Origin of the sequence: Pseudomonas beijingensis (assembly GCF_030687295.1) — a bacterium.
GTDB lineage: Bacteria > Pseudomonadota > Gammaproteobacteria > Pseudomonadales > Pseudomonadaceae > Aquipseudomonas > Aquipseudomonas beijingensis.
In genome coordinates this window covers 4,105,641-4,163,311 of the sequence record NZ_CP117425.1, presented here as the reverse complement: position 1 = coordinate 4,163,311, position 57,671 = coordinate 4,105,641, and the positions used below count along the sequence as shown (strand labels likewise).

44 protein-coding genes and 2 pseudogenes (2 of these 46 cut by a window edge) are annotated in these 57,671 nt (G+C 62.2%); 18 read left to right on the top strand and 28 right to left on the bottom strand.

Going from position 1 to position 57,671, the window contains the following annotated elements; genetic code table 11:
- Together PSH84_RS18740 and PSH84_RS18735 are read left to right on the top strand one after the other, a co-directional pair.
- Window positions 1-311, top strand: the end of a protein-coding gene (locus PSH84_RS18740) for an enoyl-CoA hydratase/isomerase family protein (protein WP_305481535.1). The gene continues 796 nt to the left of window position 1, outside the view; 311 of the gene's 1,107 nt are visible here — the last part of the coding sequence; its start codon lies off the left edge, out of view; its stop codon occupies window positions 309-311.
- A 3-nt stretch (window positions 312-314) separates the two neighbouring features.
- Entirely contained in the window at window positions 315-1,466 is a 1,152-nt protein-coding gene (locus PSH84_RS18735) for an acyl-CoA dehydrogenase family protein (RefSeq protein ID WP_305481534.1), read from the top strand.
- Between the two features lie 254 nt (window positions 1,467-1,720).
- On the opposite strand, the gene PSH84_RS18730 is transcribed toward PSH84_RS18735, so the two are convergent.
- From PSH84_RS18730 to pssA, 11 genes are all read right to left on the bottom strand, one after another.
- Window positions 1,721-2,494, bottom strand: coding sequence for an enoyl-CoA hydratase (locus PSH84_RS18730; protein WP_305481533.1), 774 nt, complete (start codon window positions 2,492-2,494; stop codon window positions 1,721-1,723).
- Between the two features lie 13 nt (window positions 2,495-2,507).
- Window positions 2,508-3,635 carry an acyl-CoA dehydrogenase gene (locus tag PSH84_RS18725; RefSeq protein ID WP_305481532.1) on the bottom strand — a complete coding sequence of 376 codons (1,128 nt, stop codon included), beginning with the start codon at window positions 3,633-3,635 and terminating at the stop codon, window positions 2,508-2,510.
- 9 nt (window positions 3,636-3,644) lie between these two features.
- Complete coding sequence (locus tag PSH84_RS18720) at window positions 3,645-4,832, bottom strand: acetyl-CoA C-acyltransferase (RefSeq protein WP_305481531.1); 1,188 nt, start codon at window positions 4,830-4,832, stop codon at window positions 3,645-3,647.
- 16 nt (window positions 4,833-4,848) lie between these two features.
- Window positions 4,849-5,610 (bottom strand): SDR family NAD(P)-dependent oxidoreductase, encoded by a 762-nt coding sequence (locus PSH84_RS18715; protein ID WP_122568592.1) that lies wholly within the window; start codon window positions 5,608-5,610, stop codon window positions 4,849-4,851.
- A gap of 16 nt (window positions 5,611-5,626) precedes the next feature.
- Window positions 5,627-7,291, bottom strand: a complete 1,665-nt coding sequence (locus PSH84_RS18710) for an AMP-binding protein (RefSeq protein ID WP_305481530.1) — start codon at window positions 7,289-7,291, stop codon at window positions 5,627-5,629.
- Between the two features lie 397 nt (window positions 7,292-7,688).
- The gene (locus tag PSH84_RS18705; RefSeq protein WP_305483182.1) at window positions 7,689-9,146 is read right to left on the bottom strand and encodes an ArnT family glycosyltransferase; all 1,458 of its coding nucleotides are present in this window, start codon (window positions 9,144-9,146) and stop codon (window positions 7,689-7,691) included.
- Between the two features lie 67 nt (window positions 9,147-9,213).
- Entirely contained in the window at window positions 9,214-9,507 is a 294-nt protein-coding gene (locus PSH84_RS18700; RefSeq protein WP_305471050.1) for a lipid-A-disaccharide synthase N-terminal domain-containing protein, read from the bottom strand.
- A 1-nt stretch (window position 9,508) separates the two neighbouring features.
- Window positions 9,509-10,252, bottom strand: a complete 744-nt coding sequence (locus tag PSH84_RS18695) for a glycosyltransferase family 2 protein (RefSeq protein WP_305481529.1) — start codon at window positions 10,250-10,252, stop codon at window positions 9,509-9,511.
- A 25-nt stretch (window positions 10,253-10,277) separates the two neighbouring features.
- Entirely contained in the window at window positions 10,278-11,249 is a 972-nt protein-coding gene (locus tag PSH84_RS18690; RefSeq protein ID WP_305481528.1) for an NAD-dependent epimerase, read from the bottom strand.
- Between the two features lie 237 nt (window positions 11,250-11,486).
- The gene (locus tag PSH84_RS18685; RefSeq protein WP_305471046.1) at window positions 11,487-12,503 is read right to left on the bottom strand and encodes an AraC family transcriptional regulator; all 1,017 of its coding nucleotides are present in this window, start codon (window positions 12,501-12,503) and stop codon (window positions 11,487-11,489) included.
- An 11-nt stretch (window positions 12,504-12,514) separates the two neighbouring features.
- Window positions 12,515-13,858: a CDP-diacylglycerol--serine O-phosphatidyltransferase gene (pssA, locus tag PSH84_RS18680; RefSeq protein WP_305481527.1), complete on the bottom strand. Its 1,344-nt coding sequence runs from the start codon at window positions 13,856-13,858 to the stop codon at window positions 12,515-12,517.
- Between the two features lie 122 nt (window positions 13,859-13,980).
- Between pssA and PSH84_RS18675 the strand changes: the two are divergent.
- From PSH84_RS18675 to PSH84_RS18665, 3 genes and pseudogenes are all read left to right on the top strand, one after another.
- Window positions 13,981-14,545, top strand: a pseudogene (locus PSH84_RS18675) (TetR/AcrR family transcriptional regulator).
- Between the two features lie 43 nt (window positions 14,546-14,588).
- Entirely contained in the window at window positions 14,589-15,068 is a 480-nt protein-coding gene (locus PSH84_RS18670) for a nuclear transport factor 2 family protein (protein WP_305481526.1), read from the top strand.
- A 314-nt stretch (window positions 15,069-15,382) separates the two neighbouring features.
- A complete protein-coding gene (locus PSH84_RS18665) occupies window positions 15,383-15,784 on the top strand; it encodes a hypothetical protein (protein WP_122568584.1) in 402 nt (133 codons plus the stop codon).
- Between the two features lie 36 nt (window positions 15,785-15,820).
- On the opposite strand, the gene PSH84_RS18660 is transcribed toward PSH84_RS18665, so the two are convergent.
- The 4 genes from PSH84_RS18660 to PSH84_RS18645 all read right to left on the bottom strand — a co-directional run bounded on the left by PSH84_RS18660 (window position 15,821) and on the right by PSH84_RS18645 (window position 20,686).
- A complete protein-coding gene (locus PSH84_RS18660) occupies window positions 15,821-18,244 on the bottom strand; it encodes a TonB-dependent receptor (RefSeq protein WP_305481525.1) in 2,424 nt (807 codons plus the stop codon).
- A 235-nt stretch (window positions 18,245-18,479) separates the two neighbouring features.
- The gene (locus PSH84_RS18655) at window positions 18,480-19,424 is read right to left on the bottom strand and encodes a FecR domain-containing protein (RefSeq protein ID WP_305481524.1); all 945 of its coding nucleotides are present in this window, start codon (window positions 19,422-19,424) and stop codon (window positions 18,480-18,482) included.
- Window positions 19,424-19,933, bottom strand: coding sequence for a sigma-70 family RNA polymerase sigma factor (locus PSH84_RS18650; protein WP_122568581.1), 510 nt, complete (start codon window positions 19,931-19,933; stop codon window positions 19,424-19,426). Before PSH84_RS18650 ends, PSH84_RS18655 begins: the two co-directional genes overlap by 1 nt.
- Window positions 19,934-20,164: 231 nt before the next feature.
- Window positions 20,165-20,686 carry an SgcJ/EcaC family oxidoreductase gene (locus PSH84_RS18645; protein ID WP_305481523.1) on the bottom strand — a complete coding sequence of 174 codons (522 nt, stop codon included), beginning with the start codon at window positions 20,684-20,686 and terminating at the stop codon, window positions 20,165-20,167.
- A 172-nt stretch (window positions 20,687-20,858) separates the two neighbouring features.
- On the opposite strand from PSH84_RS18645, the gene PSH84_RS18640 reads away from it, so the two are divergent.
- Genes PSH84_RS18640 through PSH84_RS18625 form a run of 4 tightly spaced genes read left to right on the top strand, consistent with a single transcriptional unit; the run spans window position 20,859 to window position 25,481 of the window.
- Window positions 20,859-22,043, top strand: coding sequence for a sensor histidine kinase (locus PSH84_RS18640; protein WP_305481522.1), 1,185 nt, complete (start codon window positions 20,859-20,861; stop codon window positions 22,041-22,043).
- Window positions 22,040-22,708: a response regulator gene (locus tag PSH84_RS18635; protein ID WP_305481521.1), complete on the top strand. Its 669-nt coding sequence runs from the start codon at window positions 22,040-22,042 to the stop codon at window positions 22,706-22,708. Before PSH84_RS18640 ends, PSH84_RS18635 begins: the two co-directional genes overlap by 4 nt.
- Window positions 22,705-25,017, top strand: coding sequence for an ATP-binding protein (locus PSH84_RS18630; RefSeq protein ID WP_305481520.1), 2,313 nt, complete (start codon window positions 22,705-22,707; stop codon window positions 25,015-25,017). The genes PSH84_RS18635 and PSH84_RS18630 overlap by 4 nt, the downstream gene beginning before the upstream one ends.
- Entirely contained in the window at window positions 25,014-25,481 is a 468-nt protein-coding gene (locus PSH84_RS18625; RefSeq protein WP_092164443.1) for a response regulator, read from the top strand. Before PSH84_RS18630 ends, PSH84_RS18625 begins: the two co-directional genes overlap by 4 nt.
- Before the next feature lie 253 nt (window positions 25,482-25,734).
- Here PSH84_RS18625 and PSH84_RS18620 read toward each other — a convergent pair whose 3' ends face one another.
- The 4 genes and pseudogenes from PSH84_RS18620 to PSH84_RS18605 form a co-directional block, all read right to left on the bottom strand.
- Window positions 25,735-26,175, bottom strand: a complete 441-nt coding sequence (locus tag PSH84_RS18620; RefSeq protein WP_003202071.1) for a CBS domain-containing protein — start codon at window positions 26,173-26,175, stop codon at window positions 25,735-25,737.
- Between the two features lie 191 nt (window positions 26,176-26,366).
- Complete coding sequence (nirD, locus tag PSH84_RS18615) at window positions 26,367-26,753, bottom strand: nitrite reductase small subunit NirD (RefSeq protein WP_122568576.1); 387 nt, start codon at window positions 26,751-26,753, stop codon at window positions 26,367-26,369.
- Window positions 26,753-29,314 (bottom strand): nitrite reductase large subunit NirB, encoded by a 2,562-nt coding sequence (nirB, locus tag PSH84_RS18610; protein WP_305481519.1) that lies wholly within the window; start codon window positions 29,312-29,314, stop codon window positions 26,753-26,755. Before nirB ends, nirD begins: the two co-directional genes overlap by 1 nt.
- Window positions 29,315-30,015: 701 nt before the next feature.
- Window positions 30,016-30,643 (bottom strand): annotated as a pseudogene (locus PSH84_RS18605) (TetR/AcrR family transcriptional regulator).
- An 82-nt stretch (window positions 30,644-30,725) separates the two neighbouring features.
- On the opposite strand from PSH84_RS18605, the gene PSH84_RS18600 reads away from it, so the two are divergent.
- Entirely contained in the window at window positions 30,726-31,355 is a 630-nt protein-coding gene (locus PSH84_RS18600) for an NAD(P)H-dependent oxidoreductase (protein WP_305481518.1), read from the top strand.
- 30 nt (window positions 31,356-31,385) lie between these two features.
- Here the strand turns inward: PSH84_RS18600 and PSH84_RS18595 are convergent, their stop codons facing one another.
- Window positions 31,386-32,948, bottom strand: a complete 1,563-nt coding sequence (locus tag PSH84_RS18595) for a L,D-transpeptidase family protein (protein ID WP_305481517.1) — start codon at window positions 32,946-32,948, stop codon at window positions 31,386-31,388.
- A 162-nt stretch (window positions 32,949-33,110) separates the two neighbouring features.
- Between PSH84_RS18595 and PSH84_RS18590 the strand changes: the two genes are divergently transcribed.
- Window positions 33,111-33,794, top strand: coding sequence for a murein L,D-transpeptidase catalytic domain family protein (locus PSH84_RS18590; RefSeq protein ID WP_305471205.1), 684 nt, complete (start codon window positions 33,111-33,113; stop codon window positions 33,792-33,794).
- Between the two features lie 199 nt (window positions 33,795-33,993).
- On the top strand, window positions 33,994-34,959 hold the full coding sequence (locus PSH84_RS18585) for a class I SAM-dependent methyltransferase (RefSeq protein WP_305481516.1): 966 nt from the start codon (window positions 33,994-33,996) through the stop codon (window positions 34,957-34,959).
- Here PSH84_RS18585 and PSH84_RS18580 read toward each other — a convergent pair.
- From PSH84_RS18580 to PSH84_RS18565, 4 genes are all read right to left on the bottom strand, one after another.
- Window positions 34,934-40,033, bottom strand: coding sequence for a dermonecrotic toxin domain-containing protein (locus PSH84_RS18580; protein ID WP_305481515.1), 5,100 nt, complete (start codon window positions 40,031-40,033; stop codon window positions 34,934-34,936). The genes PSH84_RS18585 and PSH84_RS18580 overlap by 26 nt on opposite strands.
- 144 nt (window positions 40,034-40,177) lie before the next feature.
- On the bottom strand, window positions 40,178-40,780 hold the full coding sequence (locus PSH84_RS18575) for a LysE family translocator (RefSeq protein WP_305471023.1): 603 nt from the start codon (window positions 40,778-40,780) through the stop codon (window positions 40,178-40,180).
- Window positions 40,781-40,834: 54 nt separating this feature from the next.
- A complete protein-coding gene (locus tag PSH84_RS18570; RefSeq protein WP_122568568.1) occupies window positions 40,835-41,671 on the bottom strand; it encodes an AraC family transcriptional regulator in 837 nt (278 codons plus the stop codon).
- Between the two features lie 339 nt (window positions 41,672-42,010).
- Window positions 42,011-42,436 carry a GlcG/HbpS family heme-binding protein gene (locus tag PSH84_RS18565; protein ID WP_122568567.1) on the bottom strand — a complete coding sequence of 142 codons (426 nt, stop codon included), beginning with the start codon at window positions 42,434-42,436 and terminating at the stop codon, window positions 42,011-42,013.
- Window positions 42,437-42,718: 282 nt separating this feature from the next.
- Between PSH84_RS18565 and PSH84_RS18560 the strand changes: the two genes are divergently transcribed.
- Window positions 42,719-43,804 (top strand): Rieske 2Fe-2S domain-containing protein, encoded by a 1,086-nt coding sequence (locus PSH84_RS18560; protein WP_305471020.1) that lies wholly within the window; start codon window positions 42,719-42,721, stop codon window positions 43,802-43,804.
- The gene (locus tag PSH84_RS18555) at window positions 43,801-44,751 is read left to right on the top strand and encodes a PDR/VanB family oxidoreductase (protein ID WP_305481514.1); all 951 of its coding nucleotides are present in this window, start codon (window positions 43,801-43,803) and stop codon (window positions 44,749-44,751) included. The genes PSH84_RS18560 and PSH84_RS18555 overlap by 4 nt, the downstream gene beginning before the upstream one ends.
- Window positions 44,752-45,579: 828 nt before the next feature.
- Here the strand turns inward: PSH84_RS18555 and PSH84_RS18550 are convergent.
- Both PSH84_RS18550 and PSH84_RS18545 read right to left on the bottom strand, forming a co-directional pair.
- Entirely contained in the window at window positions 45,580-46,293 is a 714-nt protein-coding gene (locus tag PSH84_RS18550; protein ID WP_092164402.1) for a GntR family transcriptional regulator, read from the bottom strand.
- A 126-nt stretch (window positions 46,294-46,419) separates the two neighbouring features.
- Window positions 46,420-47,451, bottom strand: coding sequence for an Ldh family oxidoreductase (locus PSH84_RS18545; protein ID WP_122568564.1), 1,032 nt, complete (start codon window positions 47,449-47,451; stop codon window positions 46,420-46,422).
- Between the two features lie 211 nt (window positions 47,452-47,662).
- Between PSH84_RS18545 and PSH84_RS18540 the strand changes: the two genes are divergently transcribed.
- Together PSH84_RS18540 and PSH84_RS18535 are read left to right on the top strand one after the other, a co-directional pair.
- The gene (locus PSH84_RS18540) at window positions 47,663-52,477 is read left to right on the top strand and encodes a dermonecrotic toxin domain-containing protein (RefSeq protein WP_305481513.1); all 4,815 of its coding nucleotides are present in this window, start codon (window positions 47,663-47,665) and stop codon (window positions 52,475-52,477) included.
- Window positions 52,478-52,642: 165 nt separating this feature from the next.
- The gene (locus PSH84_RS18535; RefSeq protein ID WP_305481512.1) at window positions 52,643-53,641 is read left to right on the top strand and encodes a FecR family protein; all 999 of its coding nucleotides are present in this window, start codon (window positions 52,643-52,645) and stop codon (window positions 53,639-53,641) included.
- Window positions 53,642-53,879: 238 nt separating this feature from the next.
- Here the strand turns inward: PSH84_RS18535 and pvdQ are convergent, their stop codons facing one another.
- Window positions 53,880-56,228, bottom strand: coding sequence for a bifunctional acylase PvdQ (pvdQ, locus tag PSH84_RS18530; RefSeq protein ID WP_305481511.1), 2,349 nt, complete (start codon window positions 56,226-56,228; stop codon window positions 53,880-53,882).
- A gap of 296 nt (window positions 56,229-56,524) precedes the next feature.
- Between pvdQ and PSH84_RS18525 the strand changes: the two genes are divergently transcribed.
- A complete protein-coding gene (locus PSH84_RS18525) occupies window positions 56,525-56,905 on the top strand; it encodes a fe2+ zn2+ uptake regulation protein (RefSeq protein ID WP_122568560.1) in 381 nt (126 codons plus the stop codon).
- A gap of 9 nt (window positions 56,906-56,914) precedes the next feature.
- Here PSH84_RS18525 and PSH84_RS18520 read toward each other — a convergent pair whose 3' ends face one another.
- The gene (locus PSH84_RS18520) at window positions 56,915-57,103 is read right to left on the bottom strand and encodes a hypothetical protein (RefSeq protein ID WP_305481510.1); all 189 of its coding nucleotides are present in this window, start codon (window positions 57,101-57,103) and stop codon (window positions 56,915-56,917) included.
- A gap of 238 nt (window positions 57,104-57,341) precedes the next feature.
- Between PSH84_RS18520 and PSH84_RS18515 the strand changes: the two genes are divergently transcribed.
- Window positions 57,342-57,671, top strand: the start of a protein-coding gene (locus PSH84_RS18515; RefSeq protein WP_305471010.1) for a methyl-accepting chemotaxis protein. 1,665 nt of this gene lie beyond the right edge of the window; only the first 330 of its 1,995 coding nucleotides appear in the window; its start codon is at window positions 57,342-57,344; its stop codon lies off the right edge, out of view.

Genomic DNA, 57,671 nt, shown 5'->3' with positions numbered 1-57,671 from the left:
AGGTCACCGTCGCCAACAGCCATGAATGGGCGCTGAAGACCGCCGACGTGCTGGACAGCCGCTCGCCCCTGGCCATGGCCGTGACCCTGGAAATGCTGCGGCGCGGCCGGCATTTGAGCCTGGAAGACTGTTTTGCTCTGGAACTGCACTTGGACCGGCAATGGTTCGAACGCGGTGACCTGATCGAAGGCGTGCGCGCCTTGCTGATCGACAAAGACAAGAGCCCGCGCTGGAACCCGCCGACCCTGGAGGCGCTGGACGCCGACCATGTGACGAGTTTCTTCGACGGCTTCGACGACCACGGGAACTGAGCCATGCACGACCTCGAACTGACCGAAGAACAAGTGATGATCCGCGACATGGCCCGGGACTTCGCCCGTGGTGAAATCGCCCCCCATGCCCAGGCGTGGGAAAAAGCCGGCTGGATTGACGACGGCCTGGTGGCGAAGATGGGCGAACTGGGCCTGTTGGGGATGGTGGTGCCGGAAGAATGGGGCGGTACCTACGTCGATTATGTGGCCTATGCCCTGGCCGTGGAGGAGATCTCCGCCGGCGACGGTGCCACCGGGGCGCTGATGAGCATCCACAACTCGGTGGGTTGCGGGCCAGTCCTGAATTTCGGCACCGATGAACAAAAACAGACGTGGCTGGCCGAGCTCGCCAGTGGACAGGCCATTGGCTGCTTCTGCCTGACCGAGCCCCAGGCTGGCTCCGAGGCCCACAACCTGCGCACCCGGGCCGAACTGCGCGATGGCCAGTGGGTGATCAATGGCGCCAAGCAGTTCGTCAGTAACGGCAAACGGGCGAAACTGGCAATCGTGTTTGCCGTGACCGACCCGGAGCTGGGCAAGAAAGGCATTTCGGCGTTCCTGGTGCCTACCGATACGCCGGGGTTCATCGTCGATCGCACTGAACACAAAATGGGCATTCGCGCCTCGGACACCTGTGCGGTCACCTTGAGCAACTGCACAGTTCCCGAGGCCAACCTGCTAGGGGCTCGCGGCAAAGGCCTGGCGATTGCGCTCTCCAACCTGGAAGGCGGCCGCATCGGCATCGCGGCGCAAGCCTTGGGCATTGCCCGCGCAGCGTTTGAAGCGGCGCTGGCCTACGCCCGTGATCGCGTCCAGTTCGACAAGCCGATCATCGAGCACCAGAGCATCGCCAACCTGCTGGCCGACATGCACACCCGCATCAACGCCACCCGCCTGCTCTTCCTCCACGCCGCCCGCCTGCGCAGCGCCGGCAAGCCGTGCTTGTCGGAAGCCTCCCAGGCCAAGCTGTTCGCCTCGGAAATGGCCGAGAAAGTCTGCTCCTCGGCCATACAGATTCACGGTGGCTACGGATACCTCGAGGATTATCCGGTAGAGCGCTACTACCGGGATGCGCGGATCACCCAGATCTATGAAGGATCGAGCGAGATACAGCGGATGGTCATCGCCCGGGAGTTAAAAAACTACCTGGTGTGATGGCTGGGAAAGCATCGCGAGCAAGCTCGCTCCCACAGGTTTGGTGGTGTATGCAGATGCTGAATACACTCCAGATCCCATGTGGGAGCGGGCTTGCTCGCGAAAGCGGTGGGTCTGTCACTGAGATGCTGGATGTATCGGCCTCTTCGCGAGCAAGCTCGCTCCCACTGGGTCCGGTGATGTACACAAAAATTGCCTACACCGCAGATCCACTGTGGGAGCTCGCTCGCGATGGCGTCAGTGAGTACGCCGCATTACTTGTCCTGAAACTCCGCCGCCCGCTTGGCCACGAACGCCGCCATGCCTTCCTTCTGATCCTGCGTCGCGAACGCCGCGTGGAATACCCGGCGCTCGAAACGTACGCCTTCAGACAGGCTGACCTCAAAGGCGCGGTTGACGCTTTCCTTGACCATCATGCTGATGGGCACCGACTTGGAGGCGATCAGCGCGGCGGTTTTCAGCGCATCGTCCAGCAGTTCATCAGCCGGCACGATCCGCGCGACGATGCCGCAACGCTCGGCTTCCACCGCGTCGATAAAGCGCCCGGTCAGGCACATTTCCATGGCCTTGGCCTTGCCCACCGCCCGGGTCAGGCGCTGGGTGCCGCCCATGCCCGGCAACACGCCGAGGTTGATTTCCGGCTGGCCGAACTTGGCATTGTCACCGGCCAGGATGAAATCGCACATCAACGCCAGCTCACAACCACCGCCCAAGGCAAAACCATTCACCGCCGCGATGATCGGCTTGCGGCGGTTGGCCACGCGGTCGCTGTCGCTGAACAGGTCGTCCAGGTAGATCTTCGGGTAGGTCAGCTCAGCCATTTCCTTGATGTCGGCACCGGCTGCGAAGGCTTTTTTCGAGCCCGTCAGCACGATGCAGCCAATCTTCGGATCCGCCTCCAGGCTATCCAACGCCTGGTTCAGTTCGCTGACGATCTGCGCATTCAAGGCGTTCAACGCCTGGGGACGGTTGAGGGTGATCAGGCCGACGCGGTCCTTGATCTCCAATAAAATCGTTTCGTAGCTCATGCAGGACTCCTGTTCAAAGATTGCGCGAAATGACCATGCGCTGAATGTCGCTGGTGCCTTCGTAGATCTGACAGACCCGCACGTCGCGATAAATGCGCTCCAGCGGGAAGTCGTTGAGGTAACCGTAACCGCCCAGAGTCTGCAACGCCATGGAGCAGACCTTTTCGGCCATTTCCGAGGCGAACAGCTTGGCCATGGACGCCTCTACCAAAGCCGGCTGGCCACTGTCCCGCAGGGCGGCGGCGTGGTGCACCATTTGCCGGGCTACAGCGATCTGGGTCGCCATATCGGCCAGACGGAACGCCACGGCCTGGTGCTCGATGATCGGCTTGCCGAAACTGGAGCGCTCCCGGGCATAGTCACGGGCCGCCTCGAACGCAGCGCGGGCCATGCCCACCGCTTGCGCCGCGATGCCCACCCGGCCGCCTTCCAGGTTCGCCAGGGCGATCTTGTAGCCCTCACCCTCCTCCCCCAGGCGATTCGCCAGCGGCACCTTCACCTCCTCAAAGAGGATCTGGCACGTGTCGGACGCGTGCTGGCCGAGTTTGTCTTCGACCCGCGCCACGCTGTAGCCCGGCGAGTCGGTCGGCACGATGAACGCGCTGATGCCACGCTTGCCGGCGCTCGGATCGGTCACCGCGAACACAATCACCACCCCGGCGTTCTGCCCGGAGGTGATGAACTGCTTGCAACCGTTGAGCACGTAATGATCGCCCTCCAAGCGCGCCCGCGTCTTGAGGCTGCTGGCGTCCGAACCGGCCTGGGGCTCGGTCAGAGCGAAAGCGCCAAGCATCGCGCCGCTGGCCAGAGGCGTGAGGAATTTCGTTTTCTGCTCATCGTTGCCGAACTTGAGGATCGGCACGCAACCCACCGAGTTGTGCACGCTCATGATGGTCGAGCAGGCGCCGTCGCCGGCGGCGATTTCCTCCAGGGTCATGGCGTAGGCCAGGTAACCGGAGTCACAACCGCCCCACTGCTCCGGCACCAACATGCCGAAAAAGCCCAGTTCGGCCATTTCAGCGATGGCTTCTCGGGGGAAACGGTGCTCACGGTCCCATTCGGCGGCGAACGGTTTCAGGCGTTCCTGGGCGAACTGCCGGGCCATGTCGCGGATTTGGGTCTGTTCTTCAGTCGGGAGCATGGGGGTTCCTTAATACAGGCATTCGACGGCCATGGCCGTGGCTTCGCCGCCGCCGATGCAGATCGCCGCGACGCCGCGCTTCAAGCCTTTCTGGCGCAGGGCCGACAACAATGTCACCAGGATCCGCGCGCCAGACGCGCCAATCGGATGGCCCAGCGCGCAGGCGCCGCCGTGGACGTTGACCTTGTCATGGGCGATTTCCAACTTGTCCATGGTCACCAAACCCACCACGGCAAAGGCTTCGTTGACTTCGAACAAGTCGACTTGATCCAACGACCAACCGGTCTTTTGCATCAGTTTCTTCACGGCACCAATCGGCGCGGTGGGAAACAGGCTCGGGGTATCGGCGAACGCCGCGTGACCGTGAATCACCGCCAAAGGCTTGAGGCCACGCTGGACCGCCTGGCTCTGGCGCATCAGCACCAGGGCAGCGGCGCCGTCGGAAATGGAACTGGCGTTGGCCGCCGTCACCGTCCCGCCCTCGCGGAACGCCGGCTTGAGCGAGGCAATCTTGTCGATCCGCGCTTTGGGTGGCTGCTCGTCGTGGCGAATGGTCACTTGTTCCTTGCCGACCATGACCTGCAGCGGCACGATCTCGGCGTCGAAACTGCCGTCCTTGATCGCCTGCTGGGCGCGGGTGGTGGACGCAATGGCGAAGGCGTCCTGGGCCTCGCGACTGAAACCGTTGGTCTCGGCGCAATCTTCGGCGAAGGTGCCCATCAATCGACCTTTGTCGTAGGCATCTTCCAGGCCGTCGAGGAACATGTGGTCAAGCACCCGGCCATGGCCCATGCGGTAACCGCCACGGGCGCGATCCAGTAGGTACGGCGCGTTGGACATGCTTTCCATGCCGCCGGCCACCACCACCTCGGCGCTGCCGGCGATGAGCATGTCATGGGCCAGGATCGCCGCTTCCATGCCCGAACCGCACATCTTGTTCAGCGTGGTGCAGCGGGTCGACTTGTCGAGCCCGGCGCCCAGCGCGGCCTGACGTGCCGGTGCCTGGCCCTGGCCAGCGGCGAGCACGCAACCGAACAGCACTTCTTCAACCGCACCCGGCGCGATGCCGGCACGCTCCACGGCGGCCTTGATGGCGACGGCACCCAGTTGCGGGGCGGTGAGGCTTTTCAGTTCGCCCTGGAAACCGCCCATGGGGGTGCGGACGGCGCTGACGATGACAATAGGATCGTTGGACATCATGAATCCTCCAGACTTATTTGGCTGCCATGCGCAAGGCGCCGTCGAGACGGATCACCTCGCCGTTGAGCATGCTGTTCTCAATGATATGCCTGACCAGCGCCGCGTACTCGGAAGGTTTCCCAAGGCGCGGCGGAAACGGCACGCCGGCGGCCAGGGAGTCGCGCACCTCCGGGGTCATGCCGGCCATCATCGGGGTTTCGAAGATGCCCGGCGCGATGGTCATCACCCGGATACCGAAGCGCGCCAGTTCACGGGCGGCCGGCAGTGTCAGGCTGGCGATGGCGCCTTTGGAGGCCGCGTAAGCCGCCTGGCCGATCTGGCCGTCGAAGGCTGCTACCGAAGCGGTATTGATGATCACCCCACGCTCGCCGTCGGCATTGGCCTCGCTTTCGGCAATGGCCGCAGCCGCCAAGCGCAGCAAGTTGAAGCTGCCGATCAGGTTGACGTTGATCACTTGGCTGAAGCTGGCCAGTGCGTGGGGGCCGTTCTTGCCGAGGATCTTCTCGCCGCGCACGATACCGGCGCAATTCACCAGCCCATTCAGACCACCGAACGCATCGACGGTGGCCTTGACCGCCGCTTCAGCCGCGGCTTCGTTGCTGATGTCGGCCACCACGCTCTGGCAACCCAGCTTTTGCGCCTGGGCAGCCACAGCGTCGGCGTTGAGGTCCACCAGCATCACTTTGGCGCCGGCCTTGACCAGCATTTCACCGGTGGCCGCGCCAAGGCCGGAAGCACCGCCGCTGACGAGGAAAATCTTGTTGTCGATCTGCATCATGGTTTCCTTGGGTTCAAGCTGAAACGTTGTGCGCCAAAGTCTCTTGAACCTTGGCGATCTCCTGGTTGCGCAAGATGAAGCGCTGCAACTTGCCGCTTGGGGTTTTCGGCAAGTCGCTGACAAATTCGATTTCACGGGGATAGTCATGGGCCGCCAGGCGCTGGCGCACGTGCAGGCGCAGTTCCTCGGCCAGCTCCGGTGAGGCGCGGTATTGGGTGCTGAGCACCACGAAGGCCTTCACCAACTCGGTGCGTTCCGGATCAGGCTTGCCGATCACCGCCGCTTCCACCACGGCCGGGTGTTCGATCAGCGCGCTTTCCACGTCGAACGGACCGACCCGGTAGCCGGAGGTGGTGATCACATCGTCGCTGCGGCCGACGAAGCTGATGCTGCCGTCCGGGTTCAGTTCCACGGTGTCGCCGCTCAAGTAGTAATCACCAACGAAGGCCTTGGTCGGCGCGCCTTCGTAACCGGCGAACCAGCACATGGGCGACTGGCTGCGGTCCACCGCGAGAATGCCCGGTTCGCCCACGCCCAGCTCGCGCTGGTTTTCATCCAGCACCACGATCCGGTGGCCCGGCGAGGCGAAACCGGCTGCGCCCAGGTGCACCGGGTGTTCCAACCCATGGTGGTTGCACAGCACCATGCCCAGTTCGGTCTGGCCGTAATGGTCGTGGATTACCACGTTCAGGTTGTCGGCGAACCAGCGGATCACCTCCGGGTTCAACGGCTCGCCAGCACTGCTGACGATGCGCAGCTTGCCCTTGATCGAGCGGGCAAACTGCTCGCCGCCGGCAATCAACAGGCGATAGGCCGTGGGTGAACCGATCAGGTTGGTGATGGCGTATTTGTTGATGATCCGGCAGGTGCTTTCCAGGGTGAACGGGCCATCGTAGAAGGTAATCGGATGCCCCATGGCCAGCGGCCCGGTCACGCCAAAATAAATGCCGTAGGCCCAACCGGGGTCGGCGACGTTCCAGAAGGCGTCTTCAGGGCGCAGGTCCACCGCGTCGCGCATGTAGCTCTGGAACGCCGCGATGGCCTTGAGCGGCACCGACAGCGCCTTGGCGGGGCCCGTGGTGCCGGAGGTGAACATCAGCAGGAACGGGTCTTCGCCGGTGAGCATCAGCGGTTCGCACTCACTGGAATGGTTCGCCACTTCGGCCCAGAAACTGTAATCGCCGCGCACGATGCCCTGGCCCTTTTCGCCGCCCACCGTGACGATGGTGGGGCAACCGGCAACTTCGTTTAGCTTGGGACGGTTGACGGCGTCGGTGACGACGACCCGCGCGCCCGAGCTGCCGAGGCGGTGTTCGATGGCCTTGGGCCCGAACGCGGTGAACAGCGGTTGATACACCGCCCCGATGCGCCAGGTGGCCAGTACCACGATCAAGAGTTCCGCGGTACGCGGCAGCAGGCCGGCCACTTTGTCGCCCTGGCCGACGCCTTGGGCGCGTAGAAAATTGGCGAACCGCGCGGCGTTGTCCTGCAGGTCACGGTAGGTCCAGGTGGCGTCGCTGCCGTCACGGCCCTCCCAGAACAAGGCGATGCGACCCGGCAACGCATGCCGGTCGCAACACTCGACACAGGCATTGAGCGCCTCGAGCGAGCCGTGCAGTGCGGCGTTGACGGTGGGCAGGTAATCGAACTGCGACGTGGCGGACGAATAATCGCGCATGACCAGAATCCCTCTGTACTTTTTATTGGTTGGGGGAACCGTGAAGAGCAGGCAAATACTCGCGCCGAAGGGCGGTCGCGGCAATGGTCAAAGCCATCAAGTTGCTTGACTGGTTTGGCCATGGTTCGAGGGATGTGGTGCCAGCCAGGCCGTCATCGCGAGCAAGCTCGCTCCCACAGGGGATTGGTGGTGGGCCTCGATTCTGTGACCGCCCAAGCACTCATGTGGGAGCGAGCTTGCTCGCGAAGGCGGCCTGACAGTCGATCATGATGTGTCTGAACCACCGCTTTCGCGAGCAAGCCCGCTCCCACAGGGGATATGTGGTGGACACGAGTTTTGTGAACGCCCGCAACCCAATGTGGGAGCGAGCTTGCTCGCGATGGCGGCTGTCCAGCCACTACAAGGGCTGCTTCCAGGCAAATGAATAAACCTTCTCCGGCGCTGGGGACTGGCAGCGCTGGTTATCCGCATCGGGCCCCACCAGGAACCACTCAGCCCGAGAAGTATTCCCAACCCGACGCGCCTTTTGCGGGTCGTAGCAGCGAGCCAGGTCCCGCCCGGGCACCAAGGCAAAGGCCTGCGGGTGGCTGCGCAGCCAAGTGGCAGATTGTTCCAGGGAGTTGCCGTTATAAAAGCCAAAATGCACGATGGGTTGCCGGGCGAACAGCCAATGACCCTCGCGCCATCCCACGAGCACCAACTCGGCATTTGAAGTCAGCCCCGCGACATCACGCATCAAGGTCTGGTGGGGGTTGACACCTTCTCTGTAGGGCTCGATGAAACCGCGCACAAACCAGGCGCACAACCACACCACCGTCAAGGCAGCGAATACCGCCCTGCCCCTCGGCCACCGGCTGAACCAACGGTGCAGCATCCACGGCACAAGCGGCGCCACCAGCAGGATCAAGGCCGGCAACGCGGGAAAGATATACAGCTTGCGCTTGCCACTGCTCAGGCTGAAGAACAACAGCACCAGAACCACCCACCCCAGCAGCACCAGCACCCGACCGTCGTGCTTGAGCAACTGCCTGCGCCAGGCCGGCACCAGCCATGGCAGCATGAAAAAGATCGGCAGCCAGTACTTCGGAATCACCTGGACAAAGAAGTACCAGAAGGGTTCGCGGTGCTCCCAGGCATTGGCATAACGCCCCGCCGTCTGCTTCAGCAGGATCTCCTGGGCATAGGCCAGGCTGTCGGGACTGCCCTGCCACACGATCCACAACAAAGGCCCGAGCCACAGGGTGATCGCCGCCAGCGCCACAACCAGCCCCAGCCACCAGGCGCCCGCCTTGCCCGGCATGGACACCAGGCCTTTCCACCCTCGGCGCAGCCCATAGGCATAGGGAATCAGCATCAATACCGGTAGGAAACCCACGCCTTTGCTGATGATCCCCAGCCCCATCGCCCCACAGGCCAGGTAATACCAGCGCCACGCCGGGCCGAGCAGCAAATGCCGGCACAAGCCATAGATCCCCAGGATGGTCCAAAGCGCAAGGAAACCATCGATTTGCCCGGTACGCAGGATGCTGTAGGTCTGGTAGGTGGCGAGAAACAACAGCGCGGCGATCACCCCCACGCGTCGCCCCCATAAGCGCCGGCCCAGGTCATACAGACACGCGGTGGTGACGGCGCCGGCCAGCAACGCAGGCAGGTACAGGGCGACTTTCGGCAGGTGGGTCAGTTGCACGAACGACGCCACCGCCCACATGAACAGCGGCGGTTTGTCAGCGTAGATTTCCCCGGCACGATGGGGAATGAACCACGAGCCGTTCTGCAACATCTCCAGGGCAACGCCGAGGAAGCGCTCTTCATCGACGTTCATCGGTTGGCGCCAGCCCAGGCCCGCGCCGACCATGATCAAAGCCAACACCACAAGCGCCAGAAGCTCCAACCGCGAGGAAGACAATCGTATTCGCACCGTCTCAGCCTTTCTCGGCCAGTTCGCGGTTTTCCTGCCCGTGCTGCTTGGCGATCAACTGCAAATTGCGCAGGTACACGATGAAGCCGAAGGACTGGCCGACAATGAACACCGGGTCTTCGCGGTAGATGGCATAGGCCAGCAACAGTGCGCTACCGATGATGCTCAGGTACCAGAAGCCCACGGGAATCACGCTGCGCTTCTTGTATTCGCTGTACAGCCATTGCAGGGCAAAACGCCCGGTGAAAGCCAGTTGCCCGCCGAAGCCAACGGCCAGCCACAACGTTTCTCTGCCCATGTCACACCTCGGTTTCTTGCGCGTGGATATCCAGTCGGGTGCGCTTGATCAGCCACCACACCCCGAACAGATCGACAATGCCCACCAGCGCCCGGTCGAGGTTGCCGTAATTGGACACCCCGGCCCCACGCTCACGGTGATTCACCGGATGCACCAACATCCGGCCGTTGTGACGGCGGATCAGCGCCGGAATAAAGCGGTGCATGTGATCGAAATACGGCAGGCGCAGAAACGCCTCGCGCTCGATCAATTTGATGCCGCAGCCGGTATCGGGCGTCTGGTCCTTGAGCAGGCTGGCCCGCAGTTTGTTGGCGAACCGCGAGGCCCACCGCTTGCTCGCCGTGTCCCGGCGGTTGACGCGATGCCCCGCCACCAGCTTGACGCCGGCGGGTGTGCCCTCCGAACCGCGTACCAGGTCGAGCATCTTCGGCAGGTCGGCCGGGTCGTTCTGCCCGTCGCCGTCCAAGGTTGCCAACCAATGCCCGCGGGCCAACTCAGCCGCGTGGTAGATCGAGGTGCTCTGCCCGAGGGAGCGGGCGTGGCTGAGCACCCGCAACTGGCGATAGCCACTGCCTTGCAACGCCCGCAGTTCAGCGGCGGTGGCGTCAGTGCTGCCATCGTCCACCACGATGACTTCAAAGGCCTCGTCGGCCAGCGCCGCATGCACTTCTTCCAGCAGCGCAATGAGGTTGCCGGCTTCGTTCTTTGCCGGAATCAGGACCGACACATAAAGGGTTTCGTGCATGACGCTCCTGTAAAAAGCTGAGGGGTTAAACGCGGTAATACGCGCGGTACCAATCGACAAACGACTGCACGCCGACGGGCACCGCGACTTGTGGGCGAAACCCGATGTGTTCCTCCAGCTCGCGGGTGTCGGCCCACGTGTCGACCACGTCGCCCGGTTGCAACGGCAGGAAATGCTTGATCGCGGGGATGCCCAAGGCCTCTTCCAGGCACTCGACAAACTGCAAGAGCTTCACCGGCGCGCCGAAGCCGATGTTGTAGAGCTTGTGGCGCACCCCCGTTTCATTGGCCGGCGGCCGCGGCAACAACCGCACCAGGCCTTCGATGATGTCGTCGATATAGGTGAAATCCCGCGACATGGCGCCGTCGTTGTAAAGGTCAATGGCACGACCGTTGAGGATGGCCTCGGTGAATTTGAGCGGCGCCATGTCGGGCCGCCCCCAAGGTCCATACACGGTAAAAAACCGCAGGCCGGTGGTGGGAATGCCATAGAGATGCGAGTAAGCGTGGGCCATCAGTTCATTGGCGCGCTTGGTCGCCGCATAAAAAGACACCGGCTGATCCACCGGGTCGGTCGTGGCATACGGCAGGCGTTCGTTCAAGCCATACACCGAGCTGCTCGAGGCGAACACCAGGTGTGCCGGCCGATGGGCACGGCAGGCTTCCAACACGTTGAGGAATCCCACCAGGTTGCTTTGGGCGTACAGGTCGGGATTGTCGATGGAATAGCGCACGCCAGCCTGGGCCGCCAGGTGAACGACGTACTCGAATGGGGTTTGCGCAAACACCTCCAGCAGCGCCTGTTTGTCGGCCACGTCCAGCCGCAGGAAGCAGAAATTGCGGTATTCGGCCAACAACGCCAGTCGCGCCTGTTTCAACTCGACGCTGTAGTAGCTGTTGAGGTTGTCGATGCCGATGACCTGATGGCCCTCGCGGCACAACCGCCTGGCCGTATGAAAACCGATAAACCCTGCGGCGCCGGTGACCAATACGTTCATGCGTTGCCCAAAACGGTCACGTGCATACACTACCCTGATGGATGGCCCGGCTCTTCCGGCACCTGCACAGGCTTTTATCAAAGAAAAATGACGGTTTTATGAGCGAGCCAGTCAGCTAAGCGAAATCCCCTGTGGGAGCGGGCTTGCTCGCGAAAGCAGTGTGTCAGTCACAGAGATGCTGGTGTTGCCGACCTCTTCGCGAGCAAGCCCGCTCCCAAAGGGATTTTCGGTGTCGGATCAGTCGGATTCGTTGAGAATCAGGCTGCGATAATGCCCCGGGTTGGACCCGGACCATTTGCGAAACGCCTTGTAGAAGGAGCTGGCATCGGCGAAGCCCAGGCGCGAGGCGATTTCGACGAAGCTGATGGAGGGCTCGGCCAGCCAGGTGATCGCCAACTCCTTGCGCACGCTGTCCTTGAGGCCTTGGTAGGTCTGGCCCTCCTCCGCCAAGCGGCGGCGCAGGGTCGAGGCGGATACGCACAACTGCTGGGCCAGGGCCTCGGTTTCCGGCCACTGTTCGGCAGGCAATAGCCGCAGGTCGTGGCGGATACGGCTGGCCAGGCTTTGCGGATCGCGGTATTTGACCAGGATGTTGGCCGGGGCCCGGGCCAGGAAGCGCTTGAGTTCATCGGCGTTGCGCCGGATGGGCAGGTCGAGGCATTCGGCGGCGAAAATCATCCGGGTGCGCGGTCGGTCAAAGCGCAGGTTCTGGGAGAACATCACCCGGTAGTCGTCGCAGAAATCCGGCGCCGGGCAACGCAGCTCGACGGACAGAATGGGAATGCGCCGCCCGGCCAGCCAGCAGGCCACGCCATGGACGATCATCCAATAGGTAAAATAGGTAAACGCCCGGCGCGGCGCCTGGTCATCTTCCAGCAGCACGATCTCCGCCAGGCTTTGCTGGCGCATCCACTGGGCCGGCAGGTGTTCGAGCATCAGCGACAGAAACCCAAGTCCCGCCGTCAAGCCGCTCGCCAGCGTGGGCTGGGCCATGGCGCACTGGCAGAGAAACGCCAGGCTGCCGGACTTGAGCTTGCGCGGGTCCATGCCAAAAAACTCGTCATCCAGGCGCTGGGCCAGCAAACGCCAGAGCCGCGCATAGGCATGGGCCGGGACCCGCGCCTGGGCGTCGTCGAGCAGCGCCGGGTCTATGCCGACCTTGCTCAGGACCTCCTCGGTAGCCGCCCCGGGTGCGCAGCTTTGCAGCAACGCCTCACGCACCAGCTGGATGGAGATGGTGTCTTTTTCCGACATGGCGCGGGTGTTCACAGGATCCGGTAAAGCAGCCGTTCTATACGCACCCGGCTGACCCGTTTCAGGAACCGGGCCACGGCCTCGGGGTAATCCGGCAGGGTTTCCAGGTCCAGGTAACGCTCGATCCGGCGGGTGTGGCGGTAGATCTGCTCAAGCTCGGTCTGGCGCGGCGCCAGCAGCTCGCCCTTGGGATCGTCCAGCAACAGCGCGTTTTCCAGGTCCAGGCGAAAGGCCCGCGGGTTGAGGTTGTTGCCGGTCAGCAAGGTGTAGCGCTCATCGACCCACATGCCCTTGAGGTGGTAGGTGTTGTCCCCGTCACGCCACAGATGCAGGTTCAATTGGCCGCTGTCGATCGCGCGCTGATGCCGTTTGGAGAAGCGTCGCAGGCTGATTTCGTAGAGGTATGGCAGCGCCGCGATGATTTTGAATGGCTCGCTCGGCGGAATGTAGAAGTCGTTGGCCGTCTTGTCGCCGACGATGATGTCGATCTTGACCCCACGGGCCAGGGCGCGATTGAGCTCCCGGGTCACGGCCAAGGGCAGGTTGAAATACGGTGTACAGATGGTCAGTTGCTGGCGGCTGCTGGCAATCAGCTCGCCGATTACCCGGCTCAACGGATTGTTCTTGCCCACGCCCAGCAACGGGCTGACCGACAGGCCGCTCTTATCGAGGCTGCCGACGCTGGTGTCATAGGTCGCGTATTTGAGGCGGCTGCGCAGATCACCGATGTCCTTGCGCAAACTGCGGGTGCTGGGCAGGTTCGGCAGGTCCAGACGATGCACGGCCCTGGAGGTGATCAGGCCATGCTGCACCAGGTGATGCATCGAGTTGGCCAGTGCCGTGTTCTGCAGCAAGTGATAGCGGTCGTAGCGGTATTTGTCGAACTTGTGCAGGTAGACGTTATTGAGGCTGGCGCCGCTGTAGAGCACGCAGTCATCGATCACGAAACCTTTCAAATGCAATACGCCGAACAGTTCGCGGGTCTGCACCGGTACACCGTAGATCGGCACTTCGCTGGCATGGGTGCGGGTCTGTTCCTGGTACCACGCCGAGTTGCCCGGCTGCTTCTTGGCGCCGATCAATCCGCGCTGGGCCCGTAGCCAATCCACTACCACGACCACGTCCAGTTCCGGACGCGCCGCTTTGGCGGTATGCAGGGCATCGAGAATTTCCTGGCCGGCCTCGTCCTGTTGCAGGTACAGGGCGACGATGTAGATGCGCTGGGTGGCCTGGGCGATTTTCTCCAGCAGGCAACGGCGGAACTGGGCAGCGCCATCGAGGATGGTCACCGCGTCGGCGGTCAGTGCAAAGCTGCGCAACTTGGGCAGCTGGGAGCGTTTGAAGAGCGACGGCATAGGGCTCGCAAAAGGTCGATTCCGAAGAACGGATGAGCTTACACCATGGATGGGTTCGGGTCTTCCTGTCGGTCGAGAAAAAAACACTTGACCAAGGAGAACGATCATTCTACTTTAGCCACATGAACGAAATCACTGGTAATGAAACACGAGACATCATCCTCGATGTCGCCGAAAAGTTGATCTATAGAAGTGGCATTGCCGCCACCGGCATGGACCTTCTGGTGAAAACCGCCGGCGTCTCCCGGAAAAGTGTCTATCGCTACTTCGCCAACAAGGACGACCTGATCGTGGCCGCCCTCAAGCGGCGGGACGAGCGCTGGATGCAATGGTTCAGCAGCGAAGTGGACAAGGCGCCCACACCGACTGCGCGCGCTGCTCAATTTGTTTACCGTGCTCAAGGGCTGGTTCGACAGCGAAGGTTTTCGCGGCTGTGCCTTCATCAATACCAGCGGCGAAACCGGCGATCCACAAGATCCGGTCCGTCAGGTGGCGAAGATGCACAAACAGAAACTGCTCGATTACGTGACCCGGCTGTGCGTCGAACAACGTGTCGAAGACCCGGAGGCCCTGGCCCGTCAACTACTGATCCTGATCGACGGCGCCATTACCGTGGCGCTGGTCATGGGCGACCACAGCGCAGCTGACCACGCCCAGGACATGCTCAAGATTTTGCTACACGCCTGACCGTTGAACCCTGTGTCATTCATCAACTCATTGGAGATTCGCCATGTCTGCCTCTTCTGAAGTTCGTCCGCCGTTGCCGCCGTTCACCCGTGAATCGGCGATCGAGAAAGTTCGCCTGGCCGAAGACGGCTGGAACTCTCGCGACCCACAAAAAGTATCCCTGGCCTACACGTTGGATACCCAATGGCGTAACCGCGCCGAATTCGCGCACAACCGCGAAGAAGCCAAGGCGTTCCTGACCCGCAAGTGGGCCAAGGAATTGGATTATCGACTGATCAAGGAACTCTGGGCCTTCACCGATAACCGCATCGCCGTGCGTTACGCCTACGAATGGCACGACGACTCGGGCAACTGGTTCCGCTCCTATGGCAACGAAAACTGGGAGTTCGACGAGCAAGGCCTGATGTACAACCGCTACGCCTGCATCAACGACATGCCGATCAAGGATAACGAGCGCAAGTTCCACTGGCCCCTGGGCCGCCGGCCGGATGATCATCCGGGGTTGTCCGAGTTGGGGTTGTAATTTCCTCGACTGCCCACCGCTATCGCAAGCAGGCTCGCTCCCATATTTGGATCTCGGCGAACACACCTGTTGTGTCCGACTTGGATCCCTGTGGGAGCGAGCTTGCTCGCGATAGCGATGGGTCAGTCAACATCAATGCAACTGATCCGACGCTATCGCGAGCAAGCTCGCTCCCACAATAAAACGGTGGGGCACACCGCTGCGCCAGACCAGCGGCCGCTCCAACAGGCTTGACCCACATGCCGCCAGGCATCACATTGCCTGGGCCGGCGATAAGCTCGCTGTTTCGTTGTGCAGCAGACTTTGTGGAGCCCATGACCGCGTCGATCCCGATTCGTCCCCCCTGCCCGCCCGGCGTCTGCGATTGCGGGCGTGATGCCTTGCTGCAAGCGCCTGGCAGCGACCTGCGCATCCTATGCCTGAACCGCCAGGAAGAAAAACGCCTGCTTGAGCGCCTTGAAAACATCCAGAGCCTCGACGAACTCCAGCGCCTGCAACAGCGCCTGTATGAAAACCTGGGGATCCGCCTGCGCGTCGAGCCTGGCTACAACGAAGTGCGGACCATGCGCGGCATCGCCATCGAATTCCAGGACCAGCCCGGCCTGTGCCGCAAGATTCGCCAGTCGATTCCCGCCGCCATCCGCCGAGGGCTGGAAAAACGTCCCGAGATCGCCTGGCGACTGTTGGATGCCCACGATCTGTTTCGCGACATCTGAACCCAGTCAGCTCCCTCCCTGGAGCGGCACATCGGTCTAGAAATCCACCGTCGCGGAAAGCAGGTAGGTGCGCGGGGTCGACAGCGTCAAGCCTGGCTCGCTGTCATCCGACGCGCCGGCCGAACTCCAGTAGCGCTTGTCGGCCACGTTTTCGATGTTGGCCCGCAGGGTGATGTTTTTTTCGTCGACCTTGAACCCGTAGCGAGCCCCCACGTCGAAGCGCGTCCAGGCATCGATTTCCTTGGTGTTGGACTGGTCCAGGTACTGCGAGCTGGAATAAATGCCGCGACTGGTCAGGGTCAGGCCCTGTACCGTCGGCACGTCCCACTCGGCGCCGAGGTTGACGTTGTATTTCGGTGTGGCCGGTGCGCGGTTGCCATCGAAACTGCCGTCGGTGGTGTCAGTCAGTTTACTGTCGATGAACATCACGCCGCCGAGCAAGCGGGTTCCCTTCAGCGGCTCGCCAAACACACTCAGCTCCACGCCGGTGTTTTCACGCTTACCGTTCGGGCCGAAGACGCGTGTCGTGGCGTCGGTTGCGTAAGCTGGCTGCTTGATCCGGAACACCGCAGCGGTGACGGCGAACGGACCGGCGTCATACTTGGCACCCACCTCGACCTGGCGGCTGATGAACGGCGGGAAAATCTCATCCTCGTTCACCGCCGTCGATGGCGCGATCTTGCCTTGGCTCAGGCCTTCCATGTAGTTGGCATACAGCGACAGCTTGTCAGTCGCCTTGAACAGGATGCCACCCGAGGGCGAAACCTTTTCCTCATCGTAGGCGGTGTCGCCCTTGACGTTATTCGTCCAGTCATCAACCTTCACCCGTTGCCAGCGAGCGCCGAGGGTCAGCAGCAAGCGATCCTCGAACAACCCAAGGGTGTCGGACAATGCCACGCCGCTGAAGCGGTTCTCGGTGTAGACCTTGTCGTCCTGGCGGGTCGGGTTGCTTGGCGTCGGGGTCTGCACCGGGTCATACAGGTTGCTGCGACCGTTGGCGTAACGGGCGCCGCCATTTTCGAAATCCATGTAGAAATAGCTGGCCGCCAGGTTGACCTCATGGCTCACCGGACCGGTATGGAACCAGTTGCGCACCCCGGCCGTGGCCGTGCGGACATTTTCTTCCCGGGTAAAGTCACGGGGCTGGACAGTGAAATCCCCTGCGTCGTTGGTCACCGAAACGTTGTGCCGAAGGAAATCGTGGTCGCTTTTGCGCGCGCCAACGCCGCCATACAGCATCACCGAATCACTGACATCGAACTCAGCGTTCACCGTGCCAAAGGTGTCCTGGGTGCGGGCCTTGCTCCAGGACTGGGCGTAGTTGTCGCGCACATCACTGGCGTGAGGGATCTGGGCATTGACACCGACCTGCACGCGCTCCTGGGGCGCGTCGGTGTTGCGTTCGGTGTGGCCGATGTCCGTCGAGAGTCGCAGGCGTTCACCGCGAAAATCCAGGCCCAGTACCGCCATCTCGCGATCCACGCTCTGGTGATCCCATTCGGTGTCCCCCGCCTGCTTCACGCCATTGAAACGAATCCCGAACTTGTCCTCTTCACCAAAGCGCCGACCCACATCCACCGCCCCGCCCAGCTGGTTATTGGAGGCATAGCTGCCGGTGAACGAGGTGATGGGCTTGTCGGTGGCGCGTTTGGGCACCACGTTGATCCCGCCCCCCACGCTGCCTCGCGGCGAGATACCATTGATGAGCTGGCTCGGCCCCTTGAGGATATCGACGCGCTCGGCCATCTCCATGTCGATCGTGTACGTTGGCAGAATGCCGTAGAGACCGTTGTACGCGACATCGCTGTTGAACAGGCTGAAACCGCGAATGGTGAACTGCTCATAGCGCCCACCCGCCGGGTTGGTGGTGCGGACCGAGGGGTCGCTGGCGATCAGGTCGCCCAGGGTGCGCGCCTGCTGGTTCTTGACCGTCGTGCTGGTGTAGGTGGTCATGCTGAACGGCGTTTCCATGAAATCCCGCGAGCCCAGCAAGCCTTGCGAACCACGCCGTGCCACCTGACCGCCGGCGTACACCGGGCTGTCCGGCGACGCCGTGGCGCCGAGAATCGAAGTGGGTGCCAGCTGCAGGCTGCCGCCTTCTGGCGCCGGCATCAGGATGTAGGCCTGCTCCCCCACCGGCTGCAATTGCAGGCCCGAACCCCGCAACAACCGGGCAAACCCCTCTTCCACCCCATACTCCCCCGAAAGCCCGACGCTGTTGCGCCCGCTCACCAAGGCCGGATCCACCGACAGGTTGACCCCCGCCAACCCGGCAAACCGGGTCAACGCCGCGCTGAGGCTGCCGGCCGGCACCTGATAACTGCGCCGGGCGGCTTCTTCGGCTTGGCTCGATGATATGAAAAATGGGCTGGCACCCAGGCTCAGCATGAGGCTCAGGTTCAACAACGGACGCCGGCCGGCAAAGGCCGGGCGCACACGCAAAGGGACAACTGCGGACATTGGAAAGCGCTCTCGTTTTTGTTCAGTTGCCTTGAATGACAAGCGAGACAAAAAAAGGGGACACAAAATCGGAACAGGCCTCAAACCCCGTGGCGAGGGAGCTTGCTCCCGCCGGGGGCGCAGCGCCCCCAACGAGGCAGACTGCATCAACCTGACACATCGCGGCGGCGGGTTTGGGGTTGCTACGCAACCCAGCGGGAGCAAGCTCCCTCGCCACAGGGGCTTACCGCAAGTCTCAGGCCAGAGTCTGACGAAGCGTCAACGTGACCCAGTAACGGGTGCGCATGTGCACGTCCAACGGCAGGCTGGCCGCCAGCAGCGTGAGGATTCGATCGGTGTTGTCCAAGCGGAAGCTGCCAGTGATTCGCAGGGATTCCAGGGTTTCGTCCCAGCGCAGCACGCCGGGGCGATAGCGGCTCAGTTCCCGCAGGAATTGCCCCAGCGGCTGATCCTGCGCCACCAGTACCCCGTCACGCCAGCCCAGTTGTGCCACGTCGAACGCCCGCACCGGGCCCGCGCCTGAGGCTTGGACGTTGGCCTGCTGACCTTCTTCCAGGCTCAGCGATGGCCCGTGCAGGGGTTGCAGTTGCGCCGAACCGCTGACCACCGACACCCGGCAGTCGCGCTCGCCCAAGTGAAGGCAGACCTCGCCACGCTGGACCGTAATGAGCCCATAAGGTGACTGAACGGACAGCGGTGTGCTCCCGGCGAGTTTGAGGGCCATCTCACCGCGCAGCAGCACCAGGCGCCGTACCTTGAGGTCCAGATCGACGGCGCTGTCGGTGTTCAGTTGCAGCGCACTGCCATCCACCAGCGCCCAGCGCCGTCGCTCGCCTGTGGCGGTGTGCAAATCAGCGCGCCAGGCCTCCAGCGGCAGCTCCCGTCCCAGCAGCCAGGCGGTCGGGACCAATGCCGCGACGCCCAATGCCCGCTTGAGCACCGTTCGCCGGGCCAGCGTCGGGCGGTCCAGGGTTGCCATGCCCAGGGAGGCAGGCACTCCGGCAAAGCGCTGGCGCAATCGCTGGGCCTTCTGCCAGGCGGCCTCGTGGTGAGCGCTGCTGTCGCGCCAGCGTTGCAGGGCCGCCGAGTCGAACGCGTCCCCATCGAACTCCATCAGGGTCAACCAGCGGGCAGCCGCCCGTGCCGCTTCACGCGCCTCGGGGGATAGCGTCGACGACATCAGAAGTCCACCAACAGGCAATGCTCATAGGCCTGGGCCATGTAGCGCTTCACGGTGCGCTCGGAGACTTGCAGGCGCTCGGCGATCTCGCGATAACCCAGGCCTTCAAGCTGACTCCATAAAAAAGCCCGCCGCACCAAGGACGGCAGGCCATCGAGCAATTCGTCCAGGGCTTGCAGGGTTTCCAGCAGCAGCCAACGCTGTTCCGGAGACGGCGCGCAGGCGTCAGGCAGGTTCGCCAAGGCGTCGAGATACGCCTGCTCCAGATTGCGCCGGGTGTAGAAATTGCTCAGCAGGCGTTTACCGACGGTCAGCAGATAAGCCCGGGGTTCGTGCAGATCCGCCAGGGTCTGGGAGCTGGCAAGCACCCGCAGGAAGGTATCCTGGCGCAGATCCGCCGCATCCCAGGCATTGCCCATGCGCCGGCGCAACCAGCCTTCCAGCCAACTCCCATGGTCACGGTACAACGCATGAAGGGATTGCTCCGTCGGCGTAACTGCATCACACATGTCCAGAAGCCTGCGCAAAATCTCAAATGAGACTGATTCTAATTAATGTTCGCGCAGGAATCCAAGTTGTTTATGCAAAGGATGTTTAAAAACGGGGATGGAATTGGTCGAGAGTCCTGTGGGAGCGAGCTTGCTCGCGATAGCGGAGTATCAGTCAGCCTCTATGTTTCTGCCATACCGCCATCGCGAGCAAGCTCGCTCCCACAGGCAGGTCTTTTGCGAGCGCTGCTGTCAGTGTCTGGCATGCAAGGTCTTCGGCACTTCCGGCATGGCCGAAGAGTGGTGGTTGATGATCTTCCACTGGCCATCGAGTCGCTCATAGAGGAAGGTGTAGCGCGCCTGGACTTCGCGCTTGGAACCATCGGCCTGGGTCAGCGTAAAGGTGTAGACACCGCTGTCCATCGCCGCGTCGGGACCCAGGTGACGGATTTCCCGGTAGTTGATTTGTCCGACCGGTTTGCCCGCCAGGAAATGCTCGAAGTAATCCTGGATCTGCGCCGGCGTGTTGCGCACCTTGTTGGAAACCGTCGGTTGCAAAATCGCATCCGGGGCATAAAGACCGGTCACGGCGGTGGCGCTACCGGTTTGCAGCGCGGCGTTCCAGCGGTCGAACAGCGCGGCGATTTCCCGGTCGTTCACATTCTTGGGTTGCTCGGCCACTGTGCGATACACATAAGGTGTGGCCTCGACAGCTTGGACAAGCGGCGCGCTCAGCAGGAAAAAAGCAGCAATGGCACAGGTTTTCATTTTCATCGGAAGACTCCTTTGGGGTTCAATGAGCCCACTTTGCCGACCTCCCGAGCCTTCGCCATCGGCCAACCGGTGCCAATCGCCTATGCCATTCGGCAGATAGGCCCGGTGCCGGTGACACGGTCTAATGGCATCACCGCGAACCGTTCGATCTTTTTCCATGCTGGAGCCCCCCATGCAAAGCCCGCCCCATGATCCCGGCAGCGCCCTGGCCATCCGCAGCCAGTATCGCCAGTCGCAAAGCCGTGCCGCGCGCCTGGGCCTGCTGCTGGGCACCGGCCATGAATTGACGCAGTTGCCACTGCCGGCCATGCGTCAGCGTGCGCTGCAACGGGCGTGCGCGTTCATGGCGATGGACCACGGCCTGCTGCTGGAATGGGCGCCGGACAACGCGTTGCGCACCCTCGCCAGCCACGGCAGCGCGGAGCGCGTCGACCTGCTCGCCAACCTGGCCCAGCCGCAGATACTCGGCCCGAATTGGCTGGAAGCCCCCGGCAGCGCCCTGCCCAAGGTCCTGCGCATTCCCCTGCGCACCTCAGAGGGCGTGGCGTTCGGGGCATTGCTGCTGGGCAACAGCGTGGCCCTCGGCGCGCCGGACAACGAAGACATCGAGTCGCTGCAATTGTTGGCGACGCTGTTGGCGGCGCACCTGGAGAACAGCCGCCTGGTCGAGGCGCTGCAGGCCCGCGAGCGGACCATGTCCGAGCTGGTCCACCGCTTGTTCAGCGCCCAGGAAGACGAACGCAAGCGCGTGGCCTACGACCTGCACGACGGTCTGGCGCAAAACCTGGCCGGCTTGCACCAGCGCTTGCAGGGCTTCGCCGGTCGTTGCCCGTCGCTGCCGCCGGCGCTGGCGAGCGAGTTGCAAGCCATCCTCGACCTGGCCCAAGGCTGCGTCGGCGAGGGCCGACAACTGATCGGAGGCCTGCGCCCCCATGTGCTGGACGATTTCGGCTTGTACAAAGCCGTCGACAAGGAGGCCGACCGCCTGCGTGACGCGGGCCTGACCGTGAGCTGGGCCGAACACAGCAGCGTGCGCCTGCCGGGCAACACCGAAATCGCCCTGTTTCGCATTGCCCAGGAAGGCATCAACAACATTCTCAAGCACGCCCAGGCCAGCCGCGTGGGCCTGGGGTTGGCGGTGGAAGATGGCCACGCCAGCCTGCGGGTAGAAGACGATGGCCGTGGTTTTGCCCTGGAACAACCCATCGAGACCAACGGTAGCCGCCACCTGGGCCTGGCCGCCATGCAGGAACGCGCCAACCTGCTGGGCGGCCACCTGGCCTGTTGCAGCCAGCCTGGCGGTGGCACCCGCTTGCTGGCCAGCGTGCCGCTACCGTCCGCCGGAGTACAGCCATGAACCGTCCTTTGCGCCTGCTGCTGGCCGATGACCACGAAGTCACCCGCACCGGGTTTGTCAGCATGCTCGCCGACAGCCCGGGGTTCGAGGTCGTCGGCCAGGCCCGCGACGGCCAGGAGGCTCTCGACCTGTGCGAGCGGCTACAGCCGGACATCGCGATTCTTGACATTCGCATGCCGGTCCTCAACGGCCTGGGCGCGGCGCGACTCCTGCAGCAGCGTCAGCCCGGGATCAAAGTGGTGATCTTCACCATGGATGACAGCCCCGATCACCTCGAAGCTGCCATCGGCGCGGGCGCGGTCGGTTACCTGCTCAAGGATGCCAGCCGCGATGAAGTGCTCGACGCGCTCAAACGGGTCGCCCAGGGTGACGAGGCGCTGAACAGTTCCGTCAGCGCGCGTCTGCTGCGGCGCATGGCCGAGCGTGGCGCCAGTAGCACGCCCCAGGTCCAGGCCCTGACCGCCCGTGAACGCCAGGTGTTGGGGCTGGTGGCCGGCGGTTTCAGCAATCGAGAGATCGGTGAAAAGCTGGGCATCGCCCCCGGCACGGCCAAGGCCCACGTCGAGCGGGTCATCGGCAAACTGGGCGCCGCCGACCGGACCCAGGCCGCCGTGCGCGGTGTGGCCTTGGGGCTGGTGGCGCAACCCGCCGGACAATGGCCATGAGGTTTGTCGCCGCCCGCCGCTGGGCCGACCTGCCGTTGCGGGGCAAGGCCCTGGTGGTGATTTCCCTGCCCCTGGTGGTCCTGCTGCTGTCGCTGGTGCTGATCTACATCACCGAACGCCAGACCGCACGGGCCGAAGAGGATGTGCGCCGGGTACTGCTCGTCCAGGGTGATATCCAGACGGTCCACACCCTGCTGGCCGAGGCCGCGGCCAGCGTGCGCGGTTACCTGCTGACCCGGCGCGAAGATTTCCTGCCCAGCTACGAACAGGCCACGCCGCTGATCCACGCGGCGTTACAGCGCCTGGACCACAACATTCGCGATGCCAGGATGCGCGAGCACCTCAAGACCATCACCCCGCTGATCGCCGACAAACTCGACGGTTTGCTCGCCTTGCGCAACGGCAAGCGTGACGACCCCGACGCCATCACCGCGATCCTGATCGAAAACAAACAAGTGCTGGACGTGCTGCGCGAGCAGATCAGCGCCATGCGCGTACGTGAGGATGGCTTGCTCGCCGAGCGCAGCGCCGCCGCCTCGGCCACACGCATGCGCCTGCTGTTCGCCACATTGCTGGCGGCGGTGTGCGGGTTGCTCGGAGCCATTGTCGCAGTGCTGTTCCTGTCCAAGGGCATTGTCGCCCGGGTCCAGCAGGTGCAAGGCAACGCCCAGCGCCTGGCCTTGGGCCAACCCTTGTTGCCACAACCGCCGGAGCAGGATGAAATCGGCCAGCTCGGCACACGCCTGGTGGAGGCCGGGCAGTTGCTCGCCGAACGCGAGCGGGCCCTGCGCGATAACGAGGAGCGCTTGCGGCTGATCATCGACGGGGTGAAGGACTACGGGATCTTCGCCCTGGATGCCCAAGGCTACGTCACCACCTGGAACGCCGGCGCGCAGCGGATCAAGGGCTACACCGAGCAGGAAATCATTGGCCAGCACTTCTCCCTGTTCTACCTGCCCGAGGAATGCCCGGCGCACCCGGACATGGCCCTGCGCGAAGCCACCCGCGACGGGCATTACATGGAGGAAGGCTGGCGTTGCCGTAAGGACGGCAGCCGCTTCTGGGCCAGCGTGGTCATCACCGCCCAGTACGACGGCACGGGCGCCTTGCGCGGTTTTTCCAAGATTACCCGCGACATCACCGACCGACGCGCCGCCGAGATCGCCCTGCGCACTGCCCGCGAAGAAGCAGAAAGCGCCAGCCGGGCCAAGAGCGAATTCCTGTCGCGCATGAGCCACGAACTGCGCACGCCATTGAACGCCATCCTCGGTTTCGCTCAACTGCTGGACATGGACTCCACCGCCGGCCAACGTCCCCAGGTCAGCCACATCCTGCGGGCCGGCCAGCACTTACTGGCGTTGATCAACGAGGTGCTGGACATCGCCCGGATCGAGGCCGGACGCCTGCCCCTGAACATCGAACCGATCGCCCTGGCGACCGTGCTGCACGAAGCCTTGACGCTGGTTTCCCCCATGGCCGCCGACGCCGGGATCCACTTGGTCGACCTGCCTGCACTGCCCGACGACAGCGGTGTGCTTGCCGATCGCCAGCGCCTGGTGCAGGTGTTGCTCAACCTGTTGTCCAACGCCATCAAATACAACCGACCCGGCGGCGAGGTGCGCCTCGAAGTGAGCGTCCAGGCCCACCAGGTGAGCATCGCCGTCCACGATACCGGCCATGGCATCGCCCCTGACCAGTTGGATCAGTTGTTCAAGCCCTTCGAACGCCTGGGCGCCGATCCGCAGGTCGAAGGCACTGGCCTTGGCTTGTCCTTGAGCAAGAACCTGCTGGAGATGATGCAGGGCAGCCTGCAGGTCCACAGCGAGCCCGGGCACGGGTGCTGTTTTACCCTGCGACTGCCCGCCACCCAAGTGATCGGCACGCATTTACCGCCCATCGCCGCCCTGACAGTAACGCGCCCGCCCGTGGACTATCACGGCAAAATCCTCTGCATCGAAGACAACCTGTCGAGCCTCGCGCTGATCGAGACCTTGATGCAGCGCCGGCCCGGCATTCAGCTGTTATCGAGCATGCAAGGCCAGATGGGCCTCGACCTGGCTCGCCAGCACAGCCCCCAACTGATCCTGCTGGACGTCACCCTGCCGGACCTGGAAGGCCTGGAAGTCTTGCGGCGCCTGCGCCAGTCCCCGGCCACTGCGGCAACGCCGGTGCTGATGATCACCGCCGATGCCAGCGACCTGACCCATCGTGCCCTGCGCGACGCCGGGGCCACGGCGATTTTGACCAAACCCATCCATATCCAGGCCTTTCTCGGCCACCTCGAGCACTATCTACCGGAGCCCGCATGAATCGCGACTTGCGCATTCTGATCGTCGACGATCAGCGCCCCAACCTGGACCTGATGGAACAACTGCTGGCCCGCGAAGGGCTACACAATGTGCTGAGCAGCACCGAGCCTTTGCGTACGCTGGACCTGTTCAACAGCTTCGAGCCGGACCTGGTCATCCTCGACCTGCACATGCCGGCGTTCGACGGCTTTGCCGTGCTGGAGCAACTGAACCGACGCATCCCGGCCAACGACTACTTGCCGATCCTGGTCCTGACCGCCGATGCGACCCGAGATACGCGCCTGCGGGCCCTGGCCCTCGGTGCCCGGGATTTCATCAGCAAACCCCTGGATGCGCTGGAAACCATGCTGCGCATCTGGAACCTGCTGGAAACCCGCGCGCTCTATAAAGCGTTGCGCGAGTTGATCCCGTCCCAGCAGATCGAACTGCTGCGCCAGCACCGTCCCGCTGCCGATCCGGTCTAGGCTGGCGGCCGATTCATTAAGGCCATCGAAGCATGGAAGTCACCGAGCGTACAAATGAGGTTCTTGGTGGTGATGGGAACGATCAAGTGGCCACACACAAGCCACTGTTGGAGCGAGCTTGCTCGCGATAGGGCCAGGCCAGTCAACATCAATGGCAACGGGTCCACCGCTATCGAGAGCAAGCTCGCTCCCACAGGTATATCTGGCAAGCATGTAGTTCATTTGATCCGGTAGTGAAAGGAATCAGCGGGGTTTAGTGCCCGCGAATGTAGTGCTCCAACTGCCGGATCAAGTCCGCCTGCTCGACAATCGCTTCTTTCACCAGGTCACCGATGGACAACAGGCCGATCAACTGCCCGTTATCCAGCACCGGCAAGTGTCGCAAGTGGCTGTCGGTCATGACTTCCATGCAGCGGTCGATGCTCTGCTGGCTGTCGGCGGTGACCACCGGTGCGCTCATGATGGTGCGCACCGTCGTCCCCACCGACGACCGCCCCTTGAGCACCATCTTGCGCGCGTAGTCCCGCTCGCTGAACACGCCCACCACCTGGCCGTCCTCGATCACCGGCAGCGCGCCGACATTTTTCTCGGCCATGATCTGCAGCGCTTCGAGCACCGTCTGCTCGGGGGCGATGCTGTGAACCTGCTGGTTCTGCACACTCTTGAGTCTCACCAGTTGGGCGGCGGTTTTCATTGTTCATCCCCACATTTAGCTAAAGGCATGTTTGAACCCAGGCCTGTCAGTCAAGGCTTTACCCTGTGGGAGCGAGCTTGCTCGCGATAGCTTTGGGTCAGCAGCATCAGCATTGACTGATAAACCGCTATCGCGAGCAAGCTCGCTCCCACAGGTCTTCATGCAGTTTTCAGGTCACCCGATGGTTAGGATCAGTCTTCGCCAATCTCCACCACATCACCATTGAGCCGCACCGGCCACACCCGCAGGCTTTGCTCCGGGTACTCCAGGCAATGGCCGTCTTCCAAGCGGAAATGCTGCTTGTACATCGGCGAGGCAATCACCAGGTCGCCCTTGATGCTGCCCAGCAAGCCACGGCCGATGACGTTGGCACCGGACTTGGGGTCGCGGTTGTCGATGGCGTACAGCGGCTTGTCCTGATGCTCAGGCAGGTACAGCAGCGCCACTTGGCTGCCGTCGTGCCAGGCGACCACGCCGGAGTTGGGCACCAGATCGTCGCGGCTGCACAGGGCACGCCAGTGCAAGGGTTGCTGGGCGACATCGCGGGCGGGAATACGAACGACGTTTGACTGGCTCATCAGAGCACCTCCTCGGTAACGGGAATCAGGTGGAGTTCATGGGCGTGAACCGGCCGACGCTGGCCGCGCTCGCGGACGAAGTGAACGTCCGGATCGCCGCGCTGGTCATTGACGAAGGTGCGGAAGCGCTTGAGCTTCTCCGGGTCCTTCAAGGCATTGGCCCATTCGCATTCGTAGCGGTCGACCACCAGTTGCATCTGTGCTTCAAGCTCGACGCCCAGGCCCAGGCTGTCGTGGATGATCACGTCCTTGAGGTAATTCAGGCCACCTTCCAGGCTTTCGCGCCAGACCGAGGTCCGTTGCAGCTTGTCGGCGGTGCGGATGTAGAACATCAGGAAGCGGTCGATGTAGCGGATCAGGGTCTCGTCATCCAGGTCGGTGGCGAACAGCTCGGCGTGCCGCGGGCGCATGCCACCATTGCCGGCCACGTAGAGGTTCCAGCCCTTCTCGGTGGCGATCACGCCGACGTCCTTGCTCTGGGCCTCGGCGCACTCGCGGGTGCAGCCGGACACCGCGAACTTGAGCTTGTGCGGCGAGCGCAGGCCTTTGTAGCGATCCTCAATGGTCAGGGCCATCTGCACGCTGTCCTGCACGCCGTAGCGGCACCAGGTGCTACCCACGCAGGACTTCACCGTGCGCGTGGATTTGCCGTAGGCATGGCCGGTTTCGAAACCGGCTTCGATCAGCTCGGCCCAGATGTCCGGCAACTGGTGCAGCTGGGCGCCGAACAGGTCGATGCGCTGGCCGCCGGTGATCTTGGTGTAGAGATCGTATTTCTTGGCGACCACGCCGATGGCGATGAGTTTGTCGGCGGTGATTTCCCCGCCGGCGATACGCGGCACCACAGAATAGGTGCCGTTTTTCTGCATGTTCGCCATGAAGGTGTCGTTGGTGTCCTGCAACGCCACCAGGGATGGGTCCATGATCGGCTGGTTCCAGCACGACGCCAGGATCGAGCCCACCGCCGGTTTGCACAGGTCGCAGCCGGTGTGACCACGACCGTGCTTGGCCAGCAGTTCTTCGAAACTGATGATGCCTTCCACCCGCACCAGCGCATACAACTCCTGGCGGGTGTAGGCGAAGTGTTCGCACAGGCTCTTGTCGACGCTGACGCCGCGGGCAATCAATTCATGCTCGAACACTTGCTTGACCAGGGCCGCGCAACCACCGCAACCGGTACCGGCCTTGGTGTCGCACTTGAGCTGGCCCAGATCGGTGCAGCCGCCGTCGATGGCCGAGCAGATCGAGCCCTTGGTGACGTTGTGGCACGAGCAAATCGTGGCGGTTTCGGGCAACGCCGCCGGGCCCAGGGTCGGGGCGCCTTCGGACGATGGCAGGATCAGGCTGGCCGCGTCCTTGGGCAAGGCGATGCCGTTCTGCATGTATTGCAGCAAGGTGTCGTAGTAGCTGTTATCACCCACCAGCACCGCGCCGATCACGCGTTTCCCGTCGGCGTCCACCACCAGGCGCCGGTAGCTGGCGCTGGTTTCGTCAATGAACTGGAAGCTGCGCGAACCCGGGGTGTTGCCATGGGCGTCGCCGATGGAGCCGACGTCCACGCCCAGCAACTTGAGCTTGGTGGACATGTCGGCGCCGGTGAAGGCTTCAGCACTTTCGCCGCACAGCCGGGCCGCAACGTTGCGGGCCATCTGGTAGCCCGGGGCGACCAGGCCGAAAATGCTGCCGTTCCAGGCCGCGCATTCGCCGATGGCGAAAATGTCCGGATCGCTGCTCTGGCAATGGTCGTCGATCACCACGCCGCCGCGCGGGCCGATCTGCAGGTCGCTCTGGCGAGCCAGGGCATCCTGGGCGCGGATACCGGCAGAAAACACGATGAGGTCGGTTTCGAGGAAATCGTCGTCGCCGAAATTCATCCTATAACGGTACTGCTCACCAATGCTGATGGACTGGGTGCCCTTGGACAGGTGCACGCCGACGCCCAACTTCTCGATGCGTGCCTTGAGGGCCAAACCGCCCTGGGTGTCCAACTGCACCGGCATCAGCCGTGGGGCGAATTCCACCACATGGGCCTCCAGGCCGAGGGTCTTGAGGGCGTTGGCCGCTTCCAGGCCCAGCAGGCCGCCACCGACCACCACGCCGCGGCGGGCGTTGCTGGCGGCGGCGCGGATCGCGTCCAGGTCCTCCAGGGTGCGATAGACCAGGCACGAATCGCCTTCGGCGCCTTCAATCGGCGGCACGAACGGGTAGGAACCGGTGGCGAGCACAAGTTTGTCGTAGCTGATGCGATCCTGCGCGGTCACGACCTGATGCGCATCGCGGTCGATTTCCAGCACCGGCACACCCAGGTGCAACGTGACACCGGGGGTCTGGTACAACGAAGCTTCACCGAGGGCCAGGGACTCGGCGTCACGGCCCGAGAAGTACTCGGACAGGTGCACGCGGTCGTAGGCACGCATCGGCTCTTCACTGAACACATGCACGCGGTAATGATTGAGGGCACCGCGCTCGATCAGTTGCTCGACGCAGTGATGGCCGACCATGCCATTGCCGATCACGATCAGCGTTTGCAGCTTGTTCAGAGAAGCAACGTTGGAATTCATAGAAAGCACCCGACAAAAGCCCATCACGATTTTGAAAGCAAAAAAAAGACGCCTGAAACCTTGCGGTTCCAGGCGTCTTTGCCTGTTCTGTGCGGTATCGGCCCGGCGACTGCGCCCCGACCTACCGTTATCCCCCGGCCTGCTGGCACTCGATCTTCGTTGACCGACGGGGCTGCCCACTCGACTGTGTTCGCGGTGGGTCTGGATAGCCTCTTGCAGCGAGCGTGCCAAACCTCCTCCACACCCTATTCACGATCGAGCATTCACCGCTAATCCCCTGTGGTAGCGGGCTTGCCCGCGAAGGCGTCAGCTCAGTCACCGCAAGCCAACCGGCGCCCGCCACCGCTGCGCAAGCACCGCCAACTGCCTTGGGATGGTGCGATCACCGCGCCTGCGGCTTCATAAAAGTGCAGTCCGCCATCAGGAGGGGCTTGCTCTGGATATCAGTCGGTCAGTTGGCAGATGGCTGAATGTGCCGCCATCATCGCGAGCAAGCTCGCTCCCACAAGGGTAAGTGATGAGTGCATGTTCAGTTGTGGGAGCCGAGCTTGCTCGCGATAGCCATGGGTCGGCTTGCGCAGATGTTGAATGCACTGACGTCATCGCGAGCAAGCTCAGCTCCCACAGGGGATTGTGGTAATGGCAGGAGGGGCTCGCCAGCATTCCATTGTGGGAGCGAGCTTGCTCGCGATGGCGGTGGGTCAGCTTGAAGGGTTATCGGCGGTCCTGGTCACCATCGCCACAATACTGGCCAGCAGCTCTTCCTTCGCCTCGGCAGCGCTGATTTCCCCGGTGGCGGCGGCATTGGACAGTGCTTCCGCCGCCCCCAGCATCGCCCGCAAACCGGCCTGGGTGATGCCCTTCGTGCCAGCGAACGGTTCCAGTACCGCGCGACACTTGTCGAGAAAAACACCCTCGTATTCGCGCTTGATGCGCTCCAGCTCCGGCGAACTGGTCAATGCCGCGATCACCCCGGGAATCTCCCGGCCTTGCAGCAGCACGCACTCGACGTAGGAAGACGCGATCACCGCCGCCCGGCTTTGCAGGGTGGCGTCGCTGGCGTCGAGGGCCGCATCCATCAGCGCGGTCTGGCGGGCGTCGAAATCCTGGTAAAGCGCTGCCAGCAGCCCGGATCGGCTAATGAAGTGGTCGTAGACGATGGGCTTGGTCACCCCCGCCTGGTCCGCCAATCGGGCCAGCGTCAGGGCGTCGCTGCCCTCCTCGCGCACCAGTCGCCAGGCGACATCGAGCAATTGGCGCTGCCTGCAGGTCATGCCGGGATAAACGACGACGAGGTGCAGGCTGCGAATGTGCGTCAGTGCTTGACATGCTAACTTTACCAACCGTAACTTACTAAGCGTAACTTAAGCATACCTGTCATCAAGACCTCGTGACCAGAAGGAGTTTCGCCATGCATGCACTCATCGTTGTGGCTCACCACGATCCGCGCTCCCTCACTCATAGACTGGCCGGGAAAATCGCCGAGGGCATCACCCGCGCCAACCCTGCCGATACGTTCGAGATCGCCGACCTGGCTGCCGAAGGCTTCGAGCCACGCTTCAGTTTTGCCGACCACGCTGTGCACCACCGCGAGGCCTTGCCACCCGCGGATGTGCTGGCCGAGCAAGCCAGAATCGACCGTGCCGACGCGTTGGTGCTGGTCTATCCGATTTATTGGTGGTCCATGCCCGCGCTGCTCAAGGGCTGGATCGACCGGGTGTTTTCCAACAGCTGGGCGTTCGATTTCAGCCTCGACAAGCCGTTTATCCAGAAACTGGGGCACTTGCGGGTCCATTTGGTGGGCGTCGGTGGCGCCGATGCCGACAGCTTCCAGCGCCACGGCTACGGTGAGGCGATGACCACGCAAATCGACCATGGCATTTTCGGTTATTGCGGCGCCCAGGTAGTGAGTTCCCAGCGTTTGCTCGACTCGGAAACCGCCGATCCGCAACAACATTTGCAGGCCGCCGATGTTATCGGCCAGCGCTTGTTCGCAACGCTCGACGAAAACACCCACGCGCCCGCGACTGTATGCGCCTGAGCTCGGAATTAAGCGCTCGGAACTAAGCGCTCAGAGCGCCCGACCATGGGCGGCCGACAGCGTCACGTCACGCCCATAGATATCCGGGATGTACACCGCCTGGCCCTGGCTGTCCGCTTGTACTGTCCAGTACCCCAGCAGGATCGGCATAGGTCGGGCCAGCCTGAATTCATGGGTCGACTCAGTGGCCAGCAAGGTGTCGGTGCGTGCGCGTTCGGCCGGGCTGACCAGCAGGTCACGCAGGTGCATCACTTGCTCGATCCGCACGCAGCCTGAACTGAAGGCCCGCGGGCCCTTGCTGAACAACGACTGGCTCGGTGTGTCATGCAGGAACACCGAAAACGGGTTGGGAAAACGGATCGCCATTTTGCCCAACGGGTTCTTCGGACCTGGATCCTGACGCAGCATGAGGTTGCCCGGGTGCTCCCAGTCGATATCCTCCGCCAGCAACGGCAGGCCATCACTGTCGAGGATCCTCAGGTTGTGGCGAGCGAGAAACTCCGGGTCACGGCGGATTTCGGGCAGTTTGTCTTCGCGCATAATGGTCGGCGGAATGGTCCAGGTCGGGTTGAGCGTCAGCCGGGTGACGTGGGATTTGAGCAACGGTGTCTGCCGTTGCGCACGCCCCACCTGGGTGCGGGTTTGCCAGACTGGCGCGCCACCCTGGTAAACCGTCAACTGCGCCGCTGCCACGTTTACCAGGACACTGTCAGTCTCCACGTCCTGGGCCAGCCAGCGCATGCGCTCCAGGTTGATGCGCAACTGCTCGCGGCGCATGGCCGGGCTGATGTTCAGCTCGGTGACGGTCCACGGTCCCACCACGCCATCGGCCTGCAACGAATGCTGGGCCTGGAAACTCTTCATCGCCGCCACCAGCATGGGGCTGTAATGCTCGTCGCTCACCTGCGGCGGCGTACTCAGGTAACCCTCGTTGAACAGTCGTTGGGCCAGGGCGGGGACGCGGGCGTCCTGTTTGTCCGGTTGCAGCAACGGCCCACCCGGCACCGCTTGCCATTCGGCCAGAGGCTGTTGCCGCAGCCGGGCATAGAGGCCGCGCAGGTTGCGGTAAAGGTCCAGGTTCGGCCGTGCCTGTTCAAAAGCGTCGGCCAGGTTCTGCCGGCCCAGTCCGGCGATGGCCAGCACCACGGCGGGGTGATCCTGGGGCGGTGGGTTGGCCTTCCATACCGGTTCCAGCCGGTCTTGAGGCAGGTAGCCGAAACGCAGGTCATGCAAGGCTTGCAGGTAGCGCTGGCTGATGGCGATGTCGGCACAGTGAGTGGCCTGGACTGCCCCCTCGACCGGCAGGTTATAGCGGGCCGGATCCAGGCCGTCATCGGCCAGTTGTTGCAACTGGACCTGCAACGCCGCCCGTCGTTCGTCGTCCGCCCAGACTGCCTGGCCTGCGTTTTGCTGATAGAACGCCTGCAAGTCGAGCAACGTCGGAAAGTCGGCACCCACCGCGACGTCCGGGCACGCAACCACCCATTGCGCCAGGGTGGTCTGCACCAGTGCCGGATCGCTGTCTTCGGCTGTGGCGACCAATGGCGCAGTGAGCAATAAAAGGCTCAGGTAACATGCGGACTTTTTGAACAACTGCTTTACTCCAATCCATGGCCGTCTCGTTGACGGTGAATTTTGCGACAGGTACGACCCGCCATCATGCAGACAAACGAAATCGGACGGGATGCCGCGAACGAACACCACGTTGGAACCCCTTCGCCTGTATCGGGCTTTTTGCGCCGATTCTGCCTGGTCATGCTGGGCCTTGGCATCATTTGCAGCCCGGCGCTGGCCGAAAAAAAGCCAAAGCCGCAAACGCTTTACCACAGCCTCGCCCAGGCAGCGCCGGAACTCAATCCCCTGGCGCTCAAAAGTGCCTTGAGCGCCATGCAATGCGCGGTCGCCAATGGTGCCGGCCAAGCCCGCCACTTGGCGGTCATCGATTACTCGCAACCCTCCACGGCCCGGCGCCTGTGGATCTTCGACCTGCGCCAGAAGAAGCTGGTATTGCGCGACTTGGTGGCCCACGGTCAGAATTCGGGAGAAAACTTCGCCACGCAATTTTCCAATCGCCTGGGCAGCTATCAATCCAGCCTGGGACTGTTTCGCACCCAGGAAAGCTACCAGGGCACCCACGGCTATTCACTGCGCATGGATGGCCTGGAGCCGGGCTTCAATGACCTGGCCCGTGATCGGGCGATCGTGATCCATGCCGCCGACTACGTGAACCCGTTGTGGAGCGTGCGCCAGGGCCGTATCGGGCGCAGCCAGGGCTGCCCTGCCGTACGCCCGCAAGTGGCGCGCCAGGTGATCGACAAACTCAAGGGCGGGCAATTCATGTTTTCCTGGTACCCGGACCCGGGTTGGCTCAAGCGTTCGGCCTATCTCAATTGCCAGCCACAACAGGTGGCGAGCATTCTGGCCACCAGCGGCAGTTAGTAGTGCCTTTGTGGCGAGGGGATTTATCCCCGCTGGGCTGCGAAGCAGCCCCAATGCAGCAGACTCATTCTTCCTGACACGCCGAGTTGGCAGGTAGGGCTGCTGCGCAGCCCTGCGGGGATAAATCCCCTCGCCACAGATTGCACCTGCTGAAACGCTGGTTAAAATGCCGGCCTTTCGAATCCCTGGCGTTGCTTGAATGAATTGCGTAGCCCTTCAAACCCTTCACGACCATTTGCTGACCGCCCTGGCATCGGTACCGGAAGAAACCCGCCGCCTGCTCCATGGCCGCGGACGCTGCTGGCCGGGCCTGGAGCAGGTCACTGTCGACTGGTTACAAGGGGTGGTGCTGGTCTCGCTGTTCAAGGAACCGGAACCCACGCACCTGGACGGGTTGATCGCGACGCTGCTGGCGCTGACGACATCGCCAGCCTGGCAACACAGCAAGGCCCATACACTCGCCGTGCAGCATCGCTACCTGCCACAAAGTCTCACCCAATGGTTGGTGGGCGAGCCCATTGATGAATGGACCCTGACCGAAGGCGGCCTGCGCTACCGGATCGACCTGGGCAAGAAGCAGAATAATGGCCTGTTCCTCGACATGCGCTACGGTCGCGACTGGGTGCGGGCCAACGCCTGTGGCAAGCGGGTGCTGAACCTGTTCGCCTACACCTGTGGCTTCTCCGTGGCGGCCATTGCCGGCGGCGCGGAGCATGTGGTCAACCTGGACATGTCCCGAGCGGCCCTGAGCCGCGGCCGTGACAACCATCGGCTGAACGACCACGACCTGAGCCAGGTGAGCTTCCTCGGCCACGACCTGTTCAAGTCCTGGGGCAAGGTGATCAACAGCGGCCCGTACGACCTGGTGATCATTGATCCGCCCACCTTCCAGAAAGGCAGCTTCCTGTTGACCAAGGATTACCAGCGGGTGTTGCGCCGCCTGCCGGAACTGCTGACCGCCCACGGCACAGTCCTGGCCTGCAGCAACGACCCGGCCACCGGCCCGGATTTCCTCATCGACGGCGTCACCCGCGAAGCGCCCGGGCTGGTGTTCGAAGCACGCCTGGACAATCCGCCGGAATTTCCGGACATCGACCCGGCGTGTGGCCTGAAGGCCTTGGTCTTCAGGGCGACAGCGCCTACGGCACCGGCCACCATGCATTGACCAGCCCCATGGTGATCCGCCGCACCAGCGATTCGACCTCCCGGCTCTTGACCGAACGGTAGATCGCCATGGTCCGCCGCAGTTGGTCCTCGTTGAGCATCACCGGCTGGCGTGCGCTCCAATCCACATCCGTCACGGCCTCGAGCCCCACGCCGCGCCAGACGATCCGGTCGCCTTGGGTGACGGGCTCCAATGGGCTGGGCAGGCTGGCGTCCGGCTGCACCAGGTTGTCCAGCATCACTTGCGGCCAACGGGACGGATTCACCGGCTCGCTGAAGGCCTCCACCAGATCGTCATCCAGCGTATCCCAGAAGGCCAGCCCTTCGGACCAATCGCGGGACATCAGCCCCAGGTAGGGCCGCCAGGCCATTTCTCCCACGCGCGGAGCCTGGTCATTGCTGTTGAAGGTGTCCTGGGCATCGCTGAGCCAGTCGATGAATGCCTCACGGGTCATGTGTAGCTGGCGCTGCGCAAGGTCGGGGTAACGCTCCGTCAGGGCATGGTTCCAATAGACGGAATGCTCGACCAGAAACGCTGAAAAGGGCACGCCTCCCCGAACGAGGCGCGCGCGCATCACCGATTCGAAAAAATGGAAATGCATTTCCAGCTCGGCAAGGTCTGGCGTTTGTCGATCCAGGATACGGGCTTGCAGGCGCGTGCGCAGTTGTTGCAGTTGCTGATCGAAATCGCCAATCAGCAGCGGCAGCGGGTCGTGAGTGTTCTCGTAGCCGATGTAGTGCTGCAAGACAGCGGCCGCCCTCTGGCGATCGGCGAAAGACAACCCGGCAGGCGTCCGCTTATCGGTGTTGCGGATGCCAACAGAGAACCAGTCGATGAAACCTCGCATCCCGGGATCGTCGCGGGCAACCTCCAGCGCTCTCTTGAGCGCCGAGGAAAAGTAGAGCCAATCATCGGCGGTGTACTGGAAAGAGTCGGGATATATGGCGCGCAGGCCCTGGATCTGAAGACTGGGCAATGGATTGTCATCGAGCCATACGGCCACCGAGCCCCGATCCGGCAAGCGGTCGAGCGCGGGCAGCAAGTCATCCTGGATAGTGGTGATGCGGTTGCCTCGAAGATCGAGGACGTACAGAGCGGACGGATGCTTGGCCAGCACCGCCAACGCCAGCGGAGGCACCCGATCGAGCCCGCTCCTGGCCACTCCCAGCTCGTACAGGCTCGTCAGCTCTGGCAAATCGGGTAGGTCCCTGCAATTATTTCCGTTCAGGCGTAGCTCCTGCAAACCCGCCGCGGTACGCAGAAATGCACTGCCCTCATCATCCAGGCGCAGGCCACAGCGCGACAGATCCAGCACCCGCAAGTCCGGCAACCGAGTCAGCGCCTGCAGCTGCTCGGGTGTGAAATCCAAGTTTTCGGCCCACACCACCTCACGCAACGTCGGCAGTGCGGCCAGGCTGTCAATGGCTGCAATCACGTCCGCACTGGTTCCCATCTGCGGACCGCTACTGATCCCCGTCAGGTCCAGGGCGGCTATTCTAGTGGGTTCAGCACCGGTCAATGGCGCGAAGACATTTGCGTGCAGATGGAGCGGATTGCCTTCCATTGACAGTTCCACCAGCGAACGTAACTCACCTGCCGCCACCGGAATCGTGGTGAGATGATTGCCCTGCAGGTTCAACGTATCGATGTTGGGGAACAATCTCAGGAAGTCTGAAGGGTCCTCGCTAAGGCCCATATGGCTCAGCGCCACCAAACGGACATGCTCGAAACGTGCACTGATGGGAGGCAACCGACCGACGTCCAAAGCCCCTAAGCGTAATGCCACCTCACTACCCTCCAGCCCCGGTTCGGCTTCGCTCCGCCAGGCACGACGCAATTCACTGGCGATGGCATTGCGTTGCCCAAGCAGGGTCTCACGGTCGTACTGCTGTTCGTTAGGGTGGTGGAAACCCTCATGGTCCACCCACTGGCGCAGCCCATCGTCCAGCGTGGTCCATTCGTTTTCCAACTGGGTGACCAATTCGCCCAGGCTGATGCCTTGGTGCCCGGCCTGTTCCGTCAGGTTTGCCTGTAGCTGCATGAGACGCTCCCCTCCATGGCTGGGATAGAGCCGCTCAAGACGCTGCTCCAGGCTGCCGCGCCAGTCGTGCAGCGGCAGTCTGCCACGGCCGCTGAGGGGGTACACCAAGTGCCCGTTCAACCATTGCGGCCGCGATCCGACACTGCCCAGGCGCCTCATCGACAGGTAGGGACGCAGGCCTTGCCGGTCCTCCAGGGCCTGTGCAAGCAACTGGGACCGAAGCTTATCCGCCTCCCAGATATTCAAGCCCAGCGCCTGGCGGGCGTCGTCCGATAGCGCCCGCAGCAGCGCATCCTCCAGGCTCATGGGGTTTGCCAACTCTTCGCCGGTTTCGTCAAAGGGGCGGTACTTGTCGCCTTCCTGGCGAATGGTTTTCAAGGGGCCGTCCTTCCCCACGGTTATCGGATCTTGCAGCTCGCGCAGCCAAACGCGCAGGTGCACGCGACCCTGTAACCGGGGGGCATTGCCCAGCAGACCGATGACGATGCGATCGCGATCGACAGTGCCTTCGCCCCGCTCCAGGGCGCGCAAGGCACGGGTCAGGCGCAGCTCGCGCAAGGCTTCTGCGCACTGCTTGCCCAGGTTCTCGGCCACCTTGCCTTCCAGCAAGCGCAACCGATCATGACCTGCAACCTCGTGGACCAGCTCGTTGGCGATGGATTCGGGCAGGTTCGGGAACGTCCGAATCACCGGGGCAGCCAAGGGATCACGCCCAACCTGACGGGCCATGGCCGCGTTCACTCGCGAGGCGTTGCGCTCCAGGTACCCGGCCCAGCGTCCGGCCAACAAGCGGCTGCGCTCCAGCGGGCGCAAGCCGAAACTGCGTTGGCCGAGCAGCACGTTTTGCTCGTCCATGCTCAGGTTCCCCAGAATGCGGGCGGCCCAGGCGTCGTGCTCCAGGTCCGCTTTGCTCAACCATAGGAAGCGCGTATCGGCGATGTCACCCACCGGGTAGAGCCTCACGCCGTCGTGGTAGCGCAACGTCAAGCCCTTGGGCCACCCCGGTAGATCGACGAGGGTCTGGACGATGCGAAAATGCGAGCCCTCCGGCGCTTCGCCCCGGCGCAGGCGTTCAATGGTGTGCCGCACCCATTGCCAGTTCCGTGCTTCATCCAGGGCATCGGCCAATATCGCCGGCATCGGCCGCCCCTGGACTTGCAGGTAGCGCAAATGCGCCTCGCTGATGCCGACCTGCCGTTGCAAGGCCAGGAGTGCGTTGTTATCCAGCTCGGCGGGGGTCTCGGCAAAGGTCCGCAGCAACGCCAGGTTATCGCGCTGCAACGGGTTGCGATGGGCCCACTGCCAGCCGCGGGCACGGCTCCATTCCAGTGGGGGCGTCACACCTTGGTGCCCGGTTGGCAGGCGCAGGTTCAAAGCGTCCTGTGCTCCCTGTACTTCGAAGTAACGATCCTCGATGCGCACCCACGCCTCGTCTTCCGTGCGCCAGACACCCCAGGCGTCCTGCTCGGCCTCCACGGGGGGTAAGCGTTGCGCTTCGAAGGCACTGACGTCGCCATTCCACAGGCGCGTGGTGCCGTCGCGCACCGGCATGGGTTCAACGGCCCCACCGACGAAGCCCAGGTAGGCGCCTTGAGCGACCCCGAACAACACGTTGAAGATATGCTCGATCCCTTCTTGCGCGTGGCCTTCGTTGAACGCCTGGATGCCTTCGAAGATTTCGTACACCAGGCGCACGCCACCGACCGCCGCGGCGGTCATGCCGATGGGCGCGCAAAATGGGAAGAAGGTCGCGGCAACCATCAGCGAACGCTCGACAAGGCTCTCCCAATAGTCGAGACGAGCCAACAGCGCACGCCAGTCCTGGTCCCGGGTCGGGACCATCAGCGCCGAAGCGTTGGCCAGAGCATGGCCGCGCCATTCGTGGTAGCAAGCGTGCCAAGGGGCCTCGCGCAGGTCTTTCAGGCCCCAGGCCACCTTGGGCGTGGGTATTCGGATGTACCGTTGATTGCCATCCTCACCCCACTCGCCCTCGCGCCAGCCGGTGATGCGCGCATGAATTTCCTGGAAGAGATTGAGGTTGTCCGTCACCGTCCACTCCACCTGATCGTGCAGCGCCGTGCCCAGGCTGGCCTGCAGACGCAGCGGAAGGTAATGCATCAGGCCCTGGCGATAGCGGCGTTTGCGCAACCGTTCGGTGAGCTCCGCCGACAGCGCCTGCAAGCTGGGGAACTGCTTGAGCGGCGCCTCGGTGTCATGGGGCATGTGCAAGACGACCGGGCGAACACCCTGGGCATCGCCCTTCAGTCCCCAGTACAACCGGACGCTAAACAATGGGGCCGAGAGCAACTCCAGCGCCTTGACCTCACAGGCCAGGGGGGCGACACGCCGGTCTTCGAGATGAACGCCCACATGGGCCAGCAACCGCTCACCGGTTTCATCCAGGCGCCCTTCCAGCTTGGCTTGGTAGGCGTCATAGGCGAGCTGGCTGCGGGCGTACGCCATGTAGGCTTTGGCAATGGCGGGCACCTCATCGGCAATACGAGGCATTTTCTGTTCGAGCAACTGTCGATAGGCCCCGCCCACATCCATGCGGCGACAGAGGCTGGCGAAACGGGCCGGGGGCGTGGCCAGGGTCGCCCTGTCCGACGGGGCGCCCCCTTGGGAGAACTCCCCTCGCCGGCCCTGGATGAACAGTTCGCCCTTGTTATCGAAATCGCTGCCGGCGACGGCGTCGGCGGGAGGGTAATTGCGCATGACCGCTTCGATCACCGAAAGCGAGGGGTCGGTGACGAAGGAACTTCGCCTGATCCTGGCCCGGCGTACCGCGTCTGCCACCGTGCCGGGGCCAATCACCCGGTTCCAATCCTGTACTTCTGGCTGGGTCTTGAGCCGATCGAGGGTGAACGCATAGGGCCCCGGCAGATCACTGAGCAGTGCATTGAGCGCATCACTGTCGCGCTGCAATTGACGGGTGAGCACTTTGAAACGCGTCTGCCGGGCCCGTGTGGCTCGCGTCAACCAGACGGGGAGCCTGGCGCGGATAAAATCGATATGAGTGTCTTGAGTAGACATGATGGACCTCCTTCCTTGGGGTCGAGTGTTCGTTCGAGCGCTAAAGCACGTTAGTTCTGGCGTGGCCGATGCTCTCCAAATCAACGGTGTTTTGATACCGTCCAACCGTTGCAAGGGATTGCGCGTGATGAAGGTCGATCGCCGCTACATCACCAACGTCAACCACGCCGACACCAGCAGCATCACCGCCATGACCCGATTGAACCGCCCCATCGCCACGGCGGAACGGCAGAACCGTGCGGCGCCGCGGCCCAGGTAGGCCCAGACGGTCATGCAGGGGATGGAAATGGCGAAGAACGCCAGGGACAGCCAGAGGACCCGCACGGTCCGGTCGGCCTCGGCCCCCGCAAAGACGCTGACCACCGCCAACGCCATCATCCAGGTTTTCGGGTTCACCAATTGCAACCCGGCCGCCCCCGCCAGGCCCAGGCGCGGGCCTTCCACCGGGCGGTCCGGGTCGATGGCCTGGGCCGGTGCGCGGAAAATCTGCCAGGCCATCCAACTCAGCCAGGCGATGCCCGCCCATGAGAGCAGTGTTTGAAGCGTGGCATGACGCGCCAGCACATCCCCCAGCCCGGTGCCGACCAGAAGCACCAGCAAGGCCGCTGCAGCACAGGCGCCGAGGATGATCGGCAAGGTGGTTGCCAGGCCGAAGCGCGAGCTATGGCTCAGCACCAGGATATTGGTCGGACCCGGGGTGATGGAGGCGACAAACGCGAATAGGGCAAACGGCAGTAACTGGTCCATGGAGCGACTTCTCGGTGGATGATCGATCGTTTGATCATCCCTGGGAAGTCGTGGTCAGTCTGGAACAATTGAGCAGCGCTTACGGTAGTCCGCCGGGCTCAGGCGATAGGCGCGCTGGAACCAGCGGCCCAAGTGGCTCTGGTCGGCAAAACCGAGCATGGCCGCCACCGTACCGGCACTCTCGCCAGAAGCCAGCAAACGCCGGGCCCGGGCCAGGCGCAACTGGATCAGATAGGCATGGGGCGCCAGGCCGAAAGCGGCCTTGAACGCACGGCTCAGGCGAAAACGATCCACGCCGGTGACCCGCGCCAGGTCATCCAGGCCGACGTCGTCGCTCAGGTGGCTGTGCAGATAATCCCGGGCTTGCTGCGCCACCAATGGCAACCGCGGGTCGGGGTTGATCCGTGCTCGCCAGTGCAGGTGTTGGGTCAGGTTGGCCAACAAGGTATCGAGGGCCGTTTGGCGCACGATGCGGATCTCCTGCTCATGCAGGCTCTGGAAGGCCAAGGCCGTGGCACTCGCCAGCCGCGCATCGTCGGTCAAGGTGGCGGCGAACCCCAATTGGGCGTTGTCCGGCGCTACGTCGAACAAGGAACGCAACTCGCGCTCCAACCATTGGGGTTCCAGGTACAACGTGCGGTAGGTAAACCCGTGGTCATGGGGCGCGTTGCCGTCATGCAACTCACCGGGCTCAAGCAGGAACACCTTGCCCGGCGTGCTGTTGTGCTGCTGGCGGCGGCAATGAAACTGCTGCACGCCCTGCTCGGTCACTCCCACCAGGTAGGTGTCATGCCAATGGGGATCATAGGCATGACCCTCGAAATGCGCACGCACGGTCTCGATACCGGACGTGGCGTCCTGCTTGAGATCGATCCAGTTGCGCGCTGTCATGCCCTGTCCCGTTTAACGAATGTGCTCTTGGCAGATTAACTGCTGATCAGGAGCGTGTCTGGAAGATTTGTGCAAACCCTGTGGGGAGCGGACTTGCTAGCGAGGGCGCTCAGTCTGTAAATACACAAGTCGACTGACCCACCGCTATCGCGAGCAAGCTCGCTCCCACAGTTTTTTTGTGGTGTTCACAAGATCGGCATTTCCCTGTGAATCCCACTGTGGGAGCGAGCTTGCTCGCGATGAGGCCGGCACATCAAACATCGTCATCATCTGTGAGACCGCCTTCGCGAGCAGGCTCGCTCCCACAGGGTAACTAACTTCACAGACCTGGTTCCGTCGTCAGGCATCCGGAGTGATCACCGGCAATACCGTCTCCACCGCCAAACGAGCCAATTCAGCATCCTGCTCAGCCTTGACCCCAGACACCCCGATAGCCCCAATGCACTGGCCGTCATGGCGGATCGCCACCCCTCCCTCCAGCATGCCCTGCAGATGCGGAGCACTGAGAAACGCGTAGCGACCGCCATTGATCATGTCCTCGAACACCTTGCTGTCGCGCCGGCCCATGGCAGCCGTGCGGGCTTTTTCGGTGGCGATGTAGGCCGATAACGGCGAGGCATCGTCCAGGCGCAGCAGCCCGAGGGGATGTCCCCCGTCATCCACCACACAAACCGACACCGCCCATTGACGCTGGTGAGCCAGCTCCTTGGCCGCCACCAGCAATTGCGCAACGTCCTGCTCAGTGAGTACCGCTTTGGTCTTCATGCATCACTCCGTGTTGTGCAGCAACAAGCCCGCGAGACAATCAGACACCCGCCCAGCAGGTCCAGGAATACTTCGTTCTGCGAACCATAGCGCACCTGCTGCCGTTCATTGAAGCCCTGGATGCCGGCGGCCTGTCGGTTTAAATGATCGCCCCAACGACTCATCAATGGATCCACTGAGATAGCCAATCGTCAATTTACCCAGCAAAACCGTTGACAACGAAATTAGTTAAGAGAGTTAATGGATCCACAGATAAAAACAACATCCGCCTGGAGATCCGTCATGTACCCCAAAAACGCCTGGTACGTTGCCTGCACCCCCGATGAAATCGCCGACAAACCCCTGGGTCGCCAGATTTGTGGTGAAAAGATGGTTTTCTACCGGGGGCATGCAGGCAAGGTCGCAGCCGTGGAAGACTTCTGTCCCCATCGCGGCGCCCCGCTTTCCTTGGGGTACGTCGAAAACGGCAACCTGGTATGCGGCTATCACGGGTTGGTGATGGGTGGTGATGGCAAGACCGTCGAGATGCCGGGGCAACGGGTACGGGGATTCCCCTGCAACAAGACCTTTGCGGTGCAGGAACGGTATGGCTTCATTTGGGTCTGGCCCGGTGACCAGGCGCTGGCGGACCCGGCACTGATCCATCACCTGGAATGGGCTGAAAGCGATGAATGGGCCTACGGTGGTGGCCTGTTCCACATCCAGTGCGATTATCGCCTGATGATCGACAACCTGATGGACCTGACCCACGAAACCTATGTCCACGCCTCGAGCATCGGCCAGAAGGAAATCGACGAGGCGCCGCCGGTGACCACCGTCGAAGGTGATGAAGTGGTCACCGCCCGGCATATGGAAAACATCATGGCCCCGCCGTTCTGGCGCATGGCCTTGCGCGGCAACAACCTGGCCGATGACGTGCCGGTGGACCGCTGGCAGATCTGCCGTTTCACCCCGCCCAGCCATGTGTTGATCGAAGTGGGCGTGGCCCACGCCGGCAACGGCGGTTATCACGCCGCGCCGCAATTCAAGGCGTCGAGCATCGTGGTGGATTTCATCACGCCGGAAACCGAAACCTCGATCTGGTATTTCTGGGGCATGGCCCGGCACTTCCAACCGCAGGATGAAGCCCTCACCGCGTCCATTCGCGAAGGCCAAGGCAAGATTTTCAGCGAAGACCTGGAAATGCTCGAACGCCAGCAGCGCAACCTGCTGGACCACCCGCAGCGCAACTTGCTCAAGCTCAACATCGATGCCGGCGGCGTGCAGTCCCGGCGGGTGCTGGAGCGCTGGATCGCACGGGAGCGCGAGCCTCAAGCCGGCTTGATCGCCAGCAGTCATCAGCCGCAACCGGCGGAGCAACGGCCATGATCGAAGTCCAGGTCACGGCGCGACACAACGAAGCCCTCGATATCTGTAGCTACGAACTGACCCGTGTCGACGGCGAGCCATTGCCGGCCTTCACCGCCGGTGCCCATGTCGACGTGCACTTGCCCGGTGGGCTGATTCGCCAGTACTCGCTGTGCAATCATCCCGAGGAACGGCATCGCTACCTCATTGGCGTGCTCAAGGACCCGGCGTCCCGCGGTGGTTCGCGCAGCTTGCACGAACAGATCCAGCCCGGCATGCGCTTGCACATCAGCGAACCACGCAACCTGTTCTCGCTTGCTCCCCACGCCCGACGCAGCCTGCTGTTTGCCGGAGGCATCGGCATTACGCCAATCCTGTGCATGGCCGAGCACCTGGCCCAGAGCGGTGCGACGTTCGAGCTGCATTACTGTGCCCGCTCCCGAGACCGTGCGGCCTTTGTCGAACGCCTGCTCCAAGCCCCTTACGCTGACCGGGTGTTTCTGCATTTCGATGAAGAACCAGAAACCCTGCTGGACGCCGCCAGGGTGTTGGCCGCACCCGATAACGACCTGCATCTCTACGTGTGCGGGCCCGGTGGTTTCATGCAGCACGTGCTCGACACCGCCAAGGGCCAGGGCTGGCAGGAAGACCGCCTGCACCGCGAATACTTCGCCGCCGCCCCTACCGACACCCGCGCCGACGGCAGTTTTTCAGTCAAGCTCGCGCGCAGCGGCGAGGTGTTCGACGTGCCGGCGGACCGCAGCGTGGTGCAGGTGCTGGAGAGCCATGGCATCGAGATTCCGATCTCATGCGAACAAGGCGTGTGCGGCACCTGCCTGACGCGGGTGCTGGAAGGTGTGCCGGAACATCGGGACATGTTTCTGACCGAAGCTGAGCAGGCCTGCAACGACCAGTTCACCCCATGTTGCTCCAGATCGAAGACCCCGATGTTGGTGCTAGACCTCTAACATCTGAAACAACACGGAACACTGTGGGAGCGAGCTTGCTCGCGATGGCGTCAGCTCAGCAACATTGATGGCGACTGACACACCGCAATCGCGAGCAAGCTCGCTCCCACAGGGGATTTGTGGTGAATACAAATCCTCCAATCACCCGAAAATTATTGTGGGAGCGAGCTTGCTCGCGATGGCGTCAGCTCAGCAACATTGATGGCGACTGACACACTGCAATCGCGAGCAAGCTCGCTCCCACAGGGGACTTGTGGTGAGTACAAGTCCTACAATCACCCGAAAACCATTGTGGGAACGAGCTTGCTCGCGATGGCGTCGGCTCAGCAACATTGATGGCGACTGACACACTGCAATCGCGAGCAAGCTCGCTCCCACAGGGGACTTGTGGTGAGTACAAGTCCTCCAATCACCCGAAAACCATTGTGGGAGCGAGCTTGCTCGCGATGGCGTCAGCTCAGCAACATTGATGGCGACTGACACACTGCAATCGCGAGCAAGCTCGCTCCACAGGGACTTGTGGTGAGTACAAGTCCTACAATCACCCGAAAACCATTGTGGGAGCGAGCTTGCTCGCGATGGCGTCGGCTCAGCAACATTGATGGCGACTGACACACTGCAATCGCGAGCAAGCTCGCTCCCACAGGGGACTTGTGGTGAGTACAAGTCCTCCAATCACACGAAAACCATTGTGGGAGCGAGCTTGCTCGCGATGGCGTCGGCTCAGCAACATTGATGGCGACTGACACACTGCAATCGCGAGCAAGCTCGCTCCCACAGGGGATTTATGGTGAATGACAGTCCAGCCGTTACCTGCAACCGGGCGGGTTACTCCGAACGCAGAATCACCGTCATCCGCTCGTCAGCCAATGCCGAGCCGAACACTTCGGCGTAGCGCAGGGTCGCATTGGCATGCTCGCGCATGATCGCCTCGGCACGGCCGCTCTGACGATTGATCAGTGCGTCGAACACGGAATGGTGTTGCATGTGGGCATAGTTGAAGCGGCGAAACTCGCCGGCCATGTTCTGGCGGTCCACCGCCAGGGCGGTGACTGAGGCGAATGGCAGATGATCGTTGCGCGCCAGGGCGTCGGCGATCGCCGGGTTGTGGCTGCCTTCGACAATCACCTGATGAAAGCGCATGTTGAGGTCGTGATAGACCTCCAGGTCATCCTCGGTCACATAACCTTTGGCGAACAGTTCATCGCCCTGCACCAGGCATTGCTCGAGTATCGCGCGCGCTTCTTCAGACAAACCATGCTCGGCCGTCTGCCGTGCCGCCAGGCCCTCCAGCACGCCACGTACCTCCACGGCCCCGGCGATTTGCTCGGCGCTGACCGAACGCACCTGGAACCCTCGCCCGCCAAAACGCACCAGCAGCCCTTCCTGCTCCAGGGTGCGGAACGCCATGCGCACCGGCATGCGCGAAACGCCGAACAACTCGGCCGTGGGGATTTCCATCAAGCGCTCGCCAGCGGCCAGCTCACCCGAGGCGATCATCTTGCGCAGCGCAACCAGCACCGTTTGGCCGGGCTTACTCATCCAGGCGATTCCAGAGAAAAGAAGCCGTCATAGTAGAAGGCTTGGCGCAACGTGTCACGGCAAGGCACTGACGCGGAGCCGTGATAAACGCCGATGGCAACCACACTGGCTGCCACCGCCGGAGGTTCAAATGCCCGCCAATTCCCGCAACTGCGCCAATGTCTGCTCATCCAGGGTAATCCCCTGCTCATTGGCCTTGCTGCGCTCGCGATGACGACGGTCGCCCGGCAACCGCCGCAGCCCGACGCCATGCATCTGCCTGACCAGTTCCCGGCTGCGCTCGGCGAAGTCTTGCCCGGCGGCCTTGCTGGGGTCGATCACGATCAACAGCTGGCCGGTCCATGGCGTCTTGGCGCCCGGATGATTGCTCCAGTCGAACTCGAAGGAAAAATTCCCGCCTGTCAGGGCGGCCGCCAGTAACTCGACCATCATCGACAGCGCCGAACCCTTGTGCCCACCAAACGGCAGGAGCGCGCCGCCTTCGAGAATCGCCTTGGGATCGCGGGTCGGTTGGCCAAGGCTATCCACCCCCATGCCCGGCGGCAGCAACTCGCCCTTGCGCGCGGCAATCTGCACATCGCCGTGGGCGATGGCGCTGGTCGCCAGGTCGAAGACAATCGGCTCACCGTCGGCTCGTGGCGCGGCAAAGGCGATGGGGTTGGTGCCGAACAATGGACGATCCGCGCCATGGGGCACCACGCACGTCATGCTGTTGACCACGCTCAACGCCACCAGGCCCTCGTAGGCAAACGGCTCGACATCCGGCCAGAGCGCCGCGAAGTGATGGGAATTGCGAATGGCCAGGACGGCGATGCCGGCGCTGCGGGCCTTTTCCACCAGCAATGGCCGCGCCGCAGCCAAGGCTGGCTGGGCAAAGCCATTACCGGCATCCACCGCGACGAACCCTGACGCCACGTCTTCGACCACTGGCACGGCCTTGCCATTGACCCAACCACTGTTCAGCGTCGAGACATAACCGGGCAGGCGAAACACCCCATGGCTATGGGCACCGTCGCGCTCGGCCCCGGCGCAGTTTTCAGCAAGGCACCGGGCGACGTCGGTCGACGTGCCATGACGCAGGAAAATCTTCTCCAGCAAGCTCACCAGAGCATCGAAGGACAGGGTGCAAGAAGCGGCATGATCGGATGGCGCAGACATCTGAAGCTCCGGAATGATTGTTGGAGGTAGCGACAGCGTAAAGGACCCGCCCGGTGATTAAACACTGTTTCAGGCGCGCACTGTCAATCCTTCCCCAGCGCAGATCAAAGAAGTCCTGCGTGCAATAACTATGTACCACCGTTGCCCATCCATCGTTGCCTAGTCTGGCCGCTTCCGCGCCGTCTTGCGGCGCCTTGATCGAGAAGCAACGATGACCACTGAAACCACGCCACTGCTATTTCCCGAGATATTGAACGCCACTCGCCTGGATGAGTTGAACGCGCTTCATAGGCTGACCCAGGCCGACCTCGACTGGTTGCACCATGTCGCCCTGCCCAGCCATACGCAACGTGCGGCGCAGACGCCGCCGATGGCCGCCGAAACGATTCTGCTCCAAGCCGACAACAAGGTGCCGATCCCATTGGCCGGCTGCTTTACCCTCAAGGCCCTGCCAGATAGCGACGTCAAGCCCGCCTTCCTTTACACACCGGACAGAGGGATCCGCAAATTCAACGACTCGCACGCCCTCGAAAACAAGATCGATGAGATGCTGCAGGACACCGCGGGGCGCGACGATCTTTTTCGCTACCTGTCGATTTCCCAGCGCAGCGAACTGAACAGCACAAACGACATCACCCAAACCAGCCAGATCATCAACGCAGACGTTTTCAAGGCGCAGATCGAAGCCATCGAATACGCCCAGAGCCTCAATGCCCTGGCCATGGTGGATGAGCTGATCAAACTGCCCACACTGACCTCAATGCTGGACCAGGCGTTGAACGAACAGCTGCCCAACTTCGATCAACGACAGGCCCGCGTAGCCCTGCGCAAAGGCGTCCCGCTGGGCGATACCCACGCAATCCCAGTCACTGAAAGCATTGCGCTGAGCGACGCCGTGCTGGTGTACTTCCACCATCAGGGCTGGCCCGCCGGGCATGACGTCGACCTGACTCACCCCGGCACGAGCACACACACAGCGCAACAATGGGAAGGCATCATCAAGGCCACGGCCAGGAACCTGATCCCCACACTCAGCCAATACATCAATACCTACTGGCAGGCGAACAGCCCGTTCCACCGGTCGCGCCGCGACTTTCTTGCCCGGGTCATTCGTGACGCATTGCGGGCCGCGATCCTGATCGCGCGCGAGAAAGGGCAACTGACCGAAGCGCAAAACCAGGAACTGCTTCGCCTGTTCAGGCCCTCCCGTCGGGACGAACCACTGCTGTTCATCGAAACGATTCGTCTCTGGGAATATCAACCGCACTTCGTCGAATTGGCCGGTTCGTTGATGATCAGCGGCAAGGACCATTACCTCTACACCCCCAACCACGGCCTGCAAAAAGTCGCCAATTACCTGGGTTTCAAGGACGCGTTGCTCAACACCCCCGCCCACACCGAGCCCAGGCAAGCGCTCTACAACCTCTTGAGCCTGGAGGAACGTAACCGTTTCCTGCGCTTCGACCAGCCGCAAGTGTCAGGCGAATCAGTGGACTTGCCGGTGGCCGAGACCCTGGCTGACGGGATCATTGCCAAGCAACTGGACAATCTTCACTACGCGCTGGAAATGTCCCGCCAGGGCGACGTCAACCTCCACTCACTCATCGACAAGGCGCTGGATATCCGCACCTTGATCAACAAAAGCCTGCTGGATCAGAAAACCGATGGGCATTGGGGCACGCGACCGGCGTTTTACGGAGAGCTGCGACCGTCCAACTTCATGGCCGACCAACTGGAGAGGAAGATCAAGAGCTACACCGATGTCGAAGACACTTTTCACACCCGCTTCATCCAGTTGCCGCCCGCCAACACGGCCGCGCTGCAAAGCGGGCTGGACAAGCTGCTGCCTGAACTGACCAACGCTTTCTCACTGGGCCTGCGCGCCGAGGCCGAACTCAGAGAACGTGACGGAACGCTACCGGCAGCCGCCCATGACTTGATCAGGAACGTTTTCGCCCATGACGCCGACCACCCGGACCGTACGCAGCGCCTGGGCGTCAGAGGCTTTCGACCGGATGTCTATTCGTTGAAGCTGACGTGCCACGCTGAGGGGCGCGCGGTTTCCCTGCGCCTGCCCAACTGCTTTTTACTGACCGAGCGCGGCGGTCTGGATACCCCCTACTCGGGCATGGCCATCCTTTGGTCCCCCACCAGCGGCCTACAGGCTTTTACGAGCGTCGACCTGGCCACGGAGCAGTTGAACAAGAATCTGCTGAACACTCGAAAACGCTTTGCCTGGCTGTCGAACCTGGCGCCCGCGCAACGCATACCCCACGGACGCTACCAGCTCCAGGCCTATGAACTGCTGGAAGACAATGTGCTGGTCAATCGGATGAAGTCGTTCATCGAACAGTTCAAGGCCGAGCGCAGTTACTTGAGCACATTAAAAGTTGGGGATTGGAAACTCAGCGGATCGGCGTTGCGCAACAGTCTCGACGCCTTGCTGGCCAAAGGCGCACCCACCAACCTGAAGCGCGCCGTGGACATCGCCCAAGCCAACAGGCGACAACAGAAACTGCCCGCCTGGCTCGGCACGGCGTCCCTGGAAGATCGACGCTTGCATATCGAACTGCTCGAGCAATACAAGAACAGCGTGGTCGATGCCAAGGACTACCTGGACGGTATCGAGCCATTGCGCACCCACGTGCATAAAAAGCTCAGGGCGTTACTGGACGCACGCTTCCCTGGAAAAAACCTCGACCCCGACACCCTCCAGATCACACCGAACCTTGCCGTCGTGGGGCCGGCCAGCGCCTTGACCGACTTTGCCTTGAACCACGTCGATGTGACCCGAAACGGCTTCAAGGTTTCGTCGACCGCCCCGCGCAAACTGCCTGACGGCTTGAACGAGACGGCGGTCAGGCAAATATTGTCGTCATTGGATATTTCCACCGCCTATAAAACACAGGTCGTGGACACGCTTTCCGGCTCTGGCGCGCCAGTCCAGCAAAGGAAGCGCCGGTTCCGTCAACAATTACCCTGGCAACTGCTGCAACACGCTCACGCACGGCACCTACAGCAACATCTCTCCAGCAAGGCCTTCGACCTGATTCGCCAGGTACTGGATATGCCGGACGCCATAGCCCGCAGTGCGGTTGAAGGCGCCAGCGCGCTGTTTCGCCCCGTGGAGCTGATCAAGACCGGCGGCGCGGCGGCGGTCAAGGCATTGGGGCTCTACCTGGTGGGTTCGAGCGCCCAGGCAACCAACCCCCTTGTCCTGTATTCCCCTTATCACTCGGGTCATTGCTTCACCGAGTTCAAGGACGAAGCGAGCGTGGTCGCGGCCTTCAACACGCCCGGCGCGCTCCAGGACCTGCTGATCCGCCGGCTTCCCGAGAACCAGCAAGCCATTTTCAGGAACCTGTTCGCCTCGACACTTGGGCACCTTTCGGAAATCACCCTGGGTTCCAACCCTATCCGCACCAACCTGCTCGACACGCTGTTCGATGACAACACGAAGTTGCTGGCAGAGCTGTTGAGTTCCCAGGCGCAGGACAAGCGCCAATTCGACTGGACCACTGCCTTGCACCTGTTCAGCTCGGGCATCCGGTTAGTGGGAAGACAGTTGCCGGGCAAACTGACGTTCATAGAGACGCTGTGGGAAAGCTACCAGGACTTCAAGGCGTCTTCCGAGGCCCTGCAAGCGCATGACTGGAAAACCGGCTTGCACAACTTCATCGCCGGCGCCGCCGAGATGGTGTCGCTGGGCCTGCTCAATCGCGACGATACATTCGGCCTGCTCGATCCCGTTGGACCGGCCTTGCCGAGTGTCCCGTCGACGCTCAACTGGAAGGACATCGCTTCCACCGGTCAACTGCGTACCGACCTGGGCGTCTTCGAAGCCACGGGTGTCAGCCTATCTGACCTGCAAAGAAACCTGGCTGAGGGAACGTACAAAGCCATAGAAAACGGCAAGCTTTATATCCCCTTGGCCGGCAAAGTCTTTCAAGTGGCAAAAGCCGACCAAGCCTGGCGAATCATTCATGAGCACGGTGAAGGGCCGTTGTTGAAAAAGTCCTCGGACGGCCGGACATGGGGGATCGACCCACAGCGCCAAACCGTCCGTTTTGGCAAGGCTGGGTCGAAGATGGCTATTACCTATAGCGACTTCAAAGCCAAAGGTTCATTGAATATTGAAGCGCGAGGCATGGCTGAGATACGTCGGAAATATCCGCACCGGGCAAATGCAATCGTGCAGGCGCTGGAGACGGCGCGGTTCTACTCGTTCAATGCCCTGTACAATCTCCATCAACTCAAGCAACAGGTTCTTCCGGGCTCTCGACTGGACAGATACCTTAAACTGTTTTTTGGTGTCAGCAGCGTCGACGCCCGTCTTATCAGCAAAATAGAGACAGCAATCTCGCCGATATGCCAGGCATTGGCCGATCCCTCCTGGGAACTGCAAAATGCGGACCGCATCGTTATCGGCAACCTCAAATACCTGGAGGACAGGGCGACTGCGTTCGTTCTCGAACCGGCGGCGGTGGGAAGAATCTACCTCACCCAGTTTTTCTTCGACATGGGACTGGATTGGTACAAGTCCGTCGTGCCCGACACCTTTAATGTCGATGCCCATGCCCAGGGAGCGACCTTCATCCATGAAATTTCCCATCAGTTGTTCAATACCTTTGACATCGCCTATCTGGACTCGGTACTGCCATTCCTCGACTTGATTTCAACAGCGACTTATCTAGGGCAAATACAATACGACAAGCAAAAGGACCTGCAGCTCAACGGACTTTCGCTGACCACCCCAAAACCCAAACTGTTCACGCAATGGGATAGCGCAGACAACACCGACAAGAAGGTGGAGCTGCTGCCTTTATACAAAGAGACAACTCAGGAGATCCTGAAGATAACCGGCGCCAAAACCATGGATCACGCTCGCGATGCTTTTCTGGATCCGATTTTGCCGGACAAGCGCATCGACGTCATACTTCGCAACGCCGACTCGATCACGCTCTTGATTTGCGAATTAGGGCGGCAACTCGATGTGCGCCCTTCCCGGCAACTTGCGGTGCAGTGATCTGGGCAAAGGGTTATTTGATCTTTTTTTCACGCCAGGTATGCGACGGTAGGCCATGCCCCCGTGTTTGAGCAAAAAAACACGCTCATTGATGCGTAAACGCCATGACGGCAGTTCTCGGCAGCTCATGCCGAAGGTTAGAATGCGGCAAACCAGGACGAATCAATGACCGAACATACCCTCTCGGAAGCCGAATACGACGCCATTACCGATGCCGCAGCTCATTGGTGTATGCGACTGCATGCCGTCGACTGCACCGATGCCGAACGGCAGGCATTCAAGCAGTGGCATGATGCCGATCCCCTGCATGCGTTCGAATACGAAGCCATGCTGGAAATCTGGGACGTTGCCGATCATCTGCCACGTGTCAAGGCAGCCGCCGTCACTCCAGCGTCCAGACCCCGGTCGCGCTGGAGCCGGTTGGCTGTCGCCGCCGCGGTGTTCGTCGTCGGCCTGCCCGTGGCCGCCTACACCGGCTGGAACCTGAACTGGATTGCCAATTCCTACGAGCGGTTCGAAGCCGGCACGAGCGTGCGTCATATCACCCTGGGGGACGGCAGCCAGGTGGAGCTCAACCTGGGCAGTGAGCTGACCTTTGCCAACTACAAAAACGAACGCCGGGTGACCCTGGAAAAGGGCGAGGCGTTTTTTGACGTCAGCCATGACAAACAGCATCCGTTTGTCGTGCGCGCCGCCCAAGGCCAGGTGCGTGTGACCGGTACGCGCTTCAACGTCTGGATGTACCAGGACCAGGTGCGGATTACCCTGGTGGAAGGTTCGGTCAGGGTCACCAGCAACCAGGCGCTCACCCGTAACGGCCTGCAACTTTCGCCGGGCATGCAGGCGAGCTACAAGGCGGGCGACCACCACCCCCAAGTCCGCGAGACAGCCCCCAATGACAGCTCGCTGGCGTGGCGCAACGGTAAGTTGGTGTTGGATGACCTGGCCCTGAGCGATGCGCTGCCGCTGATCAACCGCTACCTCGAGCGTCCCGTCATGCTGGCTGACAACAGCACCGGCGGCCTGCGAGTCTGCGGTGTGTACAACATCAGCGAAGTGCAAAACCTCGTGGCTTCGTTGCCCAAAGTCCTGCCGGTCTACCTGACCCAGAACAAGGACGGCAACCCGGTGCTCAATTCCATCGGGCAGCGGCCGGCCCAATAATTGCGTCCCCTGTGGGAGCAAAGCTTGCTCGCGGTAGCGGTGGATCAGTCTGACTGGATTTTGAATGTGCCGCTCTCATCGCGAGCAAGCTCGCTCCCACAGTTTGGATCGCTGCCGGCCTGTAGTTTCCCAAACGCCAAAAATCTCCTGTGGGAGCAGAGCTTGCTCGCGATGACGGAGGGTCAACCTGCATCCATTTTGAATGTGACTGCCCCTTCGCCTGCAAGTACAACAGCGGTTATTGCGTCGCCACCCTGCCCGCCTCATCACGCTCACGGATAATCACGGCCCGATAGTCCGGATCGGCCTTGATCTGCTGCTCGGTGAAGGGCAGCACACTCCACTGTTTCTGCGAAAACGCCTGGGTCTGGTCGGCCGAATAAGGTGAAGCGGGGTCGCTGGAAATGGAGAACGCCAACAATCCCTGGGCTTGCGGATCTTTACCGTCAAACGTCACCACTTGCAGGTAGCTGGTACCACTGACTACCTCCCATTTGCCGTTCGCCCCCGGCACGCTCTGGATCGCGTTATAGATGCCCAACTCCCCGGGGCCGCCATGGATCGGCGTCTGTCGGCTGCCGCTGCTGGCCACCTGGACGTCTTGCCATCGGCTGTCCTTCGACAACCCCGCAACCTTCACGGCCGCAACCGAAGCCAACATGGCTTCGCGCACAGCCTTGAGCACCGGTGGTCGCTCGATCGCCAGGCCCCGCGGGGTGTGTTGCGGATCTTTGGGATCGAACGCAACGCGCCACGAATCAGGCAGCGCCTGCAGCCGTTCCATGATCTGCTGGAAATGTACGAACCCCACACCGCTGTTCAGGCCGGCCTTGCGATCCCAGGCCTTGAGGCTGGCGCAGGCCTCGGCCAATGCCGACGCATCGGGCCCCAGGTCACCGGCGCAAACGCCGAGCAGGTCCGGCATCACCTGGTCAGCCAGGTACACCTGATCGTCCATGACCATCCGCTGCAAATCCTCCACCTTCACCGGCCCGGCCTTGGCCAACTGGCCCAACCGCTGCAGCGCAAAACGCGCCCGCAGGCCCAGCGGCTGGCCTTGCTGGCTGATCACCGGGGAATAGCCGGACAACGGCTGTGCAGGGTTGACCATCCAGGCCGAATCGTTGGAGTTCTGCACATAATCGCGGCGCAGCAACTGCGGGAGCTTGTCGGCGGCATAAATGCCCTTTTGCACTGCATTGGAATCGTTGCCCCAGGCGCATTCGCTGCGACTGCCATCCAGCACGATCAGTTGCAGCCCGGCCCGGGGGTCACTGCACCGGGCCAGTTTGTCGGCGTCGACGTTCGGCACCACCGACACGTTCATGTAGAGGCTTTGCCCCTGGTCGTCCACCGCCAGGGTATTGACCCAGGGAATGCCCTGAATCTTATGGACGGCGTCCTGCAAATCCTTGAGCGTGACGGCCTTGTTCATGGCGTACCACTGGGCCAGCACACGATCGTTTTCCAGGTTCGCATCCCGCAGGCTGTAGGCGAATCGGTTGTCCCAGTCCAGCCGGCCGGGCCATTGCACGATCGGGCCGAACTGCGAGCCATAGACCACGCGGGAAACCGTCTGCACCTGGCCGTCGGGTTGCTTGATGTCCACCGCGACCGTCTGCTGGCTCATCGGCACGGATTCGCCATCGAGCAGGTAGCGGGTCGGGTCTTTCGGGTCCAGTTGCAGCCGATACAAGGTGAAATGCTTTGAGCTGTCGACGGTGTGGGTCCAGGCCAGGTGTTGGCTGAAACCGATGTTGATCATCGGCAGGCCCGGCAGCGCCGCGCCCATGACGTCCAGCTTGCCGGGAATGGTCAGGTGCATCTGGTAGAAACGCATGCCGCCCACCCACGGAAAATGCGGGTTCGCCAGCAACATGCCGCGACCATTAAACGAGCGCTCACTGCCGATGGCCAGGGCATTGCTGCCGCGCTCCAGGGCAAAACGCTGCTGCCGGGTCGCGGCAGCGGCGAAACTCGCGGCCGGAGCAGTGGCGAGTGCCGTCGCCCGGGGCGGTTGTGCGCCAGCCAGGGCTTCGGCGAACTGGCCGACGCCGCCTTCCACCAACAAGCGACGGGTCAATTTGACCAGGTCCAGCGCGGTGATCGGCCGCACCCACTCACTGGCGCATTGCTCAGGCAGGCCCTTGGCCTTGCGCTCGGCCAACGCACGGTTGTAGCCCGCCGCATAGCCTTCAACCAGTTGTTGCACTTGAGGCGTCTGGGCCTGCCAGAAACCGGAGACCGCTTGCGGTGTGTTGAGCCAGCTGAAAAACAGATCGCTGGCGCGGTTCTCCCGCTGCTCGACCGTGACCTGCTCGGGCCCGAAGTAACGCGAGCGCTGGGCATTGACCGTGACGATCTCATTGGCCAGCAGGCACAGATTGTCCTGGGCATAGGCATAACCGATGCCATAACCCAGTCCACGTTCGTCCTGAGCCCGGATATGTGGCACGCCAAACCGGGTGCGACGGATCTCGGCGCTGGCCTGCTGTCCATCGTCCTGCGCATTGACCACGGGGCTGAGCCCGAGGGCGATCCCCAGAAAAGCGCCTGCAAGGCCAACCCTCGATAACTGCCCGGACATTCTCACGTTCACTCCTGATGAAAACTTCAGAGACCAGGACGGCTGCCGCTGCGCCAGTCGACAAACACTCGGCCCGCCTGGGAAATCACACGCCGCGTGCTGAACCGGAATGTGCCTACCTTGAAAACGAACCGGATGAAAAAAAATTAATGGCCTTGCGCCGCTTGAACACGGGGGTTTGACGAAGCGGGGGCAATTTTTTCACATCATCGTCCTCATGATTGCGCGTCCTCGTTCGTCCTATAACAGGAGAGTATTCGTGACCTTTTCTGATCAGGCTGGTAAGGAGTTTCTGCATGCGTAACGCGCAACTGCCCATGGAGGGCAAGCCAAGGCCAACCGGCGTCTCGCTGAACGCCACTCACCGTGAATTCGACAGGCCGCCAGAGCGCGGCGGCAATGACCACATCAGGCGCCTGCTCAAGAGCTTCGGGCTCAGGACCAGCCTGATTCGTCTTAAAGTCATCGACGCGCTGCTCAAGGCCGCCCACGAAAACCGCTGCCTGGGTGTGCGTGGTGTGCACAGCCAGTTATTGGGGCTGGACATTCCGTTGTCCTTTCTCAGCGTTCGCGAGGTATTGAAGCGCCTGTGCAGCGAAGGGGTCGTGACCCTCAACGCCGATAAAAGCTACCGCCTGCACCCTAGCGCGATGGCCGTGCTCGAGGCCGAGGAATGAAGCCGGCGCTCAGGGCTTGACCTTGGGCCGCATTACGCCGTTGATCACCACCACGATGACCGCCACGGCAATGGCGATGTATTGAAACAACTGCTCGCTGATCATGCCCTTGCCCTGCATCCAGGACAGCCCCAACATGATTGCCAGGACGACGAGGACGATCAGAATCGAGTATTTCAAACGTTGTGAATGAGTCATTGCCAATTTCCTGAATGTATCCGTTCTGTATCCGAAGGCTTGTCAAGTCCGCACCCTATCGCCTGGATGACGGGTTGCCGACGGCCCCCATGGTACAGCCGAAGGCGTGTCTTCGTGCAATCCGCTCGTTCTATCCCTCGACCAACTGACCTCTAAAGCTGCGTCCTCCCAGGCCGATATAGTCAGGACTGCCCATCCGCCTGCTCCAGAAAGTCGCCTTCGTGCAAGGACTTCCCACATGCCTTCATTCCGAACTATTCAGGCACGCTACACCCTGTTTCTGGTTATTTTCATGCTGGTGCTGTCCCTCCTGACGGTGGTGGGCATCAGTTACCTGGTCGCGCCCAAGCTGCGCCACACCGAAGAGCAAGTGGTCCTGAACCGCATCGCCGAGGTTGCCGAGCAGATCCAGGGCGAATTGAACAAGGTACAGGCGCAGCAACGCAGCATCACCCAGACCATCCCGCTGCTCGACAGCGATGCCATCGACAAAGTGTTGCCGGGGCTGGTGGATCAGTACGGCGAGTTGAAAGTCTTCGGCGGCGGGATCTGGCCCTTGCCCAACCAG

Bases quoted from the DNA above. Each gene is read 5' to 3' on its own strand.
- PSH84_RS18555 (WP_305481514.1), top strand. From the start codon at position 43,801: ATGATCGAAGTCCAGGTCACGGCGCGACACAACGAAGCCCTCGATATC.
- nirB (WP_305481519.1), bottom strand. From the start codon at position 29,314: ATGAATTCCAACGTTGCTTCTCTGAACAAGCTGCAAACGCTGATCGTG.
- PSH84_RS18520 (WP_305481510.1), bottom strand. From the start codon at position 57,103: ATGACTCATTCACAACGTTTGAAATACTCGATTCTGATCGTCCTCGTC.
- PSH84_RS18665 (WP_122568584.1), top strand. From the start codon at position 15,383: ATGACCGCGTCGATCCCGATTCGTCCCCCCTGCCCGCCCGGCGTCTGC.
- PSH84_RS18550 (WP_092164402.1), bottom strand. From the start codon at position 46,293: ATGAGTAAGCCCGGCCAAACGGTGCTGGTTGCGCTGCGCAAGATGATC.
- nirD (WP_122568576.1), bottom strand. From the start codon at position 26,753: ATGAGCCAGTCAAACGTCGTTCGTATTCCCGCCCGCGATGTCGCCCAG.
- PSH84_RS18670 (WP_305481526.1), top strand. From the start codon at position 14,589: ATGTCTGCCTCTTCTGAAGTTCGTCCGCCGTTGCCGCCGTTCACCCGT.
- PSH84_RS18600 (WP_305481518.1), top strand. From the start codon at position 30,726: ATGCATGCACTCATCGTTGTGGCTCACCACGATCCGCGCTCCCTCACT.
- PSH84_RS18660 (WP_305481525.1), bottom strand. From the start codon at position 18,244: ATGTCCGCAGTTGTCCCTTTGCGTGTGCGCCCGGCCTTTGCCGGCCGG.
- PSH84_RS18560 (WP_305471020.1), top strand. From the start codon at position 42,719: ATGTACCCCAAAAACGCCTGGTACGTTGCCTGCACCCCCGATGAAATC.
- PSH84_RS18715 (WP_122568592.1), bottom strand. From the start codon at position 5,610: ATGCAGATCGACAACAAGATTTTCCTCGTCAGCGGCGGTGCTTCCGGC.
- PSH84_RS18565 (WP_122568567.1), bottom strand. From the start codon at position 42,436: ATGAAGACCAAAGCGGTACTCACTGAGCAGGACGTTGCGCAATTGCTG.
- PSH84_RS18710 (WP_305481530.1), bottom strand. From the start codon at position 7,291: ATGCGCGATTATTCGTCCGCCACGTCGCAGTTCGATTACCTGCCCACC.
- PSH84_RS18700 (WP_305471050.1), bottom strand. From the start codon at position 9,507: ATGGGCAGAGAAACGTTGTGGCTGGCCGTTGGCTTCGGCGGGCAACTG.
- PSH84_RS18620 (WP_003202071.1), bottom strand. From the start codon at position 26,175: ATGAAAACCGCCGCCCAACTGGTGAGACTCAAGAGTGTGCAGAACCAG.
- PSH84_RS18735 (WP_305481534.1), top strand. From the start codon at position 315: ATGCACGACCTCGAACTGACCGAAGAACAAGTGATGATCCGCGACATG.
- PSH84_RS18625 (WP_092164443.1), top strand. From the start codon at position 25,014: ATGAATCGCGACTTGCGCATTCTGATCGTCGACGATCAGCGCCCCAAC.
- PSH84_RS18720 (WP_305481531.1), bottom strand. From the start codon at position 4,832: ATGTCCAACGATCCTATTGTCATCGTCAGCGCCGTCCGCACCCCCATG.
- PSH84_RS18650 (WP_122568581.1), bottom strand. From the start codon at position 19,933: ATGTGTGATGCAGTTACGCCGACGGAGCAATCCCTTCATGCGTTGTAC.
- PSH84_RS18730 (WP_305481533.1), bottom strand. From the start codon at position 2,494: ATGAGCTACGAAACGATTTTATTGGAGATCAAGGACCGCGTCGGCCTG.
- PSH84_RS18585 (WP_305481516.1), top strand. From the start codon at position 33,994: ATGAATTGCGTAGCCCTTCAAACCCTTCACGACCATTTGCTGACCGCC.
- PSH84_RS18525 (WP_122568560.1), top strand. From the start codon at position 56,525: ATGCGTAACGCGCAACTGCCCATGGAGGGCAAGCCAAGGCCAACCGGC.
- PSH84_RS18655 (WP_305481524.1), bottom strand. From the start codon at position 19,424: ATGTCGTCGACGCTATCCCCCGAGGCGCGTGAAGCGGCACGGGCGGCT.
- PSH84_RS18695 (WP_305481529.1), bottom strand. From the start codon at position 10,252: ATGCACGAAACCCTTTATGTGTCGGTCCTGATTCCGGCAAAGAACGAA.
- PSH84_RS18575 (WP_305471023.1), bottom strand. From the start codon at position 40,780: ATGGACCAGTTACTGCCGTTTGCCCTATTCGCGTTTGTCGCCTCCATC.
- PSH84_RS18640 (WP_305481522.1), top strand. From the start codon at position 20,859: ATGCAAAGCCCGCCCCATGATCCCGGCAGCGCCCTGGCCATCCGCAGC.
- pssA (WP_305481527.1), bottom strand. From the start codon at position 13,858: ATGCCGTCGCTCTTCAAACGCTCCCAGCTGCCCAAGTTGCGCAGCTTT.
- PSH84_RS18590 (WP_305471205.1), top strand. From the start codon at position 33,111: ATGCTGGGCCTTGGCATCATTTGCAGCCCGGCGCTGGCCGAAAAAAAG.
- PSH84_RS18645 (WP_305481523.1), bottom strand. From the start codon at position 20,686: ATGAAAATGAAAACCTGTGCCATTGCTGCTTTTTTCCTGCTGAGCGCG.
- PSH84_RS18725 (WP_305481532.1), bottom strand. From the start codon at position 3,635: ATGCTCCCGACTGAAGAACAGACCCAAATCCGCGACATGGCCCGGCAG.
- PSH84_RS18535 (WP_305481512.1), top strand. From the start codon at position 52,643: ATGACCGAACATACCCTCTCGGAAGCCGAATACGACGCCATTACCGAT.
- PSH84_RS18635 (WP_305481521.1), top strand. From the start codon at position 22,040: ATGAACCGTCCTTTGCGCCTGCTGCTGGCCGATGACCACGAAGTCACC.
- PSH84_RS18685 (WP_305471046.1), bottom strand. From the start codon at position 12,503: ATGTCGGAAAAAGACACCATCTCCATCCAGCTGGTGCGTGAGGCGTTG.
- PSH84_RS18690 (WP_305481528.1), bottom strand. From the start codon at position 11,249: ATGAACGTATTGGTCACCGGCGCCGCAGGGTTTATCGGTTTTCATACG.
- PSH84_RS18570 (WP_122568568.1), bottom strand. From the start codon at position 41,671: ATGACAGCGCGCAACTGGATCGATCTCAAGCAGGACGCCACGTCCGGT.
- PSH84_RS18540 (WP_305481513.1), top strand. From the start codon at position 47,663: ATGACCACTGAAACCACGCCACTGCTATTTCCCGAGATATTGAACGCC.
- PSH84_RS18630 (WP_305481520.1), top strand. From the start codon at position 22,705: ATGAGGTTTGTCGCCGCCCGCCGCTGGGCCGACCTGCCGTTGCGGGGC.
- PSH84_RS18545 (WP_122568564.1), bottom strand. From the start codon at position 47,451: ATGTCTGCGCCATCCGATCATGCCGCTTCTTGCACCCTGTCCTTCGAT.
- pvdQ (WP_305481511.1), bottom strand. From the start codon at position 56,228: ATGTCCGGGCAGTTATCGAGGGTTGGCCTTGCAGGCGCTTTTCTGGGG.
- PSH84_RS18580 (WP_305481515.1), bottom strand. From the start codon at position 40,033: ATGTCTACTCAAGACACTCATATCGATTTTATCCGCGCCAGGCTCCCC.
- PSH84_RS18705 (WP_305483182.1), bottom strand. From the start codon at position 9,146: ATGGTCGGCGCGGGCCTGGGCTGGCGCCAACCGATGAACGTCGATGAA.